This window comes from Rhodococcus sp. 06-1460-1B, assembly GCF_002258475.1.
Taxonomy (GTDB): Bacteria; Actinomycetota; Actinomycetes; order Mycobacteriales; family Mycobacteriaceae; genus Rhodococcoides; species Rhodococcoides fascians.
Map to the genome: position 1 here is coordinate 57672 of NZ_NOYS01000013.1, position 56749 is coordinate 114420.

Sequence of the window (56749 nt, forward strand, 5' to 3'; positions counted from 1 at the left end):
GGCGGTAGCGAGTACTCCTGCTCGGGACGCCCGGTCGATCCGTACCGCAGTTGCATTCGCAACCGACCCTTGGACACCAGGGTGGCCAGATACCGCTGGGCCGTCGCTCGCGAAATGCCGATGGCCGCAGCAACTTCTCCGGCCGACATCGGCTCCGCCGTTCCGCGCACCGCGTCGAGCACCAGGTCTCGGGTGACCGACTGCGAGGCCGGTAACGGAGCCGCGGCGCGCGGGCGGAGGGCGTCGAGCCCACCGTCGATGTCCGCCTGAGTCAGTTCGTCCGAACGATCGAGCGCGCCGCGGTAGCCGAGGTACCCGGTGAGGCGATCGACCAGCGCCGAGCGTGGAAACGGCTTGATCAGATACGTCCACGCGCCCGCGGTCATCGCCGAGCGCACCGTGTGCTGATCCGCAGCAGCGGAGAGCACCACCGCGTCACACGGCAGCTCTCGCACCAGGTCGATACCGGACCCATCCGGCAGATAGACGTCCACCAGTGCCAGGTCGAACGACTGTGTCGTCAGCAGCTCGCGTGCCTGGGCGATACTCGTCGCCACTGCGGCCACTTCGTACTGGTCGAGCGAATTCACCAGTGCCGCATGCAGATCTGCGACCCGGAAGTCGTCGTCGACGACGAGAACTCTCATTGCGTCACCTCTTCGATCACTAGTGCATCGGGAATCGAGGCGATGAACACTGCGCCTCCGCGATCGTTGTCGGCCGTGATCTGCCCGCCGGCATCGGCCAACGTCACTTCGCCGCCTCGGGTTCGCGCGATCTGTCGGCTCAGTGCCAGTCCCACACCTCGGCCACCCGGCGTATCTGCCGTCGACTTGGTCGAGACTCCCTCGACGAACACCTGCTCGGGCGCCAACGCAACGCCGTCACCCGAGTCGACGACGACGATATGCAGGGTCGAATCCTCCTGCACCAGCTCGACTTCCACTTCGGCAGGTCGACGTGCACCGAGCCGTGCTGCGTCGATGGCGTTGCCGATCAGGTTGCCCAGCACGGTGGTGACGTCCACCGGTCCGACCAGTTCTCCACCGACCCAGGTGTTCTCCCCCAACACCAGTCGCACGCCACTCTCGCGCGCGTGTGCCGCCTTGGCCGTGAGGAAGGAACGTAGGTAGGCGTCGGAGACCGCATCGATGCCCTCGACCGCCTCCGATCTCGGTCCGACACCGAGAATCTCGTCGATGTACTCCGACGCCCGATCGGGGTGGCCCTCGTGCAGCAGCCCACTGACCAGATGCATCCGGTTCGCGAACTCGTGTCGCTGGGCGCGCAGCACCGCGGACATCGACTGCACCGCGTCGAGTTGACGCGTCAGCGCCTCCACGTCCGTTCGATCGCGCACGGTGAGTACCGTCCCCAGATCTCGATTGTTACGCAACACCTTTCGCGCAGCCGCGATGACGACGACCTCGTCGACGGCCGCGAGTACCGGCTCGCCCGTCGGCATCTCGATGACCTCGAGCAATCTGGGTGTCAGACCGATGTCCTCCACGCGCATTCCCGGCTTCCCCTCGATCGAGAGCAAGGTGCGCGCCTCGTCGTTGACGACGGTGACGATGCCGTCCGGATCGACGGCCACCACGCCTTCGCCGATGCCGTGCAGCACCGCCTCCTGTTCGCGCACGAGCTCGGCGAGTTCCTCGGGTTCGAGGCCCAGGGTCAGCCGCTTCCACCTGCGCGCCAGCAGGATCGAGCCCAGCACACCCAACAGCAGGACTGCTCCGGTGACCAGTGCGCCGTTGATCAGATCCTTCACCAGCTCGGTTCGCACTGCCGTCGTGGAGATTCCGACGCTCACTTCGCCGATCACGACGTCTGCCGAGCCCGGAGCCAGGATGGGCACTTTGGCACGGACGGAGTCGCCCAGTGTGCCGCGTTGGGATTCGACGACCTCGTTGCCCGCCAACGCCCCGGACGGATCGGTGCTCACCCGTTGCCCCAGGACGGTCGGATCCGGATGTGCCAGGCGCAGTCCCCGGTCGTCGGTGACGACGACGAACAGTGCGTCGGTGCGCTCCCGGGCGCTTTCGCCCGTCCGTTGCAGCGCACCGCCTGCCAGCACTCCGGCCGGCGCAGCATCGGTGCCCGCGGTGTCCGCGGCCGAGAACTGCCCCACGAGCGAACGCACCTCGGGGTCGGAGGCTACGGTCCGCGCGACCGCGAGTGCCCGCTCGCCGTACTCCTCGCTGGCCTGTTCGCCGCTACTGATCGCGAATACTCCGAACGCCACTGCCAGCGCGACCGCAACCAACGCGGCCTGCAGCAGCAGCACTTGAGTCCTCAATCGCACCAGCCAAGGCTAGAGCGAGAGCTGCTCGAGCACAATGCGCAAAAGGCTCTTTACGTTGCTTGCGCGGGTAGTGCGCACAACGGCGAACATGTGATGCCGGTTACGTAACTTCAGTCACAACACGTAGTCCAACCGGACCCACCTCACACATTTCGAGAAGGAGTGCACGATGTTGGTGATACTCGGCTTCCTCATGGTAGCCGCCTTCATGTTCTTGATCTTGACCAAGAGAGCCACGCCCGTCGTCGCACTCACCCTCGTCCCCGTCATCTTCGGTCTGCTGGCCGGCGCGGGACTCGGCATCGGTGACATGATCACCGACGGCATCAAGTCCCTCGCTCCCACCGCGGCCCTGCTGTTCTTCGCCATCATCTTCTTCGGAATCATGATCGACGTCGGACTGTTCGACCCACTGGTGCGCGGCATCCTGCGTGTCGTACGCAACGACCCGATGAAACTCGTTGTCGGAACGGCCATTCTGGCCATGGTCGTCTCGCTCGACGGCGACGGCTCGACCACCTTCATCATCGTCACGTCCGCACTGCTGCCGCTGTACCTCAAACTCGGTGTCAGCCCGGTCATTCTGACTGTCGTCGCCGGACTCGCCAACGGCACGATGAACATCATCCCGTGGGGCGGCCCGACGGTTCGCGCTGCATCCGCTCTGGGAATCTCCCCGTCCGACGTGTTCGTTCCGATGGTTCCGTCGATGATCGTCGGCCTGATCATCGTGCTGCTCTTCGCCGTTCACCTCGGCATCATGGAGCGTCGACGCATCGGCAAGCTGATCTACGAACCCGAGCTGGTTGCATCCGGCGGTGGTGGAAGCATCCGCAAGGGCGGTAAGGGCGGAAACGGATCGGGCGCCGGCGGTTCGGACGGCTCCGGCGAATCGGGTCAGTTCTTCGACGGTCTGGACCCCAATCGCGACACGCTGCGCCCGAAGTTGCTGTGGTTCAACGCTGCTCTGACGGTCGTTCTCCTCGTCATCCTGGTCATGGACATTCTTCCCATCCCGGTGCTGTTCATGATCGCTGCCTCGATCGCGCTGACGGTCAACTTCCCGAAGGTCAAGGAGCAGGGCGACGCGATCGCTCGGCACTCGTCCTCCATCGTCTCCGTCGTCGCCATGGTGCTCGCTGCAGCAATCCTGACGGGCGTCTTCCAGGGCACCGGCATGGTCGAGGCCATGGCCGAGTGGCTGCTCAACGTCATCCCGTCGGGCATGGGCCCGTACCTGGCCGTCATCACCGGCATCCTGAGCATCCCGCTGACGTTCTTCATGACCAACGACGCGTTCTACTTCGGCATCCTGCCGGTGCTCACCGAGACCGCAAGCAAGTACGGCATCGACCCGGTCGAGATGGCCCGCGCCTCCATCACCGGTCAGCCCGTCCACCTGCAGAGCCCGCTGGTTCCGGCCATCCTGCTCCTGGTGACCCTGGCCGGAGTCTCGCTGGCCGATCACCACAAGAAGGTGTTGTGGCGAGCGGTGGTCGTCTCCCTCGCAATGCTGGCGGTCGGCATCGTCCTCGGTCAGATTCCGTTCGGCTGATCCCTCACCCCCACCTTCCTGAAAGAGACACCGTCATGACTGTTGGCGTACTGCACAACAATTCACCCGAGGGCCGCGCAGCACTCGCGGCCGCCGTTCGAGAAGCTCGGATCAGAGAGACCGATCTGGTCGTCCTGCACGCACTGTCGGGATCGGCCGAGCCGTCCGCCGAGGCAGGCGAAACCGCTGCGGTCTCCACCTCAGTAGAGACCGCCTTGGCCGACATCGACAACGCCGAGGCCGTGGCCTGGACCGTGGCGGTGGGTCGCCCCGATCCCGACGCCGTGAACACTCTGCTGACTCTGGTGGAGGAGCAGAAGTCCGAGATCCTCGTCGTCGGCTCCCGGCACCGCTCGGCAGTCGGCAAGTTCCTGATGGGACAGACGATTCAGCGCCTGCTGCTCGAAATTCCGGTTCCGGTTCTACTGGTCAAGTCCGGAGCGTGAATGTTGCCGACAAGGTGACGACCGTAGTGCGGCACAGCCTCCGATGGATCGGCCTCGCGGCCGTATCCGTCGGGGGCTGGGCCCTTTTCGCGAGTCTGGGCCTGACCGCGCCGTCGCTGTTCGCCGCACTCGTCGTCGCCGTGGTGTTCGCATTGACCGGGTTGGGTCCGGCCGCGGTCCCCCGTCCCGCGTCCATGGCAGCGCAGGGCACGCTGGCGGTGACGATCGGACTCATGCTCGACACCGACACCCTCGCTGCGCTGGGAGAGAACTGGCTTCCCGCGGTCACCGTCGGGTTGGCAACCCTGATCGTCAGTGCCGGCTGCGGTGCCCTGCTGGCACTGCACCGCGACGTCGATCCGGTGACCGGAGCACTGTCTCTGATTGCCGGTGGCGCAACAGGTCTGGTGTCGGTCGCCCGCGAGCTCGGCGGTGACGAGCGCATCGTCGCCGTGGTCCAGTACCTTCGCGTGGCGTTGGTGGTCGTCACGATGCCGTTGATCGTCACCTTCGCCTTTCACACCGACACCGGTGGCACGTCCGGTAGCGACGAGGCGTCGACGACACCGTGGTACATCGGCACGGCCTTTCTGATCGGTGCCGTCGTCGTCGGAATCCTGCTCGCGAAAGCGATCCGACTCCCCGCCCCCGCCACGCTCGGACCCTTGATCGTCGCCGGAGCCTGCGAGCTACTCGGCTGGCCCGTCGACATCGCCGTCCCGGAAGTCCTACTGCCGTTGGCGTTCATCGTCATCGGATGGCAGGCGGGACTTGCCTTCACCGTCGCCAGCCTGCGGGCCATCGGTCGCATCTTCCCGTGGGCCGCGCTGCTCGTACTCACGATCGGTCTGATCTGCGCACTCCTGGGCTGGGCGCTGTCCGCCGTCACCGGAGTCAGCATGTTGACCGGTTATCTCGCGACGACGCCCGGCGGACTGGCCGCAGTGCTCGCCGTGTCCGCGACGACGGGATCTGACGTCACGTTCGTCGCCTGCGTTCAGGTGATCCGGCTGGTGTCGATGCTCGTGGCCGCGCCCCTCGCTGCTGCCGCGTACACCAAGATCGCCGAACGCAAGAAGGATCGGTCCATGGCCGGGTGAGCAGATCAGTCTGCAGCCCTGGGTAGTTCGACCCGGAACGTTGCACCCGCGCCGGGAGTACTTCGCGCGTCCACGGTCCCGTTGTGGGCGGCGACCAGGGCTGCGACTATGGACAGGCCGAGCCCACTGCCCCCGCTCTCACGGGTCCGGGACGAGTCGGTGCGATAGAAGCGCTCGAAGACGTGAGCTGCTTCCTCCTCACCCAGCCCAGGGCCGGTGTCTTGCACCTCGAGTACCACCGACTCCTCGGTGGTGCCCACGCACACCGTGATCGACGCGGACTCGGGCGTGTGCCGCACTGCGTTCCCCACGAGGTTGGCCAACACCTGACGCAGCCGGGCATCGTCGCCGGCGACCTCCGGAATACCTGGTCCTGCCGATACCTTCAACGAGATGTCGCGTGCGGGCGAGACGGCCTTCGCATCATGCACGGCATCGGCGGCGATGGTGAGCACGTCTACTCGACGTACCTCTAGGGGACGCTGGGCATCGAGTCGCGCGAGCATGAGCAGATCCTCGACGAGCAGTCCCATGCGCGCCGATTCGCCCTCGATCCGCGTCATCAACAATGCGATGTCGCTCATCGCCCCCTGCCGGTACAGCTCGGCGAATCCCCGGATGGTCGTCAGCGGAGTCCGCAGTTCGTGGCTGGCGTCGGCGACGAACCGGCGCATCCGATCCTCGGACGCCCGCGCCGCTTCTTCCGAGGCGGCGGTCGCCGCGAACGCCCGCTGTATCTGCGAGAGCATTCCGTTCAATGCCGCCGACAGTCGACCGACTTCCGTTCTCTCACTGCGGTGGGGCACCCGCCGGTGCAGATCGCCTGCGGCAATCGCAGCTGCCGTCGTCTCCACCTCACGCAACGGCCGCAAGCTGCGCCGCACCACGAAGTACGCCACCACACCCAACACCACCAATACCGCTGCTCCGATGTACAACTGGAGCACCATCAGTCGGCTGACGGTCTGCTGATTGGGACCCAGCGGAATTCCCACAGTGGTGGATCCGTCACTGTTGGTCACCGTCAACACGCGCCACTGTTTCCCTGGGTCGCTCTCGGAGCCGACCGTCGTCGGGCGATCGGCGGTGACACCGGATAGATCCGGAACACTTTCTGCCACATCGTTGATGGGTCCCCGTACGGTGCCGTCGTTCGCCACGGACCGGACGTAGAAATTCGACGGCGGGCGACCAGGATTGGGCTCGCCGATGGGTGGAAGTGGGCGGGAGTCCGGTTGCGCCCAACCCCGAGATGCCTCGACCAACTGCTGATCGAGGCGACGCATCAACGACGTCTCCAACGAGGACGTCACCGCGACACCCGATGCCAGCAGTCCGAGCCCGACCAACAGCAGCAGGGCAGCAACCAGAGTGAAGCGCAGCGGGATGTCCCCCAGCCGTGAGCGGAGGCCGGTCACCGCGGCTGCCGCATGACGTAGCCGACGCCCCGCAACGTGTGGATCAATCGGGTATCGCCCGTGTCGACCTTACGACGCAGATACGACACGTACGACTCCACCACTCCCACCTCACCGCCGAAGTCGTAGTGCCACACGTGATCCAGAATGCGGGGCTTGCTCAGCACCGTTCCGGCATTGACCATGAAGTACCGCAGCAGCGTGAACTCGGTCGGCGAGAGCGAGACCGGCTCGCCTGCCTTCCACACCTCGTGGGTGTCGTCGTCGAGTTCGATGTCTGCGAACGCAACTCGGGACAATTCGGTCTCCTCGGTCCGACCGGACCGGCGCAGAATCACCCGGAGGCGGGCCACCACTTCTTCGAGGCTGAACGGCTTGGTGACGTAGTCGTCCGCGCCGAGCGTCAGACCGGTCACCTTGTCTTCCACGGAATCTCGCGCCGTCAGGAACAACGCCGGAGCATCCACTCCGTCTGCGCGCAGCCTGCGCAGCAGACCGAAGCCGTCCATGCCCGGCATCATGACGTCGAGGATCAGTGCCTCGGGCCGAAAGGTACGCGACTTGTCCAGGGCCTCGGGGCCGGAGGACGCCGTCGCGACCTCGAATCCCTGGAACTTGAGACTGACCGCCAACAGCTCGACGATGGTCGGTTCGTCGTCGACGATCAGTACTCGCGCTTCGGGTGTCTCGCTCACGGTGTCCATCATCGCGCGGGTTGCTGCTCGTCCGCTGGACTCTCGCTGTGAGGTTGCTGTGAGCCCCGAACGAGAGGGGCCCGAAGAGAGGGCATGATGGAGCGCGATGCACCCTGCGAACACCGATCGCCGCACGAGGCGCAGGCCGACGGTCACTTCCATGCACGTATTCGCAACTCTGCTCATGTTGGGCATCGTGACAGGTCCGTACCTTGCCGAGTGGGTCGCCGCCTCCCCTGCCCTGCGAACCGGAGCCACCGTCTTCACCGGGATCTTCGTACAGGCGACGCCGTTTCTGGTGCTGGGCGTGCTCGTCAGCGGCGGCATCGCCGCGTTCGTCTCCCCGGCCGTGCTTCGACGCGTGGTCCCGAGAAACGAGCCCGCGGCCGTCGGTGTGAGCGGACTCGCCGGGATGGCATTGCCCGGGTGCGAGTGCGGTGCTGTTCCCGTCTCCCGGCGGTTGATGGACCAGGGAATGCCGACGTCGGCGGCTCTGGCATTTCTGCTGTCGGCACCGGCGATCAACCCCGTCGTTCTCGTGTCGACTGCGGTGGCCTTTCCGGGTGAGCCGGCGATGGTTCTCGCCCGGTTCCTCGCCTCGCTCGCCACGGCCGTGGTGATGGGCTGGCTGTGGACGCGGTTCGGCAAGGCCGAGTGGATCACCGCGCGGCTGGCGGATCGGGGTCACGATCACGGAGGCTCGAAGTGGGAGACGTTCCGCGAGTCGGCTCGCGCAGACCTGCTGCAGGCCGGGGCGTTTCTGGTGTTCGGTGCCGCGGCGGCCGCGGCCCTGCACCTGGTGATTCCCGATCGGGTATACGAGCACCTGGCCGGTCAGCTGCTGCTGGCCATCGTGGTGATGGCCGTATTAGCGGTTCTGCTGGCGCTGTGTTCGGAGGCCGACGCGTTCGTCGCGGCCAGTATGTCGATGCTGCCGCTGCTGCCGCGCCTGGTCTTCCTGGTGGTCGGCCCGGCTGTCGATCTGAAGTTGATGGCGATGCAGGCGGGCAGCTTCGGGCGCGGTTTCGTCGTCCGGTTCGCACCACTGACCTTCGTCGTGGCGATCGTGTGCGCCTCGGTCGTCGGCGGATTCCTGATCGGCGCGCGATGAAGCGCGAAGTGCAGAACGTCCTGCTGTTCCTCTTCGGCGGAGCGATCGTGAAGATCTCGCTCGACGGCAGTTTCGTTCGGTACGTCAAACCGTCACTGCATCCGTATCTGCTGATCGCGGGCGTTCTGATCGTCGTCCTCGCGGCAGCCTCGATTGTTGCCGACATCCGGCGCGGTGGGCCGACGGACGGCCACGATCACGACGCGCGCCCGTATTGGCTGCTGCTCGTGCCGATTGCGGTGATCCTCCTCGTCGCCCCGCCCGCGCTCGGTGTCTCGGCGGTCGGCGACCGATCCGTGGACGCCGTCTCGACCCACGAGAAGACACCCTTCCCGCCGTTACCCGACGGGCAGGCACCGGACGTCCCGTTGCTCGACGTCGTGCAGCGGGCCGTCCGAGATTCGGAGGACAGCCTCGACGGCCGGGAGATCAGTGTCACCGGATTCGCCGTGGCGACCGCGAACGGTGGGTCGCCGGGCGTCGACGGCACGACCGACGGTCTCGACCTCGCCCGTGTGCTGATCATCTGCTGCGCGGCCGACGCGCGGTCCATCCGAATTCACCTGGACTCGAATTCGACTGTCCTCGATGATGTTCCGGACGGAACCTGGCTGCAGCTCACCGGCACCGTCGACGCGTCGACCGCGACCGAAGCCACCGCCTTCACCCCCACGATGACGGTCTCGACGGCCCGGCGCATCGACCCGCCGACGAACACGTACGCGTACTGACACCGGAAAATTCGCGTCCCCGCCGAAGAAAAATTGGTACCGTCGTACAGGTCACTTCCGACAATCGGACGAGGCGCGCCGTACCCGAACAGCGACAAGACGGTGCCGAGAGGTGATTTCTCATGGCATGGCTGATTCTCGTCGTTTCCGGCGTTCTCGAAGCGATCTGGGCGACTGCGCTCGGTAAGTCCGAGGGCTTCTCCAAGCTCGGGCCATCGGTCGTTTTCGGTGTCGCAGTGGTGCTCAGCATGATCGGTCTCGCGGTCGCGATGCGGTCGTTGCCCACCGGAACCGCGTATGCGGTGTGGGTGGGCATCGGTGCCACCCTTACCGTCGCGTACGCGATGATCACCGGTGCCGAAGCAGCGTCGTTCCTCAAAGTCGTACTTCTGGTCGGCATCGTCGGCTGCGTTGTGGGACTGAAGGTTCTTCACTGATTTTCCCGGCTACAAGCAGTTACAGTAAAACGATGAACTGGGTGTCAGCGATCACACTGCCCGCACGGGCCGGCTTGGCCATCGCCGAGCAGGCGATCGGCGTCGCAGAGGTCGCATTGGCGACCACCAGGATGGCGTTGGCCACCGGCGCGTCCGGCACGGCCGGAGTGGCGTCGCTCGCCAATCCGCGCGGCGGCACGATGCAGCTGCTCACCCAGCTCGGCCAGCTCACCTCTGACGACCGCGCGTTGGGCAACGCCCTGAAAGAGGGCGGGCCACTCGACCGCCTGCTCGCCCAGGGCGGCGTCGTCGATCGACTCACGTCCGAGGACGGCACGCTCGAGCGCCTGCTGTCTCCGGGTGGGCCGGTCGAACGCATTCTCGCTCCCGGCGGACCCTTGGACCGACTGCTCGCCGAGGACGGACCGCTCGAACGGTTGCTCGCCGAGGGCGGTCTACTGGACAGGATCACCGCCACCAACGGCCCCCTCGAGCGCCTGACGGCGAAGGACGGTCCGCTCGAGGTGCTGACGCGTCAGGACGGTCTGATCGAACGGGCCATCGCGGAGAACGGCATCCTCGAGACGATGTTGGCCGAGGACGGTGCCGTCGAGCGTCTGACGGCCAAGGGCGGGCCGCTGGACCAGTTGGTCAAACTTTCCGAGACGCTGACGTCCGTGGCTCCGAACATCGAGCGTATGAGTATCTCGATCGACATCCTGCAGGATTCCGTGGAGATCCTCTCGGCGGCGGTGCATCCACTCGGCGAGCTGGTCGGCCGGCTGCCGAGCCGCTGGCTCAAGAGCGGTAAGCAGTCGGTGCACGAGCTGCACTGACGGGCCGCAACTTCGGCGCTTCGCCGAGAGTCGTAGGCGACAAATGTTAGCGCTCACACTGCTCACGTGGGGTGCAAAAAGAAAACTTTGACAATGCCGATGTTATCGCTCACACTTTCGTTTTGATGTGATGCGAACCACACGGGACCACCCGACGGCCTCCGCTTCACGGTCTACCTCACAACACAGGGAGAAACGATGAAGTTTCGAAAGCTATCCGTGGCTACGGCCGCGGTGGCCCTCACCCTCACGCTCGGTGCGTGCGGATCGAGTACCAAGACCGCAGACGAGGCTCCGGCCGAGGGCGGCAGCACCGCAGGTGCGTTGATCGGCGTCACCATGCCGACGAAGTCCTCCGCCCGTTGGATCGCCGACGGCGACAACCTGAAGAGCGCGTTGGAGGGCCAGGGATACAAGGTCGACCTGCAGTACGCAGAGAACGACATTCCCACCCAGGTCAACCAGATCGAGAACCAGATCACCCAGGGCGCGAAGCTGCTGATCGTGGCCTCGGTGGACGGCACCGCCATCACCACCCAGCTGCAGGAAGCCAAGGACAACGGCATCGGTGTCATCGCCTACGACCGGCTCATCCGCAACTCCCCGGACGTCGACTACTACGCGACGTTCGACAACTACAAGGTCGGCGTCGACCAGGCCACCTCACTGTTGGTCGGCCTCGGGCTGAAGAACGAGGACGGCACCGACAAGGCCGACGCGCCCGCCGGCCCGCTCAACATCGAGGTTTTCGCCGGTTCGCCCGACGACAACAACGCCACCTTCTTCTTCGACGGTGCCATGGAGACCCTGAAGCCGTACCTGGACAAGGGAACTCTGAAGATCGGTAGTGGCGAGTCCGACTTCGGAACCGCTGCCACCCTGCGCTGGGATCCGGCGACGGCACAGAAGCGCATGGAAGACCTGCTGACCAAGACGTACTCCTCGGGCCAGAAGGTTCAGGGCGTGCTCTCCCCGTACGACGGTCTGTCGATCGGAATTCTGTCCGCGCTCAAGAGCAACGGCTACGGAACCGCCGGTCAGCCCTACCCAGTCGTCACCGGACAGGACGCCGAGGTGCCGTCGGTCAAGTCGATCATCGCCGGTGAGCAGTACTCCACGATCTACAAGGACACGCGCCAGCTCGCCGAGGTCACGATCCAGATGGCTCAGGCAATGCTCAACGGTCAGACTCCCGAGACCAACAACACCACCGATTACGACAACGGCGAGAAGGTCGTTCCGGCGTACCTGCTGCAGCCCGAAATCGTCTACAAGGACAACTACGAGAAGCTGCTCGTCGAGGGTGGCTACTACACCGAGGATCAGTTGAAGTGAGTTCGGCGATGACGAGCCCGATTCTGGAGATGCGCGGCATCACCAAAACATTTCCCGGCGTCAAGGCGCTACAGGATGTCACTCTCTCGGTGAATCGCGGCGAGATCCACGCGATCTGCGGCGAGAACGGAGCAGGCAAGTCGACGCTCATGAAGGTGTTGTCGGGTGTGTACGCGCACGACACATTCGACGGCGACATCGTGTTCGACGGTCGAGAGTGCTCGTTCTCCGACATCCGGAGTAGCGAGGCCGAGGGCATCGTCATCATCCATCAGGAACTCGCACTGAGTCCGCATCTCTCCATTGCCGAGAACATCTTTCTCGGCAACGAGCGGTCCAAGCGCGGGTTCATCGACTGGAACCGAACGAATTCCGAGGCCGCAGCCCTACTGAACCGGGTAGGGCTGCGGGAGAATCCCGTCAACGTCGTGAGCGATCTCGGCGTCGGCAAGCAGCAACTCGTCGAGATCGCCAAGGCACTGTCCAAAGACGTGACGCTGCTGATTCTCGACGAACCCACTGCGGCACTCAACGATTCCGACTCCGCACATCTGCTGGATCTGTTGCGCGGTCTACGGGACGAGGGCATCACGTGCGTGATCATCTCGCACAAGCTCAACGAGATCGCGGCCATTGCCGACCGGACCACGATCATTCGGGACGGCAAGACCATCAAGACGCTGGACATGCGAGACCCGGACGTCACCGAGGATCGCATCATCTCGCTGATGGTCGGCCGCGATCTCGAGCACCGGTTTCCGCCCCACGAATCGACTGTGGGAGAGGAAGTTCTGCGCATCGAGGACTGGACCGTGCACAGTCCGACCCAGCAGGGCCGAACCGTCGTCGACAAGGCGAACCTCACGCTGCGGCGCGGTGAGATCGTCGGCCTCGCCGGATTGATGGGTGCCGGCCGTACCGAGTTGGCCATGAGCGTCTTCGGCCGAAGCTACGGGATCGACATCTCGGGACGGCTCTACAAGTACGGCAAGGAAATTCACGTCAAGTCCGTCAACGATGCCATCCATCACGGCATCGCGTACGCCACCGAGGACCGGAAACGGTACGGGCTGAACCTGATCGACGACATCAAGCGCAACATTTCCACCGCGGCGCTGGACAAGTTGGTGACGGGAGGCTTCGTCGACGCCAACCAGGAATACAAGGTCGCCGAGGGCTTCCGCAAGAGCATGAACATCAAGGCACCGAACGTCTCCGCCGTGGTCGGCAAACTCTCCGGCGGCAATCAGCAGAAAGTCGTGCTGAGCAAATGGATCTTCAGCGATCCCGATGTGCTCATCCTCGACGAACCGACGCGAGGAATCGACGTCGGCGCGAAATTCGAAATCTATTCGATCATCAACCAACTCGCCGACGCCGGAAAGGCAGTGCTGGTGATCTCGTCCGAACTTCCGGAACTTCTCGGTCTGTGCGACCGGATCTACGCGCTGTCCGCCGGCCGGATCACCGGTGAGGTCGACCGCGAGGACGCAACCCAGGAATCTCTCATGCATCTCATGACCCGTGGAACAGGAGTACTTCGATGAACCAGCTGTCGACCGTTCGGGGGCTGCTCACGCGAAACCTCCGACAGAGCGGAATCTTCATCGCGTTCGCGCTGATCATCGTGCTCTTCACCGTGCTGACCGGAGGTCAGCTGTTGGTGCCGCAGAACATCAGCAACATGGTGGTGCAGAACTCGTACATTCTCATTCTGGCCATCGGCATGGTCGTCATCATCATCGCCGGCCATATCGACCTGTCCGTCGGATCGGTGGTGGCGGCCACCGGAGCCATCGCCGGTGTCCTCATGGTCCAACAGAACGTGCCGTGGCCACTGGCGGTGCTGATCACGTTGATCGTCGGCGGCCTGATCGGTGCCTGGCAGGGTTATTGGGTCGCGTACTTCGGCATTCCCGCGTTCATCGTCACCCTCGCCGGAATGCTCGTCTTCCGCGCAGTGACTCTCATCGTCCTCGGCAACCAGGGCATCGGGCCGTTCCCCGGACCGGTACGCACACTGTCCAACGGCTTCCTGCCCGGCTTCATGGGCAATGTGGGTCTCGGGCCATTGGGTGGGGCGGATATCTTCACGTTGCTCGTCGCGATTCTCGCGGTCGCTGGAATCGTGTTCAGCCAGTGGCGTTCTCGAACGGGCCGGCAGAAGTACGGCCAGACCGTGGACGCGATGCCGCTGTTCCTGATCAAGATGGCGTTCGCCGCCGCTCTCGTGCTTGCGATCGCCGTCCAGTTGGCTCGCTTCAAGAACCTGCCGTACGTGCTGATCCTGCTCGCCGTGTTGGTCATGGGTTACTCGACGTTGGCCGGCAAGACCGTATTCGGTCGGCACGTCTACGCCATCGGCGGCAATATTCACGCCGCGTCCCTGTCCGGTATCAAGGTCAAGCCGGTGACGTTCTGGATCTTCGTCAACATGGGTGTCCTCTCGGCTCTGGCCGGAATCATCTTCGCCGGACGCCTCAACCAGGCCGGTCCTACTGCGGGCAACGGCTTCGAGCTCGACGCCATCGCGGCGGCGTTCATCGGTGGCGCAGCCGTACAGGGCGGCGTCGGCCGCATCGTCGGCGCGCTGACCGGTGGACTCATCATCGCCGTGATCAACAGCGGCATGTCGCTGATCGGATCACCCAGCGAGAGAGTGCAATTGGTGAAGGGTCTGGTGCTGCTCGCCGCCGTGGCGTTCGACATCTGGACCAAGCGTCGTGCGGCGAGCGGTAAGGGCGGCAAGGGAGACAAAGCCGCGTCCCCCACCAGTTACCTGGGCGTACCGGTACCCGCTGAGATGTTCTCCCCCGGCGAGCCCGGAAAGCCCGCACCGCCGACCTCTGCATCGATGACGAAAACGACGTGATCCGGGCGGTGACGCGCCGATCCGGTCCGGGCATGCTGAGATGGTGTCCGACCAGCGAAGGAGGATGCGTGCGATGACGCCGACCCGCGGACCGGCCATGACCGACGTCGCTCGGCTCGCGGGTGTGTCCCACCAGACCGTCTCTCGGGTCATCAACGGCCATCCCAACGTCACCGAGGCGACCAGAACAAAGGTCGAGCAGGCGATCGCGGAGCTCGGCTACCGGCCGAACACCGCCGCTCGCGCTCTGGTCACCGGCCGCAGCAGCACGATCGGGATCGTCGGCACCGGCAACGCTCTGTATGGGCCGGTGTCGACGCTCTACAGCGTCGAACAGGCCGCACGACAGGCCGGATACTCCGTCGTCGTCGGCGTCCCCACCTCGTTCGACGAGGTGGCGATCAGCACCTGCGTGCGCAGGTTGCAGAAGCAGGGCGTCGACGGCGTCGTCGTCATCGCGCCGTTGAGCACCGACGGCGGCGACATCGCCGAATTGGCCGCCGAACTGCCACTGGTGGCCGTCGAAGGATCGCCGGAAGGCGATCTGGCGGTCGTCTCGGTCGATCAGGTCGCCGGCGCGCAGTCCGCCACCACACATCTGCTCTCACTCGGTCACCGCGCCGTCTGGCACGTCGCAGGCCCCTCGGGTTGGTACGAGGCGGCCGACCGCGTCATCGGGTGGCGCTCGGCCCACGAGCAGGCCGGTGTCGAACCGCCACTCGTTCTCGCCGGCGATTGGACCGCGAAGTCCGGCTTCGAAGCCGGATGTCGATTGGCCGAGAACCCGGACGTCACAGCGGTGTTCGCCGGAAACGATGCGATGGCCCTCGGTGTGCTGCGCGCCCTCGAAGTGCACGGCCGGAAAGTTCCGACGGACGTCAGTGTGGTCGGTTTCGACGACGTTCCCGACGCGGAGTTCTTCTCCCCTCCCCTGACGACGATCCGTCAGGAGTTCAGCGAGGTCGGCATCCGTAGCGTCGAAATACTCTTGGCCCAAATCGATTCCGGCAACCGCAGTACCCGACGTTCGCGTATCGAGCCGAGCCTGGTGATCCGGTCCAGCACTGCCGAGGCCCGCGACGCTCACATCCGCAGCTGAATCTCCACCAACAACCGCGCGTCCGGATCCGACAGATCCAACTCCAGAATCTGCTCGACGCGTCGGATGCGGTAGCGCACCGTGTTCGGGTGGATGTGCAGCCTCTCCGCTGCGGCACGCACGTCACCGAAGCACGCCAGATACGTCTCGAGACTCTCTCGCATCGCGCCGTCGTGGGTGGCGTCGTACCGATCCAGCGCTGCGATGCGCGGGTCACGCAACTGCTCGTGATTCGAGATGATGTCGACGATCTCACCCAGCAGCACAGACGTTCTCGACTCTGCGAGCGTGGTGACCCGAACGTCGCCGGTGGTCGCGTCCAATACTCGGTCGACCTCGAACCGGGCTGCAGCCACCCCGTCGAGATCGGCGATCGGCGCGGCCACCGCAGCGCGCAAGCACAGTCCGGTTCGAGTCTCGATGCGCGACAAGGCATCTGCGGTCCACACCGGAATCGCCGTCCCCGACGCAGCTCCGGAGAACAGTACGTAGATTCTCTCGCCGATGACGGTCACCAGCGAGTCTCGCCTGAATGCGCTGGCGTGCAACCGGATCGACGGAGCCAGACCGGTGATGTCGAATTCACCACAGGCGGCGAATCCGACGACCGCGGCCGTCCCCGTGGTCGGAATCGACAGCGCCGCGGCCAGCGACGGAATGTCCACGCCGCCACCCCGCGCGCCGAGCAGTCGCTGAATCTGCAGCGCCTCGTTGGTCGGGGCGTTCGCAATGCGGGTGATCAGCCGGGCGGCGACCGCCGACGCTCCGCGCAACACCGCATCGGCGTCCACCGACAGCGGACGCGCGCCTTCCTGAACCCAGATCGTTCCCAGTGTTGTTGCTGCGCCGCTTATTCGACGTATCCCGACGGCAAGGCGTCGACGAATACCGAGTTCGGCATCGGCCGGTACGTCGATGACGTCGTCGGTACGGCGGAGTCGATCGAACACCCCGCGCTCGTGCAGACGGCGAAGGTAGTCGGCCGGTCCTTCTCGCCCCAGGATCGACAGGGTCCGCAACTCGTCGGCCGAGTCGTCCGATGCCGAGTACGCCAATACGTGCGAGCGCTCGTCCTCGATGCTCACCATGCCCTTGGTCAAGGACGCAACCGTCTGCGCCAGCTCGTACAGATCGGTGTCCGCTCCGAACAGCCCGTCGTCCGAGGCCGGTGAGCGTGACTGATCGAGGACCCCGCGCATCGTCGACAGCAGCAGTTCCCAGCGGGTCTGGTGGTGTACCGCGACCAAGGCGATTCCGGTCTCTCGGGCAGCGTGGGCCAACGCGGTCGAGTCGGCCACCTTGGTCAGCACCGCAAGGGGCCTGTCGACCACCGGACGCAACGCCAGATCGTCGAACCAACGCAGCGCATCGGTCTCGGTGACGCCGACCAGCAGGGTCAGATCGGCAGCCGTTCCCGGTGGTCGACGAAGGTCGTCGCCGTCGAGCAGGGCCACGGACTCGACGGTGATCTCGGTTCCCGCCGGAGCGACCACGAGCTCGACCACGGCGCTGTGCAGCGACGTCAGCAGAGAACGCAGCGTCACGGTGTTGGCCATGCGGACAAGTACACCACGAATTCTTTGGCCGATGAGCTGATTGAACGCGCTGTCGATGCGACTTCAATGAGCAGCACACACCCGAGTGCGAGGAGCCACCATGGACGCGGTCACATCAGTTCCCACCCCGGTCAACGAGCCGGTCAACACCTATGCCCCCGGAAGCGCCGAGCGCGCGAGGCTGCGCATCCGCTTGGACGAACTGCGTGCGAACCCCGTCCGCATCCATCAGGTGATCGGCGGTGTCCACCGCGACGCCGCCGGCACCGATACCGATGTGGTCGAACCCCACAAGCACGCGTCGGTCATCGGTAGTTTCGCCGAGGCAACGCACCGGGACGTGCAGGACGCGATCTCGGCGGCGACCGCAGCTGCACCGGCCTGGCGCGATCTTCCGTTCGACGAGCGAGCTGCAGTGTTCCTGCGCGCGGCTGATCTGCTGTCGGGTCCGTGGCGCGAAAGGATCGCTGCCGCAACGATGCTCGGGCAGTCCAAGTCGGCCTACCAGGCCGAGATCGACGCACCGTGCGAGCTGATCGATTTCTGGCGGTTCAATGTCGCGTTCGCACGACAGATCCTCGCCGATCAGCCGGTGTCGGCCCCGGGCGTGTGGAATCGCGTCGAGTACCGCCCGCTCGAGGGTTTCGTCTACGCGATCACACCGTTCAACTTCACCGCCATCGCCGGTAACCTCCCCACAGCGCCTGCACTGATGGGCAACACGGTGCTGTGGAAGCCGTCGCCCACCCAGGCAGTCGCCGCGTACCTGACGCTGCAGTTGCTCGAGGCGGCAGGTCTGCCGCCGGGAGTGATCAACCTCGTCCTCGGCGACGGTCCGATGGTCTCCGAAGTAGCCCTGGCCGATCCACGCCTGGCGGGCATCCACTTCACCGGATCCACTGCGACCTTCCAGACGCTGTGGCGCGAGGTCGGCAACAACATCTCGAACTACCACTCCTACCCGCGGCTCGTCGGCGAGACCGGCGGCAAGGATTTTGTCGTCGCGCACAGCTCGGCCGATCCGGACGTGTTGACCACGGCCATGATTCGCGGTGCCTTCGACTTCCAGGGGCAGAAGTGCTCGGCCGCTTCGCGGGCATTCGTGCCGAAGTCGCTGTGGGCTCGTATGGGTGAGACGTTCATCGAGCAGGTGTCGGCCCTGAAGTACGGCGACGTCACCGACCTGTCGAACTACGGCGGTGCCGTCATCGACCGAAAGGCGTTCGACCGCAACGCAGCAGCGCTCGACCGCGCGAAATCCGTGACCGGCCTGACCATCGCCGCCGGTGGAACGTGCGACGACACGGAAGGGTACTTCGTTTCTCCCACGGTCCTTCTCGGCGACGATCCCACCGACGAAGCCTTCACCACCGAGTACTTCGGCCCCATTCTGGCCGTGCACGTCTACGACGACAACCGGCCCGACGCCTATGCCGACGTACTGCGCACCGTCGACACCGGATCGAAGTACGCACTGACCGGTGCCGTCATCGCCACCGATCGCACGGCCGTCGAGCAGGCCCATTCGGCACTGCGATTCGCCGCCGGAAACTTCTACGTCAACGACAAGCCCACCGGCGCGGTCGTCGGTCAGCAACCGTTCGGCGGAGCGCGTGCGTCGGGTACCAACGACAAGGCCGGCTCACCGCAGAACCTGTTGCGCTGGGCATCGGCACGCACGGTCAAGGAAACGTTCGTCCCGCCGACCGCACACGGCTACCCCCATCAGGAAGGCGAGGGCACACGATGACCACAGTGCTGAGCAACCCACTGCGGCCGGCTCTGCTGGCGGCCGCACGCTCACCGAAATTGCAGGCCACCGTGACGCGGCTGCGTGCCACCCGATCGCTCGTCGACCGCTTCGTCGCCGGTGAATCGGAGCCCGCCGTGGTCACCGCCGTCGATGCCCTGCTGGCGTCGGGACGATTCGTCTCGGTGGACTATCTGGGCGAGGACACCACCGACCGCGCGCAGGCGACAGCCACCGTTCAGTCGTACCTGTCACTGATACAACGCTTTTCGACGCGTAGTACCGCCGAGACCGCGCTCGAGGTATCGCTCAAACTCTCGGCCCTCGGTCAGGGAATCGACCGGACGCTGGCGCTCGAGAACGCGCGCGAAATCTGTACCGCGGCAACAGCGGCGGGAGTGTGGGTGACCGTCGACGCCGAGGACCACACCACCACCGACTCGACCCTGTCCATCGTGCGCGAACTGCGGCAGGACTTTCCCGATCTCGGCACGGTGCTGCAGGCGTACCTGAAACGAACCGAGGCCGACTGCCGAGAACTGTCCGGACCGAGATCTCGCATCCGACTGTGCAAGGGCGCGTACAACGAGCCCGCGTCGGTGGCGTTCCAGAGTGCACGGGACGTTTCGGACTCCTACCTACGGTGCCTGGAAGTGCTGATGAACGGCAGCGGCTACCCCATGGTCGCCTCCCACGATCCCGAGATGATCGAGGCGGCGGAGCGGCTCGCCGCGAACGCCGGACGGTCCGCAGCCGACTTCGAGTTCCAGATGCTGTTCGGAATCCGCGACCAGGAACAACGACGACTGGTCGACGCCGGCCAGCACGTGCGTGTCTACGTGCCCTACGGAGAGCAGTGGTACGGCTACTTCATGCGCAGACTCGCAGAGCGGCCGGCCAACCTCATGTTCTTCGCGCGGTCGCTGCTCTCTCGCAACTGACTTCACTCGGATCGGCGAACGTGTGTTCGAAAGTGTGTCGGTGGGTCGCGGTAGATTCTGTTCATGCTTTCGGGGGACGGCGGATCAGGGGTGGACGGCATCGAGACGGTGCCGCCTGCCCCTGACGTGTCCGACCCTGTCTTGGCGGGGTTGGTCGACGCGGTGGAGTCGGCGGTCGCCGAGTTGGCGGGGCAGGCGTCGGTGGCGTGGTCGAACGCCGTCCGGCGTGCGGTGATCCAACGCATGGACACTGTGTCGCGGTCTGTGACGGCGTACTCGCACACCTGGCTCAACGAACTGATCGCACAACACGGCCTCGACGTCTATCCGGGTTCGGTGCCGTGCTCGGCGGCATGGATGCTGCGAATCACCCCACGCGCGGCCGGGGCGCGAGTACGTCTGGCCGCGGAGTTGGGTGACCGCACCGCATTGTCCGGCGAAGTGCTGCCTCCCTTGTTGCCGCACACCGCTGCAGCGGTGCGGGCGGGATTGCTCGATGCCCAGCACGTGCAGATGATCCGCGAATTCTTCCGGCATCTGCCGTCGAGTGTGGATCCGCAGACCCGCGATCGCGCCGAACAGCAGTTGGTGGGTCTCGCCTCGACGAGGCGGCCCGACGACTTCGCGCCACTGGTGGCGCACCTGGACTCGATCCTCGACCCCGACGGCGACTTCGACGAGAACGAAGACGAAGACGAAGACGAAGACAAGAACGCGAAGCCGAGGCCACGGAAACGGGATGCGTTCTTCTACCTCGGTGAGCAGGGATCCGACGGGATGTCCGAGGGGACGTTCTGCGTCGACTCCGAGCTACGGGCCTACCTCGAGGCCTTGTTCTCGAAAGCTGCTAAGCCGGGGGTGAACAATCCTGCCGACCCGACATCGATCGTCCACGAGGATGAGACCACCGGCGACGAGAACGGCGGCGGGGACGGTGGCGGGGACGGCGGCGGGGACGGCGGCGGGAGTGGCAGTGCAGCTACACCAAAGCCCGGGCCGATGCCCGACGAGGCAGGATCCAGCGATGCTCGATCGGGTGACGAGTACCTGTGGGATGGGGCGGTCGGCAACGGTGCCAACTTCTACGGTGACGACGACCGCAGTGGAGAAAACCGCAGTGGCGACGACCGCGGTGAGGGTGAGTGCGCCGACAGCAGCGACTGTGGTTGCGGCACAACGCCACACAGCACACCCAAGGACACCAACGACACCAACGACACCAATGACACCAACGACGGTGCCGGCTCCGACAGCGCTGCTGAACCCGGCGGCCACGCCGACGCCGACGCCTCGGACACCGCTGCTCGTGATGCTGCCGCCGCGCGGGATCGACGCACCCAGAACGAACGCCGTCATGATGCCCTGAAGATGGCGCTCCGGCACACCCTCGCCTCCGGCACGCTCGGCACCCATCGCGGGCTGCCCGTCACCGCCATCGTCACCATGAGTTTGAACGATCTCGAATCAGGCTGCGGCTACGCCATGACCGCCACCGGATCCCGCGTCTCGATCCGCGACGCCATCCGCATGGCTTCGCACGCCCACCACTACCTCACCATCTTCGACGACAACGGCAGAGCCCTCTACCTCGGCCGATCCAAACGCATCGCCTCCGCCGACCAACGCATCGTCCTCATCGCCCGCGACCGCGGCTGCAGCTTCCCCTCCTGCACCCGACCTGCAACCTGGTGCCAGTCCCACCACCTCGACGACTGGGTCGAGGGCGGACCCACCGACATCGACTCCCTTACCTTCGCCTGCGACATGCACCACGCACTCGTCGGCACCGGCCCCGGAAAGTGGGCAACCACCAAAACCACAGCAGGACATCGCTATCCGGGCCGAACCCTGTGGCATCCACCAACAGGGATGGACCCCACACGCCGTGGGCTGATCAACCACGCACACCACCCCGAAGAAGTCCTCTACCCACCCGACCACCACAACGACACGGGCGACACCGGCGACGAGGAACCACGACAACCCGCCTGACGACCCACACAAGCGTCAGGGCACAGCTCTGTCTGTTGTCAGTACATCGCGACCGCCCGCACCGGCGTGCGCGAAAAATAGGAGGGCTCCCGAGTCGGTACCTGCGTACGGTGGGTCGATGATGGTTCTCGCCAGCAGGACTGCGGAGTTGTCGCCGCCGGTCTTCTTCGTCTGGAAGGCACTGATGCGCCCAGACTTGCATCCGAAGAATCAAGGGTTCGCCTGGCCGGTGATGTTCGAGGGTGCCGCTCTGCCGCGCATCGTCGAGAGTAGTGAGTTCGACCGCGTGGTGTGGAGCTCGCCGTGGCCGAGTCTTCCCGACGTGCTGGTGCAGTTCGATCTGACCGCAGCAACCCGACTGCGCTGGACGCTGTTGGCCCACGCACCCGCCCCCAACCCGCAGACGGTTGAATGGCTTCGCGACCAGGTAAGCCATCTGGTCAACATCGACCTACGCAATGCGACTGGATACTGAACTCTCAGTTGTTGCCGCCGTTCACCCCATACGGATAGCGCTTCCCGACTGCGAACCACAGGATGGGACCGACGATGGGCAGGATCACTGCCACCACTACCCACGCCAGCTTGATGAGCCAGCCGGTGCCTGTGTCAAGGACGATCGACACGAGAGCCATGCCGAAGAGAGCCAATGCAATCGCGCCGCCGGCAGAAGTCATGCCTGCAAAGCTAGCTCCCTCTGCGGCAACCTGCGGTCACCTCTGCTGTTCGCCCGACATCGAATCGTCGAGCATTGCTGCGATATCAAGCTCCACGGGCCATCGCAGCATTGGATCGTCGTGTTGAAGTACTTGGACCCCACGCGCGATGACCAGAATCCGACCTATGTCGTCGATCGCGACGCTCGGGCTGGTCGCGATCACGGGAACGCTTGTCAGTGGCGTCAAGGTCGCCGCGTCATAGATGGTGAACAACCAGAACTGTTCGCCTCGTTCGTAGGTGACCGGGCCAGAGAGCGGCCACCACCCCGCTGATGAAGTGCCGTCGGGTGCATGCCCGATCGTCCAGGCAAAGCGACCGAGCTGACCACCGTGAAACTGGCTGCGCCCCAGCTTTTCACCGTCGTCGCGAATGGTGAGGTCCGGTTCGACGAATGCAACGTCGACTCCTCGGACCAGACGAAGTGGATCGCCAGCGAGATATGGATTTCCGTGGCCGCGAGGTAGCTGCGGAATGACGGGTCCGATGGTCGAATGCCCCGTCCCTGACACCCGAACCAGGCGCACCACTGATTCCGCGGGAGGCTGAACGCAGACGACCCAACCATCACGTTCCACAGCTATGGAATTGACGTGGCCCGCGACAGCCGCGACGGCCGCCGAATCCGAACCCGGTGTGTACAGGCGCCACATTGCCGCTCCGGCACAGACGAGCAACAGCCCCCCGTTGACGGATCCGATGAGCGCGGGCAAGGTATCGACCCGAACTGCTTCCTGACCGAGGCGAATCCAGAACATTCCGTCCATTCCGCCGACCCAGCACCCTGCTTCGGTGGCCCAGACGGAGCGCGAACCACCGATCCTGGCCGGTAGAACATGTTCGGCAGCAATACCTTCCGAATCGATGCTGACTACCAGCGGTAATTCCGCGTCGAGAACCCAGGTGACGCCGCCGGCAGCGGCCACGTCTCCCGGCACGATGCTCGGGCGGGTCGGTAGAGGCGGAACGTCGTCGAGATCGAGATCGATCATGACGCTGTTCTCCTGGTCGACGGGGCCACCGTCCTCGCGCATCGACACGTGGCCGAAGATTCGACGGACTTCCTCCATGTCGCGAGTGGCACGATGACCAGGGCATATGACCCAACCCTCGCCGGGAATCAACTGGTAGCGCTCCGACACCAATTGAGCTCGGGTCACTCGACCGCGAAACCACCCCTCGGTGTCGTAGCCGAAGACGCCGTAGAAGCGGCCGGTCAACTCGACTTGCCCAGTCCTGGGGGTGAATCCGCGCCATGACGCAGTCCAACCGTCGCCGCGAAGCAGTCCGGTCCATTCCCAGCGACGAGGGGACTTTTGCCCCGTGTATTGCCAGATCGGCTCCTGCCCCGACGGTTCGAGGCTCGCCGATACCCTGACGACCTGCGGCTCGTTCTCGGGTAGCTCTACGAAACGCAATGGGCCTGTCAACACCGAACCCACACGGGGCGGGTCGATCTCACCGTCACCGATCACCGACGCCGAGATGTGCACGACAAGCGTGCGATGGTCGCTCATGCGCCTTTCAACGAGGTCATGAGAGTTGAGGCTACTCGTGAGCGCGTCCAGCGACTCTCCGACCACGGTCCACCGGCTCTCCAGGATGTAACGAATGTTGCAATTCGAGGACTGCAGGAGCATCGAGCTGTCCGTTTGTCGCTCCGGCAGCCCAATCCCAGTCCGGAGTGGACCAAACGTAATGCGACACTCCCCACTTCGGTGTCCATCCCTCGCCACTGCGAGGGCGACGTCCCAACAGTGTTCTCCGATTGCTCGTATCGAAGCCCCCGTCGCCGGCCTCTGCGAAATGCACGTACTCGGGAGTGAAATCGAGCGGTGCGCGCACGATCAATGGCGTCGGCGCCACGTTCTCTCTGAACCACTGCGCGTGTGTGTGCCGCAGCGCTCTCGACTCGTCCTCTAGTATCTGCTGATACTCCTCGCCCGTGTGCGCCGGCCCGTCCCAGACGAACATCGTGTCGTCGATCGGTTCGCCGACAGCGAGTTCGACGAACTGCGAACCGATTCCTGCCCCGTCGATGCGGTCGCCCAGGATGAACCCGGTTTCGACGTCGACCCAGATGCGAAGCGGATACGGTTTCCCATCGGGAGGAGCCAATTGCACTGTCCAACAATCGCGTCCGGCGAACTCGACCGTCTCCACCGTGCCGATCGGTTGCGCGAATTCGTTTCCGGTCCACTCGGCGGTACTGCGTTGCTGCAACAAGAATTGGCTAGGCCCCAGATACATCACCCTGCCAAGCGGTCCGACGCGTGGTCGGTCGGCCGGGCCTGTGAAGTCCCAGGCCCGCGCGCCGTCGCTGATGAAGATGGGATTGCCGTCGAGACGTTCGACGCGCGTCTTGCGCCCGGATCGCCATACCCGACAGCCATCTTCGGGTGCGATCAGCACGGGTGGCGTGCCACTGTAGGCGAATCCGTGCCGGAAGGACTCGGGACTTCCTGCTTCGTGGATCTCCTCGATAGTGCCCCGCATCGGTATGGTCGATTCAGTGGTCATGGCCGTAAGAACTTCGATCCAGGCGGTCATGGTCGCAGCCTAACGCCGAGCAAGATCGATAGGCTGGCTATTCGAGGCAAAGGGAGTGGAAACAATGGACGGCAGCAATCCCACCGTTCCGCTGACGTTCGATTTGGTATGGATTGCTGCAATTGTTCTGTGGTTGATGCTCGTTGCTGTCGCCTGGGTGTCGATAGTTCGCAGTACTCAGTCGCGTGAGGGCGCGAAACTCTGGTGGTGCCTATTGGTGCTTGTCATGCCGATCTCCGGTGCGCTGATCTGGTTTTGGGCCCGAACACGTCTGGAGAACTCGTGAAAGTGCGAAGCAGTATCGCCACCACTTTCGTCATGGCCGCGGTGGTCATTCTGCTGGGGCTGGCAGCGCGGTTCGTGTTCGGAATGGACTCGGCGAGGGCATTCAATCTCGTGTTCGCCGTAGCGGTGGGAGTCGCGGCGTCGACGGCCTTGCTTCTGATGATCGGAGAACGATCTCGGCACGGAGCCGTGTTGGCCGGCTCCGCAGCGTTCGGGGCGGTCATCGCTGTAGTCGTCTGGGCTCTGAGCGGTTGAGTTCGTAGCGGGCCAGCCACAGTCCCGGCAACACCTCTTGATTCTGGCTGTGCACGAAGCCGAGTGACTCGTACAGGCGACGGGCCGGGGCATTGTCTCGCCCGGTAGCCACCAGCACACGTTCTCCGGCAATGCAATTCAGTGCCGCGGTAACCAAACCGCGACCGATGCCCTGCCGATGTGCGTGTGGAGCCACCACCAGACGGTCGATCTCCGAACCGGACCACGCTGCGGCACCAAGGATCTGGCTGAGATCAAGCGCGACGAGCCAGTGGACCTGTGCTGCACACAGATCATCCACCGACTCGTGCAGTAGTGGGATGCGATCGTCGCCGATGAGCTCGGCCTCGACCGCGTACGCACTCCTCTGTACCGCGAGGATTTTCTCGGCCGACAACCGATCCGTCGACGGATCGACCTGCGCTATCTCAATACCGGCCACCAGCGGGCTCGGGCAACGTGTCGAGTGCGGCGAGGTGCTCGGAGCTCAACGTGAGCGAGGCGGCACCGGCGTTCTCGTCGAGACGCGAAGTGCGGCGAGTGCCGGGAATCGGCACCACGTGCTCTCCCTGCGCCAGCACCCATGCCAGGGCCACCTGCGCAGGCGTCGCACCGAGCTCGTCGGCGATGGCCGCGATGGCGTCGACGATGACGAGGTTCGCATCGAGGTTGTCCTGACTGAAGCGTGGCAGCCGAGCTCGGAAATCATCTGCAGCGGGCGTTGTTCCGCGAAAGTTGCCGGTCAGGAAGCCGCGGCCCAGCGGCGAGAACGGCACGAAGGCTGCACCGTTGTCCTTCGTCCATGTCAACGAGGTTGCAAGGTGGTCGCGTGTCCACAACGACAACTCCGACTGCACAGCGGATATCGGATGCACCCGCTGAGCCCGATCGAGCTGCTCGACGGTGAACTCCGAAACACCGAGTGCGCGAACCTTTCCGGCCTGCACGGCCTCGGCCATCGCGCCGATGCTGTCCTCGACGTCGACCTCGGGATCGGGACGGTGCAGGTAATACAGATCGATGTGGTCGACGCCCAACCGTCGGAGCGAATCGTCGATGGCAGACCGCAGATGCTCGGGCTTGCCGTTGGGGCCGGAAATGACCGGCTCGCCGGCGTCGCCGATGTGGGAGGTCAATCCGCCCTTGGTCGCGAGCACCACCTCGTCGCGTCGACTGCCGATGGCTGCGCCGACGACTTCCTCGTTGGTGAACGGTCCGTACACATCGGCGGTGTCGATGAAGTTCACACCCAGGTCCAGGGCGTGCCCGATGACGCGATCGGGGGACTCCGTTTGGTCGTCTGCCTTGTATGCCCAGGTCATTCCCATGCAGCCCAAGCCGATGGCACCCACCTCGGGGCCGTCGTTCCAGAGTGTGCGGGCGGGAGTGGAGCCTGCGGAACGACCAAGGGGTGGCCAGGATACTGTGCGTTCGCTCATGTACTCGACCATAGAGAAGTAAAAGCGTTGTCGCTTGGACTCACCGGGCGACTAGCATCGCCGCATGGCACTCCCGCACTCGAAGGTGTATTTCGGCGACAGACTGGTCGATGCGAAGGACGCGACACTCGGGGTCGCGACCTCGGCAGTCCTCTACGGCCTGAGTGTCTACACCGTGTTTCCGGTGCAGGTGAACGGAGATCGGCGCACCGCTTTCCGGTTGCTCGATCACTACCAGCGACTCGTCGAGTCCTGCAAGATCATCGGCATCGACACCTTCGCGACGCAGTGGAGTTTCGAGCGGTTCGTGCAGGTGACGCAGCAGGTCGTCGCGGCCAACGCCCCGACCGACGAGGTGTACGTGCGGGCAACCGTCCACGTCGACGAGTCCATTCCCGGAACACGGGTCCGTGGCCTGCACACGACAGTGTCGATCTTCCTCTACGACGCCAATCCCATTGTGCCGCAAAACGGTATGCGATTGAAGACCAGTGTGTGGCGTCGCATCCCCGACTATGCGATTCCGTCGCGCGCGAAGGTCAACGGGGCATACGTCAATTCCGTTCTGGCGAAACAGGATGCCATCGACAGTGGGTTCGATGATTGCATCTTCCTCGACATCAACGGACACGTCTGCGAGCTCAGTGCCGCCAACATCTTCCTCGTGCGAAACGGAGTGCTCGTCACGCCTGACGTCACCAGCGACATTCTCGATGGCATCAACCGTCGAACCATCCTGACCCTTGCGCGTGAAGAAGGAATGACGGTTCAGGAACGCACCGTCGACCTCACCGAGCTGTACATCGCCGACGAGGTCTTCGTGTGTGGCACGTCGGCCGGGGTTGCCCCGGTATACGAAATCGACGGCCGCGCAATAGGAACCAAGGAAATCGGACCGACGACGCTCACTCTGCGGAAGCGTCACCAGGCTGCACTCACGAGCGACGAAGTGCACGGCTGGGTGACGACCCTCTAGCTACGCCGGGCAGGTCGATGCCAGTCCGGCGATCAGTGCTTCGGATGCGGGTTGTAGCAGCGGATCGGTGCCCGGGGTCGGCGCGGCTGTGGTCCAGGCCAGTGACACCTGACGGCTGCCGTCGGGACTCGAGAACTGGAACGTGCGATATCCGAAGCCGTTGCCGCGCTGGCCGAACACCAGCTCACCGGACTCTGGATCGCAGGCGTCGATTCCCAGCAGCAATCCGAGGCCGTAGCCGGAGGGGCTGACCACCTGCATGTCGTCGACCATGTTGCGAGGTAGCAGTGTGCCGTCGAACAAAGCACGAAAGAACGTGTTCATGTCCTCTACCGTGGAGACCACTGCAGCAGCGGAAGACCAGATACTCGCGTCGTATTCGGTGACGTCGGTGTAGATCCCGTTCTCCAGCACGTAGCCGTGCAGTGCATCGTCGGCGATATCAGCGTCGGTGGGGTAAGTGGTGTCAGTCATCTGCAGAGGTTCGAAGATCCTGTCCTGCAGCGACTGTCCGACGGGCTTCCCATCGAGATCGGCCACGATCCGCCCGAGTAGAACGTAGTTGGTGTTCGAGTAGCTGAACTCCTGGCCCGGTTCACTTCTCCACGGCATGGCCGATGCCTTCGAGATCAGCTCATCGTCGGAGACGGAATCATCGGCGCGAGAAGCGATCTGCTGCGCCGTATCGAGTCCGGTGAGGTAGTCGGGTATTCCGCTCGTGTGGTCGAGCAGTTGTCGGACGGTGACGGACTTGGACAGCAGGCCCGGAAGGAGTTCGTCGACCCGCTGATCGAGCTGCAGCTTTCCCTCGTCGACGAGCTGCAGCACCACCGCCGCGACCATCGACTTGGTGACGCTTGCAATGCGCACCGGATCATCGGCACCGGCCGGCTCGGTGCCATCACGCTCGACGAGTCCTGCCGCTCCCGACCAGGAATCCTCGCCGTCGCGCACCTGCGCGACGGCGGCGACGGACCCGGCCGCTACCAGCGCGTCCAGAGCCGCCTGGACGTCGTCGGTCCTGATGCTCCCACTCGACGTCGTCGTAGAGGTCGCCTGCACGGCTGAGGGCTCGTCGGACGACGTGCATCCACTGACCAGCAGGGCCGTCGAGACGGTGAGGGCGGCGAGGACTCGTAGCTTGCTCATGGATTCGACACTAACGTCCCGAAACGGACAATTTCAGTGTCAAATGTCAGTGATCCGCGATGCCCGTCACTTCGCGCTCGAATTCAACAGAACCTCGGCCGCAGTTTTTGCTGCAGAGGCGGATTCGGCCAGTTCGGTGATGGCGGCGGTGGTTTGAGCACCCTCGGCGAGCAGTGCGATCTGCAGACCGACGGTCGGCTCGCATCCGTCTTCGACGGCCAAGGCGGTGACGTACTCGATGAAACGTTTCTTGTGCTGATGCGCGGCGTCGGCGACCTCGGGCATGGTTGCGCCCAGTTCGCCGAAGGAGTTGATGAACGCGCACCCGCGAAAGTCGTCCTCGCGGAACCATCGATCCAGGAAGTCGAAGATGGACAACAACTTTCCGCGCGGTGTGTCGTGTCGATCCGCCTCGGCGTGGATCCCGTCGTTCCACTGGGCAGTGCGGCCACGGAGGACCTCGGCCACGATGGCCGTCTTGGACGGAAACAGTGTGTACATGCGTTTGAGAGAGATTCCCGCTGCGGTGCGCAGCTCATCCATGCCGACGGCCTGGATGCCGCGCGCATAGAACAGTTCGTCCGCGGCGTTCACCACCTGTGCCCGTCCGATTTCCGTACTGGTCATCGCTTACCCCTTGCCGAGAGAACCAACGTTCTCTACAGTAGTCCACACACGGAGAGAACGACCGTTCTCCCGTTCGATGCTCAGGACGCAGGAAGGCAGGATCATGGCGTACATCAACGTCGGAACCGAGAACTCCACCCCCGTCGAGGTCTACTACGAGGATCACGGCTCAGGCCAGCCGGTCGTGCTCATCCACGGCTACCCGCTCGACGGCAACTCCTGGGAGCGCCAGTCGCGTGCGCTGCTCGATGCCGGCTACCGCGTCATCACCTACGACCGCCGTGGATTCGGGCAGTCGAGCAAGCCCACCGTCGGCTACGACTACGACACCTTCGCTGCAGACCTGGACAAGGTGCTGACCGAGCTCGACCTGAACGACGTCATCCTCGTCGGATTCTCCATGGGCACAGGAGAACTGGCTCGGTATGCCGCGACGTACGGCACCGACCGCGTCGCCAAGTTCGCGTTTCTCGCCTCGCTCGAGCCGTTCCTGCTGCAGACCGACGACAACCCCACCGGCGTTCCGCAGTCGGTGTTCGACGGCATCGAGACCGCAGCGCGTGAGGATCGTTTCACCTGGTTCGAGAACTTCTACAAGGACTTCTACAACCTCGACGAGAACCTCGGCAGCCGCATCAGCGAGGCCACCGTCCGCGCCAGCTGGAACACCGCCACCACCAGCGCGCCCGTCGCGGCCTATGCCGTCGTGCCCACCTGGCTCGAGGACTTCCGCGGAGACGTCGCAAAGGTCCGCGCATCGGGCAAGCCGACGCTGATCCTGCACGGCACGGCCGACAACATCCTGCCGATCGACTCCACCGGCCGCCCGTTCCACGAGGCGTTCCCGGAGGCAACGTACGTCGAGGTCGACGGCGCACCCCACGGGCTGCTGTGGACACACTTCCAGGAAGTGAACGACGCGCTTCTCGCATTCGTGAAGTAGCACCGACGTCGTACAAGACGCAACAGAAAGGGACGGCACCGCGGCCGTCCCTTTCGCGTCGGATCAGACTGCGACCACTCCGTCGTGATCGCTGTAGACGATCTCGCCGGGGGTGAAGGTGACGCCGCCGAAGGTCACCGGCACGTTCTTCTCGCCCGATCCCGTCTGCGTGCTCTTGCGTGGGTTCGTCCCCAGTGCCTTGACGCCGATGTCAAGGGTGCGCAGAATCGCCGAGTCCCGCACAGCGCCGTTGACGATGACGCCTGCCCAGCCGTTGTCGACACCCCGCCCGGCGATGATGTCGCCGACGAGCGCGGTGTGGATGCTGGCGTCGCCGTCGACCACGAGAACGCCGCCGTTGCCGGGCTCGCTCAACGTCTGCTTGACCAGCAAGTTGTCCTGGAAGCAGCGGATGGTGGTGATGGGTCCGGCGAACTCGGTGTGCTTGCCGAACTGGATGAACTGGGTGTCGCAGCTGCGGATGTCGGGACCGATCTCGTCGGCCAGATCAGCGGTTGCTTTGAATTCCACAGGTGAAGTCATGCGCAGAAGACTAACGTCCGATCGTCAGCCGCGGCCGTGACGTCGCTCGTAGTCGTCTCGGGTGCGGTCGACGCGGCTCTGCGCCTTGGCGTTGATCAACTGGGGATCGAGGCCGTGAATCAGCAACCGGTGCCGCCGATAGACGTTCATCAGCGCTATCGCGAAGTACACCAGCGGAATGAACAGCAACGCCATCATCGCCAGCGACATCCACAGCGGGCCGGGAATCAGCAGGAACAGCAGCAGCAACGGGATGACGGGAACCGTGAATCGAGCCAGGTAGCGCACCTGGGCCCCGTTGCCGACGAGGTCGTTTCGGACCCAATCCTGCATCGACGGGGGCAGGACCCGACCGAACGAGTACCCCAAAAATTGCGCAGGACTGGGCTTCGTACGTTCGGTCGTCATCGCGCCATGTTAGTCCTACATCAGTTGGTACAAGTCACCGTTGACTGCGGATAATCTCATATGTGACGATAGCGTCAGTTCGGACCGGGTGGTGTCGACGACAAGGACGTAGATCGTGATCGACCGCAGAACCTTGCTCGGCGCGCTCGGTGCAGCCACGCTCTCGGGCGTCGCCCTGTCCGCAGCGACCGCGTCGGCGTCATCGACGCCTGCCGCCGGGGGAGTAGTGGACGTGCACTCGCACATGGTCCCCGACTTCTATCTGCGCGAAGCGCTCGCGTCCGGCATCGTCTTTCCCGACGGCATGCCGAAGTGGCCGTCCTGGTCGGTGACCGAGCATCTGCAGATGATGGACCGGTGTGGGATCGACAGGGCGATCCTGTCCGTGTCGAGCCCTGGGGTGCACTTCGGCAACGACGGCCAGGCTTCCGATCTGGCCCGACGGGTCAATGACTTCGGAGTCGGAGTTGTCCAGGGTCAGCCACGCCTCGGATTCTTTGCGTCGCTGCCCCTTCCGAACGTCGTCGACTCGACGGTCGAGGCCATTCGGGCTCTCGATCAGCTCGGTGCCGACGGGGTCACCGTGATGTCGAACGCCGGCGGCATGTATCTCGGCAACGCCATGCTTACGCCGTTGCTCGCGGCGCTCGATGCGCGTTCGGCGGTGGTCTTCGTGCATCCCACCTCACCGCCGAATGCAGCTGCGGTAGAGCTCGGTAGGCCCGCTCCGATGGTCGAATTCCTTTTCGACACAGCACGAACCGTCGTCGACTTGATTCTGCTGGGCGTGGTCGATCGGTTCCCTCACATCCGCTGGGTGTTGACTCACGGCGGTGGAGTACTGCCGCTGTTGGCGGATCGGGTCGACTTCTTCCGGACGCAGGTCGGTCGCGGTACCCCGTCGACGCCGAATGTATTGCAGCGCATGTGGTTCGACCTCGCCGGTACGCCGGTTCCGAGGCAGTTGCCGGCATTGCTGTCGGCGGTCGGGCCCGATCGTCTGGTCTACGGCAGCGACTTCTGCTTCACCCCGATCGGCGCGGTGCAGGAGCAGCTGCGCTCGCTCGACGCGGGAGCCGCGGACGGTGGACTGGAGAACTGGCGCGCCGTCACATCCGACAATGCCCGCAGTCTCCTCGGTGTCTGATCCATACGAGAGTTCGATGAAAAGACAAGCAATGCAACCTATCTCTGACCAGTGGGACTGGCAGATGAATGCCGCCTGCCGCTCGATGCCGGTCTCGATGTTCTACCCGCCCCTGGGGCTGCGGGGATACTCGCTGAGAAATCTCGAACGGCAGGCGAAGCTCGTGTGCGACCGATGCCCCGTCGTCACGCGGTGCCTGCAGCATGCGTTGGACACCGACGAACGGCACGGTGTGTGGGGCGGATCGACCGCACACGAGCGGTCCGCGATGGCCCGCGTCAACCCTGACGAGCAGCGTTCGCCCGGACATCTACGCCCCGGGTCGGAATCCGCACCCCCTGCAGGAGGCGCGGATTCCGAAAAGGGGTGCGGATCGAGACGAGTCAGCCCTGACGAGCGGCGTTCGCGACGATGACGTCACGGAGATACTGCGCCAAACCGTCGGCGATATCGTTGTAGTGCTTGGCAAATCGCTCGTCGGCGATGTACATCTCCGCCAGGTTCACCTGCATCTCGTAACCGCAGTCGTAGTACCGCTCGATCGACGCGCGATGACGTTCGGCCAGTTCCCCGGCTTCGTCGGAATCCGGCGACACACCCCGCTGCATCGCGGCAGCGAGATCGGCTTCGAGGAGGTCCGTCTCTTCCTTGACGGCCTTCCAATCGTCCTTGGTGAACGACGCCGTCCGCTGCTGCGACTGCTTCCACTCGTCGGTCTCGCCCCAGCGCTGCTCGGCCTCCTCGGCGTATTCCTCGCCGGTCCAGTTGTCGCCGAAGATCTCTCGCTGCTCCTCGGGAGTCAATTGCATACCCATCTTTTTCGCCTCCATCATCTTGTCCACGGCCGCAGCCATTGCGTGCAAGTGATCGATCCGCTCGCCGAGCAGCTCGCGCTGCCGACGTAGATGCGCCATCGCGTCGACGGCCGGGTCGTCGAGCAACGCTGCAATGACGTCGAGTGGGAACCCGAGCTCGCGGTAGGTCAGTACCTGATGCAGCCGTTCGACATCGGCCGACGAGTACGTCCGATAGCCCTTGGGTGTTCTGCCCGACGGCACCACCAACGCGATCTCGTCGTAGTGATGCAGCGTTCTGACGCTGACACCCACCAACTTCGAGACCGCGCCGACCTGCATGCCGACCTGGACGTCAACCGAACTGTTCGCGGACGAATCACTCACGAAGGACACTGTGCTGCCTCCCGTGGCGTGAGGGTCAAGACGAAAAACGATTCGTTATGGACCTCTAGAGAATCACACGTTCGCAACCCGAGGTCGGCACACCGGCCAGGCGTTGTGCCAACCAATCGTAGGCACCGGGACGGCCGTTGGTCTGTGCCAGTGAATGGTCGCCGGGCACCTCTTCCAGATGTACCGACGCTCCTGCTGCACACCACTGATCCTGCACGGCCTCGGCACCTTCCTTGGGGATGAGGAAGTCCTGCAGGCCCTGGTAGATGTACACCGGCGCGTCCGGCTTCGTCTGGCCCATGCGGTTTTCCTCGACGACGGCCGTGGTGATCGGATGCGCGAAGACGTCCGGGACGTTGGAGAGATTTCGCTGGTCCAACAGCAGTAGTCCGCTGTAGGACAACACATCCACGCATTGATCCTTCTGTGCCAGCGCCAGTCGCTTGCCGTTGTCGTTGGCGAGCTGCCGCATCTCCGGGTACTCCCGGGACAGTCCGATCGTCGCCGCAGTGAACAAGCCCGATCCGATCTGCCCGTTGAGCGACGTCTGCAGAATCTTGTAATCGGTCGGCGGACCGCCGAACGCGACTCCGGCGATGTTCAGCTCGGGTGCGTACTCGGGTGCCAACTGCGCCGCCCAGCCCGAGGCGATCGCACCGCCGGAATATCCGGTGATGCCGATGGGTGCATCCGCGCTCACGCCTGCAGTCCGGGAGGCGCGCAGACCGTCGAGCACGGTGTGCCCCGACACGAGACCGGCCGAATACGCCTGACGCGGCCCCTGATAATCCGTCATCACTACGGTGTAACCGCGGCCGAGCAGGATCCGGACCTGATCGATCTCTTTGTTGTTGCCCCGCGGGAGGGTGTACGACGGCGCGCACGTGTTGCCGAGTGAATCCGTCGCCTCGTTGTATGCGATGACAGGGCGATCTCCACCACCGGTCCACGGCGCAGTGGGAGTCAGCACCGTCGTTGCCGCTGCGATGGGACGATTCTTCGAATCGGTGGAGCGGAAGAGCAGTTGGACGGACGAGGCCTCGGGCGTCACCGCGACATCGCGTCGAGCGAGGACAGTGCCGGGCACGAGATTCTCGTATCCCGCCGGCGGATCGAACCACGGATCGCCGAGTGACGTGGGGAGATACGCAGCCGGATCGCTCGGTGGAGCAATGAAATCTTGGACCGGATCTGCCTGCGCAGACCCCGCGAATGCCACCATCAGTGCTGCTGCTCCGGCCAGAACTAGTGCCTTGCGCATGTATTCCCCACCCTGTTGCTTCCGAACGCCCCGACGTCGGAGTAGACCACCACCCATCGTGCCACAGGGCCAGGGAACATCGGCCCTGTGAACTGAGCCGAAGACCAGGTAGGTTGTCTGTTACTCCGAACACTACTCATCAGTAGGGATGCAAAAATGCCTGCTCCGTCCACTGCGACCTTTTCCCGGCTCGCTGATCTCATCGCCATTCCCGACGCGGACTCGCGTCCCACCAAGACGATCACCGAGGTGTTCACCGGTAAGGAGCTGGCGACCATTCCGGTCGGCACGGCTGCAGATGCCCTGGCTGCGATCGCGCGCGTCCGTACCGCTCAGGCGGCCTGGGCCAAGCGCCCGGTCTCCGAGCGCGCAGAGATCTTCCACCGCTACCGCGACCTGGTGCTCGCGCACCGCGACGAGCTCATGGACATGGCGCAGGCCGAGACGGGCAAGTCCCGCGCCGCCGCCCTCGAGGAAGTCCTCGACATCTCGATGACCTCGCGGCACTACGCACGCACGGCCGCCAAACTGCTGGCCCCGAAGAAGGTCACCGGCATGCTTCCCGTGCTGACCAAGACTCGCGTTCGGTACCAGCCCAAGGGCGTCGTCGGAATCATCTCGCCGTGGAACTACCCGATGACTCTCGCGGTGTCCGACGCCATACCGGCGCTGCTGGCCGGCAACGGCGTCGTGCTCAAGCCCGACAGCCAGACGCCGTACTGCGCATTGGCCTGCGTCGAGCTGCTCTACAAGGCCGGTCTGCCCCGCGACCTGTTCGCCGTGGTCCCCGGCCCCGGCTCGGTGGTGGGCACCGCGATCGTCGAGAACACCGAATACGTCATGTTCACCGGCTCCACGGCCACCGGTCAGCTCCTGGCCGAGCAGGCGGGGCGTCGACTCATCGGTTTCTCCGCCGAGCTCGGCGGCAAGAACGCCATGATCGTCGCCAAGGGCGCCAACCTGCGGGAAGTATCCGACGCGGCAGTGCGCGCCTGCTTCTCCAACTCCGGTCAGCTCTGCATCTCCATCGAGCGCATCTACGTCGAGAAGTCGATCGCCGCCGAGTTCACCGAGAAGTTCGGCCAGCGGGTACGCAACATGACCGTGGGTGCCGATTACGAGTTCGGCATCGAAATGGGCAGCCTCATCTCCGAGGACCAGATCAAGACGGTCTCGGCGCACGTCGACGACGCCAAGGTCAAGGGCGCGACCGTCGTCGCGGGCGGCAAGCCGCGTCCCGACATCGGCCCGCTGTTCTACGAGCCGACGTTGCTGACGAACGTCACCGAGGACATGGAGTGCGCGGCGACCGAGACCTTCGGGCCGCTGGTGTCGATCTACCCCGTCGCCGACGTCGACGAGGCCATTGCGAAGGCCAACGACACCGACTACGGACTGAACGCGAGTGTCTGGGCCAAGACGAAGGCTCAGGGCGAGGCCATTGCGGCACGTCTGCACGCGGGCACGGTCAACGTGGACGAGGGCTACGCGCCGACGTGGGGCACCACCGGTGCGCCGATGGGCGGAATGGGCGTCTCCGGCATGGGCCGTAGGCACGGAAACGAGGGACTGCTCAAGTACACCGAGCCGCAGACCATCGCGACGACCCGCCTGCTCAATCTCGGTGGACCGCGCGGACTTCCGCCGAAGCTGTGGGCAAAGATCATGCCTCCCTTCGTCAAAGCGCTGAAGTACATACCCGGCCGGTAGTAGTCGGTAGACGGACGAGAAAAGGCCCCGCACTCCCTTTCGGGTGTGCGGGGCCTTTCGCTGTTCTGTGGCAGATCAGTTGACGCTGTGGCCGTTCAGTCCGGCGTTGGCGTAGTGATTGTGGCTGTCGGGAATGTGGTTGTCTCCCAACACCCGAGCCACCTGCTGCTCACTGAGTCCGAGTCGACGAAGTCGCTCGCACACTGCATCGAAGTCGAGCATCTTGGCGTCGAGTTCCTGCTGCAGCTCGATCACCTCGGCGCGAATGGCCTCGGCCTCGTCGAGTGCGGTCAACGTGTCCTCGGGCTGGGGCAGCAGCAGCGTGAGCAGTCGATCACGGGCATCGGTGCTCAGTCCATCGAAGGGACGCTGACCCGGCTGAGCCTCGTGGCGACCTTCGTTGCGACGCTCGAAGCGACGCTCGTTGCCGTACTGCGCTCCGACGTAATCCTGAGTCGCCCCGAAGGACGGGATCTCGGCGAGCTGTTCCCCACGCTCGGGCTGTGCCTGAGCATCAGCGTCTAGATCGTTCTGGTCCAGATCGGTCTTGTCCAGATCGGTAACGGGTCCCTGCGCCGGTGCCGACGCGATGTCGATCGTCTTGCGCAGCGGGCGATTCGGGATGAAGACCACTGCGATGAGCGTGACGATCGCAACGAAGCCGGCGATCATGAAGATGCGTCCGGTCGCGTCGCCGTATGCGGTGCGGATGACGCTGACGATCGGAGCAGGCAGTGCAGTGAGGTCGAGCGATCCGCCGCCTCCGGCCGATCCGTCCACACCGAGCTGCGCCAAACCGGCTGCCGACTTCTCGGCGACCCGGGTTGCCAGCAGCGAACCGAGAACCGAGACGCCGATCGCTCCGCCGAAGGTACGGAAGAAGGCAACCGTCGACGATGCTGCACCGACGTTCTGCACACTGACCGTGTTCTGCACTGCGAGAACGAGATTCTGCATCAGCATGCCGGTACCGAGACCGACGATGGTGATGAAGATGCCGACCGTCACCAGGCTGGTGGCGTGGTCGATGGTGCCCAGCAGCAGGAATCCGATGACCAGCAGGACGGAGCCGGTAACTATGAACGGCTTCCACTGACCGAACTTGGTGATCAGCTGACCGGAGCCCACGGAGGCGACAAGCATGCCGAATACCAGTGGGATGGACAGCAATCCAGCTTCGGTGGGGGTGTAGCCGCGAGCAGTCTGGAAGTACTGGCCGAGGAACGTGGTGGCTCCGAAGAGGCCGACGCCGACGGCGATGGACGCGATGATGGCCAGGCCGGTGGTGCGCTCGGTGACGATCTTGAGCGGGATGATCGGCGACTTGTGCCGAGCCTCGACGATGATCGTCAGGACGAGCAGCGCAACTCCGCCGCCCACGAGGTACGCGGTCTCACGAGAGATCCAGGCGTAGTAGTCGGCCTTGCCTGCGAACGAAACCCACACGAGGAGAACGGACACGCCTGCGGTCAGCAGAAGTGCGCCGAGCCAGTCGATGGAGACGTTGTCCTTGCGGACGGTCTTGATGTGCAGCGTCTTCTGCAGCAGGCCGAGGGCGATGACAGCCAACGGGACGCAGACGAAGAAGCACCAGCGCCACCCGAGCGGGCTGTCGACGATGACGCCGCCGAGGATGGGGCCACCGGACATCGATACGGCCATGACGGCACCGGTGTAACCGGAGTAGCGGCCACGATCACGCGGGGAGACGATGGTTCCGATGATGGCGATGACGAGCGCCGTCAGGCCACCCATGCCGATGCCCTGCACCACACGTGCGGCGAGCAGCACCGGAACGTTGTGCGCGAAGCCGGCGATGAGCGAGCCCGCGACGAAGATCAGAATCGAACTCTGGACCAGGACCTTCTTGTTGAACAGGTCGGCGAGCTTGCCCCAGATGGGCGTCGACGCGGCGTTGGCCAGCAGTGCCGTGGTGATGACCCAGGCGTACGCGGTCTGCGAACCCTTCAGGTCACCGATGATGGTCGGCAGAGCGGTCGAGACGATGGTGGTGCTCAGCAGCGCGGTGAACAGCGCGGCCAGCAGACCGGTGAGGGCTTCGAGGATCTGGCGATGCGTCATCGCATCGGGATCGGCGACTGCCTGATTCGGCGGATTCTCCGCGGATGTGGTGGTCATGTCTTATCTCGCAATCAATTCAATGCGGGCCACGTCCTGGTGCTGGGCGTGGGCGTCTTCGGTGAACGTGTCGTTGAGCTTGCGGATGGAATCGAGAGCATCCAGTGCTTCGGTTTCACTCCACTCGCTCAACATCTCTGCCAGGCGACGAGCTCGCCTGTCCCAAATCTGTTTCAGTCGAGCCTGGCCGTCGTCCGACACGCAGACCCGGGACGCTCTTCTGTCGTCCGGATCGGGATGCCGATCGATGTAGCCGAGTTCGACGAGGTCCGCGATCTGCCGGCTGAGGGCGGACTGGCTGACGCAGAGCCTGCTGGCGAGGTCGGTCTGTCTGCATTCACCCTCTGTCGCGAGGATGGCCAGAACTCCGGTCAGCGCCTGCGGCAACGGTGAATCCTCGACTCCGGTGGTCACGGCCCGCTTCAGCGTGCGCCCGAAGAGGAAAACCTCTTCGACGAGCGATTCCGCTGTCGTGGATTGAACTGCCATGAGTACTCCAACGCTGAGTTCGATTTACTTGCTGTCTGCAACCATATATATACATACATGCGCTAAGCAAACAATATTCCTGTCTGGTGGATCACAGCGTGGTAGCGAGGTGATGGCCAGATCCTTCGGGCCGGTGACGCTAGTGCGGATAGAAGAAGGATCGCCGCACGGACAGGCCGACCGTCTCGCCCACCTCGAGCCGCGGCCCGCGCGTCGAGCAGCGGAAGTCGACGTCGTCGCAGTGCACCAGGACGTCGCTCGCATCGCGGCCGAACAATGACGACGTGACGGTGCCACTGACCTCACCAGTGTCGTCCGCAGATCCGGGCACGATGTCGATGTCGGTCGGCAGGATTGCGAGCGTCCCGGGTCCGGAGCCCTCCGCCTCGAGTGTGAGGGAGCCCGAAGTGAAGGTGCCGTCTGCGACAACGCCGTCGACGAGGGTGGCGTCGGACAGGAAACGCGCGACGAACGCCGATGTCGGAGCACGCACCACGTCCTCGGGTGAGCCGATCTGCTCGATGCCTCGAAGATCCTCGGCATTGCGGGTCATCAGCCGCCTTCGCTCGCTTGTCGTACCCCTCGCCTACTCTCTCGACCACACACATCCGGGGGGACATCATGAGCAACCGCAGATCGCGTAGCAGAAAGACCAGTCGCGAGGCCCACGGTCAGGTTCAGCGTGAAAGGGAACCTCTATTTTGGCCGAGCGCGCTTCTTCACTTCTCCGATTGGCTGATCGAGATTGCCTGGGTCGCAGATCAGTTGACGGCTTTTGCGACAGCAATGACAGTCGATTGGTCGGTCCGCGAGCGGAACGTGAGCGTGTACGGCGCAGATTTTCCGATCGACATGTTCTGTCTCGACGATCACGAGTACTTGGACCTCGATGACTATGAGCGGTCGCCATGGGAGCGCGTCGAGATTCGTCGCGCCATCGATCTGTTCGGCACGTTCGTCGTCGCCGAACGGTTGTCGCCATCTCAGAACGAAGAGATCTCGAGAGAGATCGGGTTCCCGTCTGCATTCGCGTCGGTGCCCAGTTCTCCGATATCGCCGGGGCGCTCCAGCCCGCTGAGTACACCGATAATGGTCTCACTCCTGCAACGGTTGGCATCGTGGGCTGCGACCGAGCGCCGCGCGCCATCGGCCCGAATCGACTACTGGGACGACTCGGCCGAGATCGTTTCCGCGCTCGGGATTCCGGGTTTCGACGGTATCCCTGAACAACCTGACTTCATGGCAATGGTGAACTATCGATCGGTGTTGGATACCGCCCGTAGGGCCGGTGTTCTCGAGCAAGCTGGCCAGACTTACACCCGCGGACCCGAAGCCGGAGCTTGGGTGGTGTCTCCAAGTGCGGACCGAACTCGCGCCGCCGTGGTCGAGGCGTACGCATCCTGCTTGACGCCTGTGTACGACTCCGGCGATGATTCCGTGCAGTCCGAGCTCGTGGCAGGCTCGACGTTGGCGACCACCGTGCTCGTGCGCAGCCTCGTCGGTGATCCGGTAGGGGAATCCGACGGTGTCGTCCTGGGAACGATGTCCGACAGCAAGGTGATTCAGACCGTCGCGACACTCCGGTTCATGTCGATGTTCGACCTCGGATTGCTCGTCAAGGTGAACGACAAGTTCTGCGTACCTGACCTTCTGGCGCCCCTGCTGCTCGAGGCGCTCGATCGAGATCGTCTGCGGCGCGTAGGGCGCGCAGCATGACCTGACGAGCGGCCGGTAGCACCTTCTGGTTCACGAGCCGAGTGCATGTACGGCAAAAGTGCGTCCCCAATCCGGTACGGCCCCGTCGCGACCCAAAGTCGACGGCACAGCGCCGATCAGAGTGAGGAAGTCGAAGGTCGGTCGAGCGAGGTACTGGGCGTAGCGTCTTTCGCTTTCGGGGATTCGCCACCCGATGGTCTCGAGGCTTCGTAGGATCAGCGAATTGCGTTCGGTCGCAAAGCAACCCCCTGCAACCGAAACCAGCAGCAGCAGGCCTGCATCCTTCTCGTACTGCTCGCGGCCGAACGGCATCCGAGCCGCGGCGTGCGACCACAATCGGAGCGGGTCGGTGGCCAGGGTGTTGCCCAACCGGGTGCGAAGTAGCCGTCCCTTCAGCACGCGAACCAGCCCGAGTTGCGTCACTGCAGCCCGAAGCCAGTGCACCTGCTGATGGTCCACCTCGCGGTTGGAGCTTCCGAACCATTCGGCACCCCACTCGAGCTCTGCACGCATCGCAGCAACGTCTTTGGGTGGGAGATAGCCCGCAGCAGTCAGCGTGATTCCGTCTGCGCCCACCCGCGCCAGCATCCATGTCAGCTTTTCCATTGCCGATGCCGCCGCTACGGGGGCCAGCTGTGCCACATCGAAATCGACGCGTGCGAGGACATCGGGCAGATCGGGGTGATACTCGAGGGGCCCGCGTTCGAGAAGCGAGCCGAGTTTGGGTAGCCGCTCCCGCACGCGGCCGGCCAACTCCGTCACCGCGCGCCGCAACGCGATTCTGTTGTTCGCGTCGGCCACCGCGAAGCGCTCTTCCAAGCTGCCCGCCCACTGCTTCATATGGTTGTGATCAGGATGATCGGTATCAGCCAGAACCTTCAGCAGTTCGTCGTAGCCCGACGTGCCACCGCAGTCCTCAGGTGGGCAGGCGCGGTCGCCGTCGAGGCAGGCTGCAGTACCGGCAACGGTCGATATTTCTTCGACGACCAGGTCGTGTGTCCATCCGTCACCGAAGTCGTACTCGTACCCGAGACGATCCCCGACGGCACCGAGGACTTCGTCCACTCGAACGCCGTCCTCGAGCGTCCCGGCACCGTCGTCCCACTCTTCGAGCGCGGACTTCATCTCGTAGCGTCGACTGGTTCGATAGGGATCGTCGCCGACGAAGAACATGTGCAGGTGTCGGTCTTCCCAGCCCATGACATCTTGGATGACGTCGTGTAGCTCGGGCTGTGTGGCGTCGGAATTGATGGTGAACCGCCGCCACACCGCTGGTTCGATGTCGGCCAGAGTCACCTTGATCGTCAGCATCGAAACATCGTCCCCCATGTGCGAGATGCCTGTCGAGAACGTCCCCGCGGGGACGCTTTCGGCGCGATACAGTCCGACGATGGACGTTGTGCGCGCGATGCCCCTGCTCACGGTCACCGATCTCGATGCTGCTCTGGACGCGTATGTCCAGGTCACCGGCATGGAGGTGGTGATGAACCACGGTTGGATCGCCACACTTGCGTCACCGGGGGACAGCACCGCGCAACTGAGTCTGATCACCGTCGACCCCACCGGCCCGGTGAATCCGTCGGCGTCTCTCGAAGTGGACGACGTCGACGCGGCCTACCGCGCCGCGGTGGATGCGAATCTCGAAATCGCGTACGAGATCACCAACGAGGAGTGGGGCGTGCGCCGATTCTTCTTCCGAGACGCAGGCGGCAACGTGGTGAACGTACTCGCGCACATGTGAGATCAGCTGGGCTGCAGCAGGTTTCCTCGCCACACGCCTCGGAGGGTTCGAGCAGCGACAGTGATCCAGGCCGTCACGAGTACGACGTACAGCAGTACGGCAAGGGCACGGGCCGCGCCGAAATCGAGGGCATTGCCCAGTGCGGTCGCTCCGGTGACGCAGGTGCCGATGGGGAAAGTGAACGACCACCACGTCAGTGAGAAGCTCATCTTCCTCCGCGCCGCATGGACGGTCAGCGCAGTGGCCAGTGCGAACATCAGCGCGCCGAATCCGCCCATGATCAGTCCGTAGCCGATCCCGACGACGTGCAGCCCGACGGCGATCGACGACTGCGCACCGGTGAACACCGTCGCTGCATCGTTGCCCAGCAGATTGGCCGCCGTGACCGACTGGCCGACAAACCCGAGCGTGATCCAGACCGTCGGAGCCGCGTCGACGGACGGCAGACCGCCGTGCAGCAGGCGTCCGTAGATCAGAGTCAACGTGAGCATTCCGACGATCAGCGACAGCCCGAACATCGCGTAGCACGCGCACAGCAGCGCCAACCGCCACTGGCCGTCGGGCAGGTGAGGGAGCAGCAACGCGCCGGTCGACGCGGACACCATCGGCGGGACGACGGGCATCAGCCACGCGGGCAGTGCCGTGACCTGCTCCCGGTGAGCGGATGTGATCATTCGGAAGGGGACGGCGACGCTGGTGAGCAGGCCGGTGACCGTGCCGGCGACCCACAGGACTGCGAACAGTGCGGTCGCCGCCGTGGGACCGATGAGGTCTCCGCCGAGCAGGCCGGCCCCGGCACCGACGGTGAGCAAGGCCATGGGCGGTGCGCCGTAGAACTGCATCATCACCGGGTGCTGCGCGTAGTCGACTGCGCGTGCGCGGTAACCGGTCCAGTGCCGCACGAAGGCTGCGCCGATCACTACGAGTGCTGCGGCAGCGAGTACCCATACGACGACGGCGAAGACGTGCAACGCAGGAAGGTCGACGGGCAGTGTGGCGGCCGCGGTGGCGACGATGCCGGTTCCCATGACGGCGGCGAACCAGTTGGGGGTGATGTGCTCGACGGTCCGCCTGCGCGACAGCCGGGGTGCATACGAGACGGACTCGAGGACGGTCATGACCTCACTGTGCGCGACGCGGCCCACGTCCGGTAGACAGCAATTCGCTAGCCAGCCATAACCGAAGCTTATGGCTGGATGGACGTCGCGACCGTCAGAAGTTCTGCGGCCGGGCCGCTGGGCTCACGGCCCGATCGCCAGATGGCGCGCAAGTCTCTGTGCAGGGACAGATCGGGGAGCGGCACTCCGATCAGACTGCCCGCCGCCAGCTCCGTCGCGACGGCCAGTGAACTGAGGACGGCACCGCCGATCCCAGCCGCCACAGCGGACTTGATGGCCGTCGTCGACGACACTTCCAGCAGAGGAGTTGTCGGCGGGCCGAGACCGGCTGCAGCAACGGCACTCTCGTACACGGACCTGGTTCCCGACCCGGCCTCGCGGGTGACCAACGCCGTCTCGACCACCTCCTCGGTCGACGGTGCAGAGTGCGCCCACGGATGCCCGGGTGCCACGACGAGAACCAGTTCGTCGGTTGCGACGGTGCGGTACGTGAGTTCGGCCTGGACACTGGGGTTTTCGATGAACCCCAGGTCTGCGTCTCCGGCGAGCACCGTCGCGGCGACCACCGCCGAATTGCCCGAGCTCAGCGTGGGCACGATCTGGGGCAGTTTTGTATGCAGCGTGACGAGCCATCGCGGTAGAAGGTACTCGGCGACAGTCTGACTGGCCGCGATCTGCAGGTGGCCGATGCGCTCGGCGTGCAGCGTGGCGATCGCCGTCGCCAAGTCCTCGGCCGACCGGACGACCGGCGCTGCCCAACTCGCGACGAGCTCGCCGAACTCGGTCAGCACCGTTCCGCGTGCGCCCCGCTTCAACAACGGCGCTCCGACGCGGCGCTCCAGCGCGCGAATGCGAGAACTTGCCGCGGGCTGCGACATGCCGTGGGCGTGTCCGGCACGGCCGATGCTGCCGAGCTCTGCCACCGACAGCAACAGATCGATGCTGGTGAGATCGGCAACGTGAGGGGGAAGCGGCACAGGTCGAGCCTACGGCGACGGGAGTCAGTAGTCGCTGAACAGGTCCAGCTCGGCGTCGGGCTCGGGTAGGTCCTCTGGGTCTCCGGGGTCGTCTGGATCCTCGGGATCGCTACGTTCGTGCAGCACCGAACCCACCAGGGCGGTGACGTCGATGGCCGCGGGATCGGGAATGGGGTGACCCTCGACGAAGGCGAGTCGCTCTGCAGACAAATACGCCAGCCGCACCGCCTGCACCACCAGGACGCGTCGCAGACCCTCGGACACCTCGCCGCGCTCGCGAGTGACCGCAGCCAATCGGGAGATGGTCTCCGCGCGTCGCGCGATCCGAATGTCGGGGTGCCCGCGCTCTATTCGGGTCTGCTCGGAGATCAGCGACCGCCGCAGTGACGCAGGCAGAGTGATGGGCTCGGAGACCGGCGGGATCTTCTCGTTCAGAATTGCCTTGTGACGCGACCTGTCGATGGCCTCGAGGTACGCCGTGTACTCGTGGGCGTTCAAATCGCGTTCGGCTGCGCGGAATTGTTCTCCGCCGTCGGACTTCTTGAGGTCCTCGTACTGCCAGAGCGGCCAGATCTCGATCTCCGCGACCTCGAACACGTCCAGCACTCGCATCGCGACGGCGTCGGTCCGCTGATTGGTCAGATGCCGCTGCACCCGAACGCTGAGCTTCTCCTTGGTCTGCCCCACGTAGATCGGCTCGCCGTCGTAGTCGTAGAACGCATACACGCCCCACTTGGCCGCCGACCAGACGCGCCCTCGATCGTCCTTCTCGCTCAGCACTTCTCGCAGTGCAGCTCGAAATGACTGCACGTCGTCCGCAGGCAGACTGCTCTTGCGCGGCGCGACCGCCGACGCCCGCAGCGAGGACTTACCGTGACTGGACATGCGCAGCAGTCGCATTCGGCGCGATGGAACCGAGTGTCCCGTTCACCAGGGGCATCAGGTAGTGCTCCGCCAGCCACGCGACCACCGGAACGCACACCGCATCACCGAAACCGAAGAGCGCCTGGTTGTTCCGCAGACCGCCGAGTGTGTAGTCGCCGGCTCCCATCAAGCGGGCGTACTCGAGAGGCGTCATCCAGCGCACCTGCAACCGGCCGTGGCCGATTTTGACCACCGCCTGCTTCGACGACCCACCGCGCGCAGTGCGCAGGCAGCCGGAGATGTCGTCGGGGCGGGCCTCCCACACAGCGACGCCATTGCGCGTACGACGGTAGGCGGTGCGGTAACTGACCTTGCGTGCCTTCTTCAGAATCTCGATGCGCTGCAACTGAATCGGAGACAACGAGCGTACGAACGCCTCGGTGCGGTCTGCATCCCACCAGCGCTCGTCGCGGTAATCCATCCGCTCGACCAGATCGCCGAGACCACTGGTCAACGGGATCGGCGGGCTGGGCAGCGGAGCCCGATGCGTCGACAGCGTCGAATCGCCGTAGACCGCCTGCAACCAATCCGGACGCAGTTCGCTGTTGGGATCGCGGGCATCCTCCGGCGGATGTTGTGCACCGATCAGGAACAAACGAGGACGGGACTGCGGGACGAACCGTCGAGCATCGATGGTGAGGACGTCCACCGAATAACCGAGTTCGTTGAGCTCACGAACCGCAGCCGCCAGATCGTCGCCCCCATGACTGGTGGCCAGACCGACGACGTTCTCCAACGCGACCACCTCGGGACGGCCGTCACCCATTTCGTCCAGCACCCGAGTGAAGTGCCGAAATGTCGAGGAGTTCTTACCGGCGAGACCGGCCCGGCCCCCGGCCAACGACAGATCCGTGCACGGAAACGACGCCCAAGCCAACGACAGACCGTCCGGCAGATCGCCGCCGCGCGTGCCGGCGACATCCCCGAGCTGGAAATGGGCCGCGTCGTCACCGAAGTGTTGGCGATACATGTGGTGCTTGTCGCGCTCGATGTCGTTGGCCCAGCACACCTCGAAACCGGCCTGCTCCAAGCCCATTCGCACCAAACCGATACCGGCGAAGAACTCGGCGACGGTGGGAATCCGATCGCGCGCGGACACCGAGGAACCACCCGGCACCACAGTCAACTTCGGCATGCACTCAGGCTAGTACAGAGCCCCGACAGGCTTCGTCTTCTGGTCGTTCCGCAGGCCGCCGACACAGACCTATCGACCCGTGCTTGCTTCAGGAATCACCACGTCCCGGAACGTGTCGTTCCATTTATGAAGAACTCCGTCCAGTAGCCCGTAGCTTTCGGGTTACGAGCTCGCTGTTGACCGCCGCCACCATCGGTTGGCAGTTCCACTTGCTCACGCCGGTGCTTTCGCACGCGGTTTGTGTGTTCGAGTTCACGAGCTCAGACCGAGCTACCTTGAACCAGGCCTTGCCGCAGCCGACACATCCTTGGGCAGCGTCCGCCGTGCCGCCGCCTACGAAAGCCATTGCACCAGCGATACAGGCCGCCGAGACCGTCGTCATGATCTTTCTTTTCCCGCGTCCTCCGTGTGTTGTTTGCTACCAACAGCTTTCAAGACCCTGGAGGAGATTGTCTGTCCGCCAACCGGACGATCTGGCGTCGCAACTCCGAGTGTGCCGGAAGTTGACGGGTGACAGGCCGACGGCACTGGTGGGCACCGACTGCATCCGACGCATCGACCGTTGTCGTCTCGCGGCGCGCCTGAGCCCGGTCTGAATGGACTGGTACTTCGGGTCAGCGCCTGCGTGGATGTCGCAAACGCCGGTTGTGAGCAGAACGCCTGTGATCGGTCTACCAGTTGAACTAGCATCGAGGAATGTCTCCCAATCTTCCTCACGGACAATCGATCTTGGTACGGACCGATTTCACCGACGATGCGGCGTGGCGAACTTTGATGCAGGATGCGCAGGCTGTTCGTGCCCAGCCAGGGGGGTTCGATGCGCAGGCGGTACTGACTACAGTGGATGACCGCGAGTTCGACGGTTGGACCGGCGATATGGTGCTCGAACTCGACGTCGACAGCGGGTACCTGTTCGTTGCCGACGCGCGGACCTTCACGGATCCGGAACGGCCCATTCTCGTGCTGAACACCGACCCGGCGGAAGGCGACGAGTTCGAGAAATCGAACAGCTTCCGGGTAGCTCCCGAACACCTTGCCCCGGTCGAGAACAACCTGTCGATCGCGAATCTGGATTTTGCCGACTTCGCCGACCACACCGATGCGGACGGAGTGTTCCGCGAGCCCTCGGCGCAACCGGACGAACGAACGCTGACGATCAAGGAACTTCTGTCCGCCGCGCCGGCTTCTCAACTGCCGGAACCGATTCTGACATCGTTCATCAACGATCTCGAGGGAGCACGCGGGCAGGAGACAACCACTGCGACCTATGTAGTCGATTTGCGGACTTCCGCCGACTATCTCGAAGCGAACCGAGAGGGCTACAGCCTGTCGAACGTCGTAGGCTTCGAGGAGACCATAGCTCGCACCCGCCAGGGCGGCTCCGCGCTGCTGTTCAGCTTCCCTGTCCGTGGCGGCTACTGGTCGGCCTGGATCGACCCGGACTCCCTTGTTCCGTTTGCATTGCTAGGGGTCAGCAGACGGGCAACCGATCAGTAGCCTGTCTGGACAGGTCATGAGACGCTGAACATGCCACCTGCGTCGATCCAAACTTGTTATGCACCGGGACCGTCCGTGTTCCGGAACTACTGCTTTTGTCAGGCCGTGGTTGCCAACGCCGCCGCCAGTCCGAACGCCACCGTCAGCAGACAGACATGAGCGGCAGCTCGTCCCACCGAGTAGTCCGCCGTGGAGCGGTGAGCAGTGGCGGTCGGCAACCACGTGCGGCGGATCCGAGATGCCACGGCCACCAGGATCACGGTCATCACGACTTTGGCGAGAACGATTCGGCCGTAACCGGTCTCGATCGCAGCCGCCGGGCTCTCCAACTTCAGTACCGCGTCGAATACGCCCGTCAGGGTCACCCCGACGACGCACCACAGCGCGATCCGGGAGTAGGCCGGTAAAAGCGTCGCCCAGGCTGTCTTGGTCCGCAGACTCAGCGCCATCGCGCCGAGCACACCGAGCCACACCGAGGCGCACACCACATGCACGGCAACGGCAATGGAACCGAATGCGAATTGCGACATGTGTCCGGTGATCGGTCGCGCGACCAGGGCCAGCGCCGCCAGTGTGACCACGGGAACCGGGGACCAGGATGCGTCTCGTCGATATCCGAGTACGCCCATGGCGCACAGAACGAGCGCGAGGAGCACCGTCGTCGCGCCGAGTCGACCGACGGAGATCGACGCGACGAAGGCCGCAAATGCACTCGGCGACAGCGCCGTCACTGCTCGGCCCTCGGCCTCGGCTGCGGCCGCTGCCAACAGGACGAACTCGGCCACCGCCCACAGACCCGACAGGAACCCGATCGACCGCCACATCACCAGCGAGTCGAGGGCGGGCCGTCGAGATGCGGAATTACCGTCCAGGACAGCGAGAATTCCGAACCCCAGCACCACCGAACCCGACGCGACAGCGATGACGCGGAGCCACGACGACCCGCTGGGAAAGGTGGGATACGCCAGCGCGAACGCTGCCGCGACCCCCACCACCGCCGAGGCTGCGGCGGCGAGCACGAGCCGAACGCTCCTCTCGCTCACCGCAGCCACGTCGGATCTACTTCTCGCTCTTCGGCTTACGCTGGCCTTCTGGCTTACGCTGGTCTTTCGGCTTACGCAGTGCGAATGCCAACGCTCCGCCGAATGCGAGGACCGCAACCACGACCAGCACGATAGGACCGTAACCGCCGAGGAACCCGTCCTCGGACTCTTCCGAGGTGCCCGACGCATCGGCCGGTGCCCCGGGTGTTCCGGACCCTTCCTGCGTCAGCGTGAACGTAGCCGTGCCGCTCACCGGATGACCGTCGGCCGAGGTGATGCGGTACGCGAGGGTGTACTCGCCGGCAGGGCCCAGATCACCGACGTCGACGACCACGCTCTGGCCCTCGATGCGAGCATCGCCCTTCGACCAGATGTTGCCGTCGGGGCCGACGACGTTGAGCGTGGCGAACTGCGACTGCGGCACCTCGTTGAAAGTCACCGATGCCGTCGCCGGAGATGCGTCGAGCGAGGAGCCGTCGGCCGGGCTGTACCCGGTGACCTGCGAATGAGCCGAGGCCATCGGAGCCGCGATCAGCAGTGCCAGCAAGGCCACCGCCGATACGACCACGGCTTTGGCGGACACGGTCAGCGCCCTCACGAGCGTCGGCTCCGTACGGTTGCACCGATTCCGAGGCCGGCGCCGACGGCACCGAGAACGAGCCCGGCACCGGCAATCCACCGGGCGGTGGTGTCCGAGGAGGACGTGGACGTCTGCTCGGCTGCGTCCGTCGTCTCGGCGTGGGCTCCGCCGTGCGCGTCACCGCTCGATGCTGCGAGGGTCAGTGTGGGAGCGGGCAACTCGGGCTCGCTGCCGTCCTCGGCCATCGGCTCGTTCCACTGCACGACCTCACCGTCGGTGTAGGTCTGGGTGGCCGGGAACGACACGGTTTCCTGCTCGGGCAGCGGCCCCGCGGAGAGCAAGAACTGCTGGAACTGGCCCGGACCGACCTCGGCACCGGGATTCGCCGTCCACGTCACCGACACGGCGAGATCGGCGGAGTCCTTCTCGACGGTGGACGTCCATCCCGGAATGGGCTGGGTGCGAGCGGAATTGAGGCCGGGCAAGGTGACCTTGACCGAGTTGGTCGATGCGGTGTCGGACTCGGTGGGGACGCGGAACGTCAGGACCGAGTAGCCGCCCTGCGCGGCGTCGGGCGCGGAGACGACCACATGGGCGGAGGCGGCGCCTGCGCCGATCAGCAGTGCGCCGACGGTGGCACCGGATACGAACAAGGCACGCGGAATGGAACTCTTCATGAGTGTTGGGTCATTTCTGTACGGAGGTGAAAGGGGAGTCGGATCAGAGTTACGAGCTGAGCGACATCGGAGGCCCACGACGAGAAATGGCCCAGTCCAGGGCAATACCGTGCACCGACGGCATCGCGACGGAGAACCGGACGCGACCGACAGCAGAACCGTCGGGCAGGGGAGTGAGGAGCGCGAGAACGGCACGAACGATCGATGTGATCGGGCCGTAGAGACGTTCGGCTGCGGCGATCAACAGCGCGGCGACCAGCGACGCGGCCGCGTGAAAGCCGATCATCGCGGCGCTGGGCAGCAGCGAATGGCTGTGTGACGAGCCCGACATGCCGGCCATGTCGCTCAGGCTCAGTGCGGTATGAGCGAGGAGTTGGCCACCCATCAGGGCGGGCAACAGAACAGTCGAGCGACGCGGAACGGCAGTCATGGCACCGACGCCGAGGCTGACCACGATCAGCAGAGCCAGGCCCGATCCGCTGAGATAGCCGCCGCCCGCCATTCCGTGCGCAGCAACCGCCAGCGCGGCGGTGACCGTACCGACAGCTCCGCCGCGAAGCGGTGCAGCAGAGCCGTCGGTCATCGGATGGTCGGTGAGATCAGCGCACGCCGAGGCGAGCGAGCACGTCCGCTTCGATGCCGTCGAGCTCAGCGGAAATGGCGGCGTGGGCAGTCTTGCGGCGTGCCGGCGGCATCTGCTCGGCGGCGCGGACAGCGGTGGTCAGATCGTCGAGACGCTCGCTGATCGCGGCACCGAAACTCTTGGTCTCCGGATCCGAATGACGCGATCCGATGGTGCTCAGCGACTTCTCGGCACCGGCGATCCGGGCACTGAGCTTGCCGCCGTGGCCCGAGTACTCGCTCAGCTGATCGGGTGCGACACCCAGCTGCTGCGCCTTACGGTTGTCGAGCTGCCCGCGAACGACGGTGGCAGCGCGGTAGGCAATCGGAGCCAGCACCGGCAACAGAAGCCGAGCAATACCGAGATACTTACGAATCTGAGCCACGTTCAGCGTGCCGGCCGCAGCCGCCTTCTGCTGCGCCCGCAACGCCGAGACCTGGGCCTTCTCGACGTTCTTCTGCGACTTCGCCTCCACCGCGCTGAGCTTGCGCTGCGCCTTGGCGATCGACTTCAGCTGCTTGCGCTCGTTCTTCGCGCCGAGCTTCGCCTCGAGAGTGGCCTTGTGCTTGAGGGCCTTCGCCTCCGCCTTGCGAGTGGCACGACCTTTGCGCTTACGGAACAGACCCATCGACAAGGCTCCTGACATGTGCTGCTAGGCGGTAACGGTGCGTTCCACACAGCCTAATGGGTCATTCCGCAGGCTCCACTCCCGCCTAATGGGTCGGTCCCCAGGCTCCACTCCCGCCTGATAGGCAGCTGTTCTTCTTCGGCTGTCGGAGGGCTCACCTAATGTCTAGCGGTGTGAACGGTCAACGAGATGCGGCAGCGTCGCACGCACCTGTGCTGCTCGACGCCGGATCGTTGACGCGATGTCGGCACCGGCTCTATCTCGACACCGCCTACGGGGCGCTCCTGCGCGGCGAACCCGAGAATCCCGGGGTGCGGCAACGCCGAGAGGCGGCCCAGGCGCATCGCGAGAACATTCGCGCGCAGCTGGCAGCGGCCGACCCCATGCTGTGGACCGAGATCGACGAGCCCACGGCCCGTGCCGCGGCCGATGCGACCGTCGCGGCCTGCCGCGCAGGCGTCGAACGTATCTGGAATGCAGTTCTGCCACTCGAACGCGATACCGGCCGCCGCGGACGGAGCGAGCTTCTCGTGCGTGACGCGTCGGGCGGCTACATTCCGGTGATCGTCGTCAATCACAAGGTGACCGACCCCGGGCGCGGCGCGCGCACCACCCCGCTCACGCATTGGGCTCCCGCCGTCGACGAGACCCGCAAGGTGCGCAGCCAGTTGCGCGATCAGCTCCGCCTCGCGCACCTGTACCGCATGCTCGCCCACGAGGGCTTGGCCACGGCCACCCCGGTCGGGGGCGCAGTGGGTTACCGCGGAGAGTGCGTGTTGGTACACGACCTGACTGCCGCGCTCGACGAGTACGACATTCGCTTCGCGGACCGGCTTGCTGTCGCGAGCGGTGACGCGGTGACCGTTCCCTCGCAGATCAGCGAATGTCGTTCGTGTGCTTGGTGGTTCGACTGCAAGCCACAGTTGGTGGCGGCCCGCGACGTCTCTCTCGTCGCATCGGGATCCCGAGCGGACGTGCTGCGCAGCGCTGGAGTGCGGACGATCGACGAGCTGGCGCAATGGACCGGTCCGGCTCCGGAGGAGTGGCCCTTCGGCAACTTCGACGACGCGGTGTCCGCGGCGCTGGCTTGGCGTGCCGACGTGCCGCTGCTGCGTCGATCGGAGACCGTGACGGTCCACCGCGCCGACGTGGAGGTGGACGTGGACATGGAGAGCTATCAGGAGCACGGCGCGTACCTGTGGGGCACGCTCCTCACCGAGGCAGGTGGACCGCCGCCGGAGTATCGCGGCTTCGTCACGTGGGATCCGCTGCCCACCGTCGACGAGGGACGCTCGTTCGCGGTGTTCTGGAACTGGTTGATGGACACGCGAGCCGATGCCGCGGCTCGCGGCAAAACCTTTGCAGCGTATTGCTATTCGAGACAAGCCGAGGACAAATGGTTACTCGACTCGGCCCGACGCTTCGCCGACGTCCCCGGAGTGCCCACCGAGGCGCAGATACGCGAATTCATCGACAGCGAGCAGTGGGTGGACATCTATCAGGCCGTCAGTGACCAGTTCATCTGCCCGAACGGCAAGGGGCTGAAGAAGATTGCCCCGGTGGCCGGATTCTCCTGGCGCGACGAGGAAGCCGGCGGCGAGGCGTCGATGGGCTGGTACCGCGAGGCTGTCGGATACGACGCCGATCCCGATCACACCCAGCGAGAACGGCTACTCGTCTACAACGAGGACGATGTGCTCGCCACCAAAGTGTTGCGCGAGTGGATGTCCGACCGCGCCGAGCACGAGATCCCGACCGTGGCGGACCTGCGCGCTCGCGTGTGACCCCGCGCCCGAGAAGTCGGGGCCACACGCGAAAGGACTTCTAGCGCGGTGCCATCCGGATCGCGCCGTCCATGCGGATCGTTTCGCCGTTGAGGTAGTCGTGCTCGGCGATCATCTGCACCAGCTGGGCGTACTCGCTGGGCTGCGCAAGACGCGACGGGAAGGGCACGGACGCCTCGAGGCCCTGACGGTATTCCTCGGTGACACCGGCGAGCATCGGGGTGTCGACGATGCCGGGGGCGATGGTGTTCACGCGAATGCCGACCTGGGCCAGGTCGCGGGCCGCGGTGATGGTCATCGCGTGCACGCCGCCCTTGGAGGCGGTGTAGGCGATCTGGCCGATCTGACCCTCGAATGCGGCGACCGACGCGGTGTTGATGACGACGCCGCGCTGGCCTGCGTCGTCGACGGTGGACTGCGACTGAATGCGGTTGGCGGCCAGCCGCATCACGTTGAACGTGCCGAGCAGGTTGATGGTGATGACCGTCCGGAACAGCTCGAGATCGTGCGGTCCCTTCTTGGACAGGATGCGACCCGCCCAGCCCACGCCTGCACAGTTGACGACGATGCGCAGTGGCACACCGGACTCGACGATGGTGTCCAGTGCGGCCTCGACCTCGGCCTCACTGGTGACGTCGGCGGGAATGAGGGTCACGCCGTCCGGGACACTGTCTCCGGCGCGCTCGATGGACTGCGGCAGATCGAGACCGAACACCGTGACGCCCGCGCCTGCCAGACGTGCTGCGGTTGCTGCTCCGAGGCCCGACGCGCCACCGGTGACGAGTGCTGCTGTTCCTGAAATCTCCACGTCGTACGATCCCCTTCGTTAGCGGTGTCGGGTCGCGGCACAGGCAGCGACCACGCTGTGTTCTGCACCATAACCGGCGGGGGACCTCACCCCACTCCCAGGCACCCCGCTCTCCCGCACCCGACTCTCCCGCACCGAGGGGTCGGTCGGCCTACCGCCCTTCGAATGACGGTGATACTCCCTAAAAATTCGTGAGTCCATGCTCGTTGTCACTTCTGCGCTCGTCGTCACTTCTGCGGCGAAATGTACGAAGCCCGGTCAGGATTGCGGCCGCAGCAAGCAAACAAGTAGCCACCCAGGACCAGATCGAAAACTCACCGTCCTGAGTGCGACTCACGGAAACAACGGCCCACAGCAGCGTCAGTGCCGACCAGAAGAAGACCCACCTTGTTCCGATCGGAAAATTCATCGCCAACTCCTTGCATCCCGACGGGAGCCCGTGCCCCGTTGACACTGAATCGTGGTCGTTCCATCACATGCAGCCAACGTTATCGCCTCTGGTCGGCTACGACGGGCCGGCCTCGACGAAACCGCATCCGGCCAGGAGTAGTAGGACGGCGGCCGATGAGGGTCGGCGCCGGCCCCACACCAGGCAGGACGGAACCTCACTCCGGCGCCCGCCGATCAAGGCAGAATGCGGCCGGAGTCGTCGTACTCGACTCGCTGAGCGCCGTCACCGAGGTCGTCGAGCAGGATCGTCGCCGCGGCCGGTCTGCCCGGAGGCAGCAAGCGAACCGTCACCGATCCCGTCACGGCACCGTCCAGACTGCTCGACGCCCCCGCCGCGATGTCGTTGCGGACCTTCTCGCTCAGTGCCGTGGGGCTTCGGTCGTCGAGCATCGTGACTTCGACGCCACGGGCGCGAGCCGAGCGTGCCGCTCTGGCCAACTCGGGCAGTACGAGCCCGCGGGCCCGCAGGGTGTCGCGGAGCTCGGCTTCGAGGAGTCGGCACGCCAGGACTTCCTCGTCGGTGAGGTCGGGACCGTCCGCGATGCGCTGCAGCAATGGGCGGGCGAGCGTATCGAGGCTGGCCAGGCGTGCGTCGCGTTCTTCGAGTACCGCCGCGGCGGCGGCCTGGGCGGCGATGCGGATGGTGGATTGTTCACGGAGCTCGAAGATCGCTGCACCGAGGGGTCGGATGGTGAAGGCGAAGAACGTCGCCATCAACAACGGAGCAATATTGATGGCGCTGAACGACAATCCGAACAGTGCGCCTTGACCCGTCCAGGCTGCCCAACCGACGACGACGGACATGGTGAGCGCGAGTCCGAACCACGCGGCCGGCGTGCGGCCACGGACACACATGAACGTGTAGATCACGACGGACATACCCAGAGGCCAGGACTGCAGACTGCCGGTCAGCGGCACCGGCACCACGGCGAAGACGAACGACGCGGCCACCGGCCCGGACACCGTGAGCAACGCCGTGGACCGTGGGCTCAGTGGATCCCCCGGCGCTCTGAGCAGCAGGATGACCGCGGCCGAGAAC

At 64.7% G+C, this 56749-nt stretch carries 58 protein-coding genes and 1 riboswitch (3 of these 59 cut by a window edge); of the genes, 27 read left to right on the forward strand and 31 right to left on the reverse strand.

Annotated elements, in window-relative coordinates:
- Positions 1-8, forward strand: partial view of an MFS transporter gene (locus CH268_RS04690; protein WP_094662654.1) — the end only. 1375 nt of this gene lie to the left of the window's left edge; the window shows 8 of its 1383 coding nt (coding positions 1376-1383); the start codon falls outside the window, past its left edge; the stop codon is at positions 6-8.
- Here CH268_RS04690 and CH268_RS04695 read toward each other — a convergent pair.
- A protein-coding gene (locus CH268_RS04695) for a response regulator (protein WP_094662656.1) crosses the window boundary here: on the reverse strand, positions 1-647 show its 5' portion. It extends 10 nt beyond the left edge of the window; the window shows 647 of its 657 coding nt (coding positions 1-647); its start codon is at positions 645-647; the stop codon falls past the left edge of the window. The genes CH268_RS04690 and CH268_RS04695 overlap by 18 nt on opposite strands.
- Complete coding sequence (locus tag CH268_RS04700) at positions 644-2308, reverse strand: sensor histidine kinase (RefSeq protein ID WP_094662658.1); 1665 nt, start codon at positions 2306-2308, stop codon at positions 644-646. Before CH268_RS04700 ends, CH268_RS04695 begins: the two co-directional genes overlap by 4 nt.
- Before the next feature lie 169 nt (positions 2309-2477).
- Here CH268_RS04700 and CH268_RS04705 point away from each other — a divergent pair, with 169 nt between their 5' ends.
- From CH268_RS04705 to CH268_RS04715, 3 genes are read left to right on the forward strand one after another with little or no spacing between them, the layout of a single operon-like run.
- Positions 2478-3863, forward strand: a complete 1386-nt coding sequence (locus CH268_RS04705; protein ID WP_094644414.1) for a CitMHS family transporter — start codon at positions 2478-2480, stop codon at positions 3861-3863.
- A 35-nt stretch (positions 3864-3898) separates the two neighbouring features.
- Positions 3899-4309 carry a universal stress protein gene (locus tag CH268_RS04710; protein ID WP_027495792.1) on the forward strand — a complete coding sequence of 137 codons (411 nt, stop codon included), beginning with the start codon at positions 3899-3901 and terminating at the stop codon, positions 4307-4309.
- On the forward strand, positions 4306-5409 hold the full coding sequence (locus CH268_RS04715) for an AbrB family transcriptional regulator (RefSeq protein WP_027495791.1): 1104 nt from the start codon (positions 4306-4308) through the stop codon (positions 5407-5409). The genes CH268_RS04710 and CH268_RS04715 overlap by 4 nt, the downstream gene beginning before the upstream one ends.
- 5 nt (positions 5410-5414) lie before the next feature.
- Here CH268_RS04715 and CH268_RS04720 read toward each other — a convergent pair whose 3' ends face one another.
- Together CH268_RS04720 and CH268_RS04725 are read right to left on the reverse strand one after the other, a co-directional pair.
- Positions 5415-6827 carry a sensor histidine kinase gene (locus CH268_RS04720; protein ID WP_255182294.1) on the reverse strand — a complete coding sequence of 471 codons (1413 nt, stop codon included), beginning with the start codon at positions 6825-6827 and terminating at the stop codon, positions 5415-5417.
- Positions 6824-7531, reverse strand: coding sequence for a response regulator transcription factor (locus CH268_RS04725; RefSeq protein WP_094662725.1), 708 nt, complete (start codon positions 7529-7531; stop codon positions 6824-6826). The genes CH268_RS04720 and CH268_RS04725 overlap by 4 nt, the downstream gene beginning before the upstream one ends.
- A gap of 97 nt (positions 7532-7628) precedes the next feature.
- Here CH268_RS04725 and CH268_RS04730 point away from each other — a divergent pair, with 97 nt between their 5' ends.
- The 8 genes from CH268_RS04730 to CH268_RS04765 all read left to right on the forward strand — a co-directional run bounded on the left by CH268_RS04730 (position 7629) and on the right by CH268_RS04765 (position 15943).
- Complete coding sequence (locus CH268_RS04730) at positions 7629-8633, forward strand: permease (RefSeq protein WP_094662660.1); 1005 nt, start codon at positions 7629-7631, stop codon at positions 8631-8633.
- Complete coding sequence (locus CH268_RS04735; protein ID WP_094662662.1) at positions 8630-9364, forward strand: TIGR03943 family putative permease subunit; 735 nt, start codon at positions 8630-8632, stop codon at positions 9362-9364. The genes CH268_RS04730 and CH268_RS04735 overlap by 4 nt, the downstream gene beginning before the upstream one ends.
- 45 nt (positions 9365-9409) lie before the next feature.
- Positions 9410-9473, forward strand: a riboswitch (guanidine-III (ykkC-III) riboswitch).
- Between the two features lie 13 nt (positions 9474-9486).
- Entirely contained in the window at positions 9487-9801 is a 315-nt protein-coding gene (locus tag CH268_RS04740) for a DMT family transporter (protein WP_027495786.1), read from the forward strand.
- 32 nt (positions 9802-9833) lie between these two features.
- Positions 9834-10637: a hypothetical protein gene (locus tag CH268_RS04745; RefSeq protein ID WP_027495785.1), complete on the forward strand. Its 804-nt coding sequence runs from the start codon at positions 9834-9836 to the stop codon at positions 10635-10637.
- A gap of 198 nt (positions 10638-10835) precedes the next feature.
- Entirely contained in the window at positions 10836-11972 is a 1137-nt protein-coding gene (gene chvE / locus CH268_RS04750) for a multiple monosaccharide ABC transporter substrate-binding protein (RefSeq protein ID WP_032374214.1), read from the forward strand.
- An 8-nt stretch (positions 11973-11980) separates the two neighbouring features.
- Positions 11981-13519: a multiple monosaccharide ABC transporter ATP-binding protein gene (gene mmsA / locus CH268_RS04755; protein ID WP_032367932.1), complete on the forward strand. Its 1539-nt coding sequence runs from the start codon at positions 11981-11983 to the stop codon at positions 13517-13519.
- The gene (gene mmsB / locus CH268_RS04760) at positions 13516-14844 is read left to right on the forward strand and encodes a multiple monosaccharide ABC transporter permease (protein ID WP_027495782.1); all 1329 of its coding nucleotides are present in this window, start codon (positions 13516-13518) and stop codon (positions 14842-14844) included. Before mmsA ends, mmsB begins: the two co-directional genes overlap by 4 nt.
- Before the next feature lie 73 nt (positions 14845-14917).
- The gene (locus CH268_RS04765) at positions 14918-15943 is read left to right on the forward strand and encodes a LacI family DNA-binding transcriptional regulator (protein ID WP_032391210.1); all 1026 of its coding nucleotides are present in this window, start codon (positions 14918-14920) and stop codon (positions 15941-15943) included.
- Here the strand turns inward: CH268_RS04765 and CH268_RS04770 are convergent.
- A complete protein-coding gene (locus tag CH268_RS04770) occupies positions 15928-17499 on the reverse strand; it encodes a PucR family transcriptional regulator (protein ID WP_094662664.1) in 1572 nt (523 codons plus the stop codon). The genes CH268_RS04765 and CH268_RS04770 overlap by 16 nt on opposite strands.
- Positions 17500-17599: 100 nt before the next feature.
- On the opposite strand from CH268_RS04770, the gene pruA reads away from it, so the two are divergent.
- The 4 genes from pruA to CH268_RS04790 all read left to right on the forward strand — a co-directional run bounded on the left by pruA (position 17600) and on the right by CH268_RS04790 (position 22657).
- The gene (pruA, locus tag CH268_RS04775) at positions 17600-19249 is read left to right on the forward strand and encodes an L-glutamate gamma-semialdehyde dehydrogenase (protein WP_032371593.1); all 1650 of its coding nucleotides are present in this window, start codon (positions 17600-17602) and stop codon (positions 19247-19249) included.
- Positions 19246-20190 carry a proline dehydrogenase family protein gene (locus CH268_RS04780; RefSeq protein ID WP_032367516.1) on the forward strand — a complete coding sequence of 315 codons (945 nt, stop codon included), beginning with the start codon at positions 19246-19248 and terminating at the stop codon, positions 20188-20190. Before pruA ends, CH268_RS04780 begins: the two co-directional genes overlap by 4 nt.
- 63 nt (positions 20191-20253) lie before the next feature.
- Positions 20254-22182 carry an HNH endonuclease signature motif containing protein gene (locus CH268_RS04785; RefSeq protein WP_094662666.1) on the forward strand — a complete coding sequence of 643 codons (1929 nt, stop codon included), beginning with the start codon at positions 20254-20256 and terminating at the stop codon, positions 22180-22182.
- 118 nt (positions 22183-22300) lie between these two features.
- A complete protein-coding gene (locus tag CH268_RS04790; RefSeq protein ID WP_141215082.1) occupies positions 22301-22657 on the forward strand; it encodes a hypothetical protein in 357 nt (118 codons plus the stop codon).
- 4 nt (positions 22658-22661) lie between these two features.
- Here the strand turns inward: CH268_RS04790 and CH268_RS04795 are convergent, their stop codons facing one another.
- From CH268_RS04795 to CH268_RS04805, 3 genes are read right to left on the reverse strand one after another with little or no spacing between them, the layout of a single operon-like run.
- Complete coding sequence (locus CH268_RS04795) at positions 22662-22859, reverse strand: PLDc N-terminal domain-containing protein (RefSeq protein ID WP_094662670.1); 198 nt, start codon at positions 22857-22859, stop codon at positions 22662-22664.
- Between the two features lie 36 nt (positions 22860-22895).
- Entirely contained in the window at positions 22896-24416 is a 1521-nt protein-coding gene (locus CH268_RS04800; RefSeq protein ID WP_094662672.1) for a hypothetical protein, read from the reverse strand.
- 31 nt (positions 24417-24447) lie between these two features.
- The gene (locus tag CH268_RS04805) at positions 24448-25449 is read right to left on the reverse strand and encodes a hypothetical protein (protein ID WP_094662675.1); all 1002 of its coding nucleotides are present in this window, start codon (positions 25447-25449) and stop codon (positions 24448-24450) included.
- Between the two features lie 64 nt (positions 25450-25513).
- Here CH268_RS04805 and CH268_RS04810 point away from each other — a divergent pair, with 64 nt between their 5' ends.
- Positions 25514-25735, forward strand: coding sequence for a PLDc N-terminal domain-containing protein (locus tag CH268_RS04810; protein ID WP_094662677.1), 222 nt, complete (start codon positions 25514-25516; stop codon positions 25733-25735).
- Complete coding sequence (locus CH268_RS04815) at positions 25732-25989, forward strand: hypothetical protein (RefSeq protein WP_141215083.1); 258 nt, start codon at positions 25732-25734, stop codon at positions 25987-25989. The genes CH268_RS04810 and CH268_RS04815 overlap by 4 nt, the downstream gene beginning before the upstream one ends.
- Here CH268_RS04815 and CH268_RS04820 read toward each other — a convergent pair.
- A complete protein-coding gene (locus tag CH268_RS04820) occupies positions 25955-26431 on the reverse strand; it encodes a GNAT family N-acetyltransferase (RefSeq protein WP_176457842.1) in 477 nt (158 codons plus the stop codon). The two genes, CH268_RS04815 and CH268_RS04820, sit on opposite strands and share 35 nt — an antisense overlap.
- Positions 26418-27428 (reverse strand): aldo/keto reductase, encoded by a 1011-nt coding sequence (locus CH268_RS04825; RefSeq protein ID WP_094662727.1) that lies wholly within the window; start codon positions 27426-27428, stop codon positions 26418-26420. The genes CH268_RS04820 and CH268_RS04825 overlap by 14 nt, the downstream gene beginning before the upstream one ends.
- 64 nt (positions 27429-27492) lie before the next feature.
- Here CH268_RS04825 and CH268_RS04830 point away from each other — a divergent pair, with 64 nt between their 5' ends.
- Positions 27493-28404 carry an aminotransferase class IV gene (locus tag CH268_RS04830; protein WP_176457843.1) on the forward strand — a complete coding sequence of 304 codons (912 nt, stop codon included), beginning with the start codon at positions 27493-27495 and terminating at the stop codon, positions 28402-28404.
- Here CH268_RS04830 and CH268_RS04835 read toward each other — a convergent pair whose 3' ends face one another.
- Positions 28405-29553 carry a serine hydrolase domain-containing protein gene (locus CH268_RS04835; protein WP_094662683.1) on the reverse strand — a complete coding sequence of 383 codons (1149 nt, stop codon included), beginning with the start codon at positions 29551-29553 and terminating at the stop codon, positions 28405-28407.
- Between the two features lie 66 nt (positions 29554-29619).
- Positions 29620-30180, reverse strand: a complete 561-nt coding sequence (locus CH268_RS04840) for a TetR/AcrR family transcriptional regulator (RefSeq protein WP_094662685.1) — start codon at positions 30178-30180, stop codon at positions 29620-29622.
- 103 nt (positions 30181-30283) lie between these two features.
- On the opposite strand from CH268_RS04840, the gene CH268_RS04845 reads away from it, so the two are divergent.
- Positions 30284-31123, forward strand: a complete 840-nt coding sequence (locus CH268_RS04845) for an alpha/beta fold hydrolase (RefSeq protein ID WP_094662687.1) — start codon at positions 30284-30286, stop codon at positions 31121-31123.
- 63 nt (positions 31124-31186) lie between these two features.
- On the opposite strand, the gene rraA is transcribed toward CH268_RS04845, so the two are convergent.
- Positions 31187-31666, reverse strand: a complete 480-nt coding sequence (gene rraA, locus CH268_RS04850) for a ribonuclease E activity regulator RraA (RefSeq protein WP_027494882.1) — start codon at positions 31664-31666, stop codon at positions 31187-31189.
- A 24-nt stretch (positions 31667-31690) separates the two neighbouring features.
- Positions 31691-32074 (reverse strand): DUF5313 family protein, encoded by a 384-nt coding sequence (locus tag CH268_RS04855; protein WP_032366711.1) that lies wholly within the window; start codon positions 32072-32074, stop codon positions 31691-31693.
- A gap of 115 nt (positions 32075-32189) precedes the next feature.
- Here CH268_RS04855 and CH268_RS04860 point away from each other — a divergent pair, with 115 nt between their 5' ends.
- A complete protein-coding gene (locus CH268_RS04860) occupies positions 32190-33221 on the forward strand; it encodes an amidohydrolase family protein (RefSeq protein WP_255182296.1) in 1032 nt (343 codons plus the stop codon).
- A gap of 31 nt (positions 33222-33252) precedes the next feature.
- Positions 33253-33636 carry a WhiB family transcriptional regulator gene (locus CH268_RS04865; RefSeq protein ID WP_255182297.1) on the forward strand — a complete coding sequence of 128 codons (384 nt, stop codon included), beginning with the start codon at positions 33253-33255 and terminating at the stop codon, positions 33634-33636.
- Here the strand turns inward: CH268_RS04865 and CH268_RS04870 are convergent.
- Together CH268_RS04870 and CH268_RS04875 are read right to left on the reverse strand one after the other, a co-directional pair.
- Positions 33605-34357: a MerR family transcriptional regulator gene (locus CH268_RS04870; protein ID WP_094662735.1), complete on the reverse strand. Its 753-nt coding sequence runs from the start codon at positions 34355-34357 to the stop codon at positions 33605-33607. The genes CH268_RS04865 and CH268_RS04870 overlap by 32 nt on opposite strands.
- 109 nt (positions 34358-34466) lie before the next feature.
- Complete coding sequence (locus CH268_RS04875; protein WP_094662689.1) at positions 34467-35672, reverse strand: lipase family protein; 1206 nt, start codon at positions 35670-35672, stop codon at positions 34467-34469.
- A 156-nt stretch (positions 35673-35828) separates the two neighbouring features.
- Here CH268_RS04875 and CH268_RS04880 point away from each other — a divergent pair, with 156 nt between their 5' ends.
- Positions 35829-37382: a succinic semialdehyde dehydrogenase gene (locus CH268_RS04880; RefSeq protein WP_094662691.1), complete on the forward strand. Its 1554-nt coding sequence runs from the start codon at positions 35829-35831 to the stop codon at positions 37380-37382.
- Between the two features lie 75 nt (positions 37383-37457).
- Here the strand turns inward: CH268_RS04880 and CH268_RS04885 are convergent, their stop codons facing one another.
- From CH268_RS04885 to CH268_RS04895, 3 genes are all read right to left on the reverse strand, one after another.
- Complete coding sequence (locus CH268_RS04885; RefSeq protein WP_094662693.1) at positions 37458-39521, reverse strand: MDR family MFS transporter; 2064 nt, start codon at positions 39519-39521, stop codon at positions 37458-37460.
- A 3-nt stretch (positions 39522-39524) separates the two neighbouring features.
- Entirely contained in the window at positions 39525-40010 is a 486-nt protein-coding gene (locus tag CH268_RS04890; protein ID WP_032385330.1) for a MarR family winged helix-turn-helix transcriptional regulator, read from the reverse strand.
- A 139-nt stretch (positions 40011-40149) separates the two neighbouring features.
- Entirely contained in the window at positions 40150-40563 is a 414-nt protein-coding gene (locus CH268_RS04895) for a hypothetical protein (RefSeq protein WP_094662695.1), read from the reverse strand.
- Positions 40564-40796: 233 nt separating this feature from the next.
- On the opposite strand from CH268_RS04895, the gene CH268_RS04900 reads away from it, so the two are divergent.
- Positions 40797-41726: a hypothetical protein gene (locus CH268_RS04900; protein WP_094662697.1), complete on the forward strand. Its 930-nt coding sequence runs from the start codon at positions 40797-40799 to the stop codon at positions 41724-41726.
- 30 nt (positions 41727-41756) lie between these two features.
- Here the strand turns inward: CH268_RS04900 and CH268_RS04905 are convergent, their stop codons facing one another.
- The gene (locus tag CH268_RS04905; protein ID WP_176457844.1) at positions 41757-43154 is read right to left on the reverse strand and encodes a plasmid pRiA4b ORF-3 family protein; all 1398 of its coding nucleotides are present in this window, start codon (positions 43152-43154) and stop codon (positions 41757-41759) included.
- Between CH268_RS04905 and CH268_RS04910 the strand changes: the two genes are divergently transcribed.
- On the forward strand, positions 43117-43467 hold the full coding sequence (locus tag CH268_RS04910) for a VOC family protein (RefSeq protein ID WP_032401148.1): 351 nt from the start codon (positions 43117-43119) through the stop codon (positions 43465-43467). The genes CH268_RS04905 and CH268_RS04910 overlap by 38 nt on opposite strands.
- 2 nt (positions 43468-43469) lie before the next feature.
- On the opposite strand, the gene CH268_RS04915 is transcribed toward CH268_RS04910, so the two are convergent.
- From CH268_RS04915 to CH268_RS04930, 4 genes are all read right to left on the reverse strand, one after another.
- Positions 43470-44585, reverse strand: a complete 1116-nt coding sequence (locus tag CH268_RS04915) for a TDT family transporter (RefSeq protein ID WP_052061669.1) — start codon at positions 44583-44585, stop codon at positions 43470-43472.
- A 68-nt stretch (positions 44586-44653) separates the two neighbouring features.
- Positions 44654-45562: a LysR family transcriptional regulator gene (locus CH268_RS04920; protein ID WP_032401096.1), complete on the reverse strand. Its 909-nt coding sequence runs from the start codon at positions 45560-45562 to the stop codon at positions 44654-44656.
- Between the two features lie 24 nt (positions 45563-45586).
- Positions 45587-46462 carry a GIY-YIG nuclease family protein gene (locus tag CH268_RS04925; protein ID WP_217900895.1) on the reverse strand — a complete coding sequence of 292 codons (876 nt, stop codon included), beginning with the start codon at positions 46460-46462 and terminating at the stop codon, positions 45587-45589.
- Positions 46431-47621, reverse strand: a complete 1191-nt coding sequence (locus tag CH268_RS04930; protein WP_027494869.1) for a DNA cytosine methyltransferase — start codon at positions 47619-47621, stop codon at positions 46431-46433. The genes CH268_RS04925 and CH268_RS04930 overlap by 32 nt, the downstream gene beginning before the upstream one ends.
- 696 nt (positions 47622-48317) lie before the next feature.
- Between CH268_RS04930 and CH268_RS04935 the strand changes: the two genes are divergently transcribed.
- On the forward strand, positions 48318-49118 hold the full coding sequence (locus CH268_RS04935; protein WP_094662701.1) for a DUF6924 domain-containing protein: 801 nt from the start codon (positions 48318-48320) through the stop codon (positions 49116-49118).
- A gap of 98 nt (positions 49119-49216) precedes the next feature.
- Here the strand turns inward: CH268_RS04935 and CH268_RS04940 are convergent, their stop codons facing one another.
- Genes CH268_RS04940 through CH268_RS04960 form a run of 5 tightly spaced genes read right to left on the reverse strand, consistent with a single transcriptional unit; the run spans position 49217 to position 52668 of the window.
- Entirely contained in the window at positions 49217-50161 is a 945-nt protein-coding gene (locus CH268_RS04940; protein WP_141215084.1) for a copper resistance D family protein, read from the reverse strand.
- A 16-nt stretch (positions 50162-50177) separates the two neighbouring features.
- On the reverse strand, positions 50178-50759 hold the full coding sequence (locus tag CH268_RS04945; RefSeq protein ID WP_441346961.1) for a copper resistance CopC family protein: 582 nt from the start codon (positions 50757-50759) through the stop codon (positions 50178-50180).
- On the reverse strand, positions 50756-51418 hold the full coding sequence (locus CH268_RS04950; RefSeq protein ID WP_048319117.1) for a YcnI family copper-binding membrane protein: 663 nt from the start codon (positions 51416-51418) through the stop codon (positions 50756-50758). The genes CH268_RS04945 and CH268_RS04950 overlap by 4 nt, the downstream gene beginning before the upstream one ends.
- A 49-nt stretch (positions 51419-51467) precedes the next feature.
- Entirely contained in the window at positions 51468-52001 is a 534-nt protein-coding gene (locus CH268_RS04955; protein ID WP_032385333.1) for a hypothetical protein, read from the reverse strand.
- Between the two features lie 16 nt (positions 52002-52017).
- Positions 52018-52668 carry a DUF6474 family protein gene (locus CH268_RS04960; RefSeq protein ID WP_027494864.1) on the reverse strand — a complete coding sequence of 217 codons (651 nt, stop codon included), beginning with the start codon at positions 52666-52668 and terminating at the stop codon, positions 52018-52020.
- 161 nt (positions 52669-52829) lie between these two features.
- Between CH268_RS04960 and CH268_RS04965 the strand changes: the two genes are divergently transcribed.
- Positions 52830-54452 carry a TM0106 family RecB-like putative nuclease gene (locus tag CH268_RS04965; protein WP_094662705.1) on the forward strand — a complete coding sequence of 541 codons (1623 nt, stop codon included), beginning with the start codon at positions 52830-52832 and terminating at the stop codon, positions 54450-54452.
- 40 nt (positions 54453-54492) lie between these two features.
- Here CH268_RS04965 and CH268_RS04970 read toward each other — a convergent pair whose 3' ends face one another.
- Positions 54493-55260: an SDR family NAD(P)-dependent oxidoreductase gene (locus CH268_RS04970; protein ID WP_027494862.1), complete on the reverse strand. Its 768-nt coding sequence runs from the start codon at positions 55258-55260 to the stop codon at positions 54493-54495.
- Between the two features lie 624 nt (positions 55261-55884).
- On the reverse strand, positions 55885-56749 hold the 3' portion of the coding sequence (locus CH268_RS04975; RefSeq protein WP_045841519.1) for a hypothetical protein. 152 nt of this gene lie beyond the right edge of the window; the window shows 865 of its 1017 coding nt (coding positions 153-1017); the start codon falls outside the window, past its right edge; its stop codon occupies positions 55885-55887.

Coding starts and splice junctions, on each gene's coding strand:
- CH268_RS04810 (WP_094662677.1), top strand. CDS start 25,514: ATGGACGGCAGCAATCCCACCGTTCCGCTGACGTTCGATTTGGTATGG.
- CH268_RS04805 (WP_094662675.1), bottom strand. CDS start 25,449: ATGACCGCCTGGATCGAAGTTCTTACGGCCATGACCACTGAATCGACC.
- CH268_RS04785 (WP_094662666.1), top strand. CDS start 20,254: ATGCTTTCGGGGGACGGCGGATCAGGGGTGGACGGCATCGAGACGGTG.
- CH268_RS04800 (WP_094662672.1), bottom strand. CDS start 24,416: ATGAGCGACCATCGCACGCTTGTCGTGCACATCTCGGCGTCGGTGATC.
- CH268_RS04865 (WP_255182297.1), top strand. CDS start 33,253: ATGCAACCTATCTCTGACCAGTGGGACTGGCAGATGAATGCCGCCTGC.
- CH268_RS04910 (WP_032401148.1), top strand. CDS start 43,117: ATGGACGTTGTGCGCGCGATGCCCCTGCTCACGGTCACCGATCTCGAT.
- CH268_RS04830 (WP_176457843.1), top strand. CDS start 27,493: ATGGCACTCCCGCACTCGAAGGTGTATTTCGGCGACAGACTGGTCGAT.
- CH268_RS04745 (WP_027495785.1), top strand. CDS start 9,834: ATGAACTGGGTGTCAGCGATCACACTGCCCGCACGGGCCGGCTTGGCC.
- CH268_RS04890 (WP_032385330.1), bottom strand. CDS start 40,010: ATGGCAGTTCAATCCACGACAGCGGAATCGCTCGTCGAAGAGGTTTTC.
- CH268_RS04955 (WP_032385333.1), bottom strand. CDS start 52,001: ATGACCGACGGCTCTGCTGCACCGCTTCGCGGCGGAGCTGTCGGTACG.
- mmsA (WP_032367932.1), top strand. CDS start 11,981: ATGACGAGCCCGATTCTGGAGATGCGCGGCATCACCAAAACATTTCCC.
- CH268_RS04855 (WP_032366711.1), bottom strand. CDS start 32,074: ATGACGACCGAACGTACGAAGCCCAGTCCTGCGCAATTTTTGGGGTAC.
- CH268_RS04895 (WP_094662695.1), bottom strand. CDS start 40,563: ATGACCCGCAATGCCGAGGATCTTCGAGGCATCGAGCAGATCGGCTCA.
- CH268_RS04770 (WP_094662664.1), bottom strand. CDS start 17,499: ATGGCCAACACCGTGACGCTGCGTTCTCTGCTGACGTCGCTGCACAGC.
- mmsB (WP_027495782.1), top strand. CDS start 13,516: ATGAACCAGCTGTCGACCGTTCGGGGGCTGCTCACGCGAAACCTCCGA.
- CH268_RS04935 (WP_094662701.1), top strand. CDS start 48,318: ATGTCTCCCAATCTTCCTCACGGACAATCGATCTTGGTACGGACCGAT.
- CH268_RS04875 (WP_094662689.1), bottom strand. CDS start 35,672: ATGCGCAAGGCACTAGTTCTGGCCGGAGCAGCAGCACTGATGGTGGCA.
- CH268_RS04835 (WP_094662683.1), bottom strand. CDS start 29,553: ATGAGCAAGCTACGAGTCCTCGCCGCCCTCACCGTCTCGACGGCCCTG.
- CH268_RS04765 (WP_032391210.1), top strand. CDS start 14,918: ATGACGCCGACCCGCGGACCGGCCATGACCGACGTCGCTCGGCTCGCG.
- rraA (WP_027494882.1), bottom strand. CDS start 31,666: ATGACTTCACCTGTGGAATTCAAAGCAACCGCTGATCTGGCCGACGAG.
- chvE (WP_032374214.1), top strand. CDS start 10,836: ATGAAGTTTCGAAAGCTATCCGTGGCTACGGCCGCGGTGGCCCTCACC.
- CH268_RS04925 (WP_217900895.1), bottom strand. CDS start 46,462: ATGCGACTGCTGCGCATGTCCAGTCACGGTAAGTCCTCGCTGCGGGCG.
- CH268_RS04795 (WP_094662670.1), bottom strand. CDS start 22,859: ATGACTTCTGCCGGCGGCGCGATTGCATTGGCTCTCTTCGGCATGGCT.
- CH268_RS04710 (WP_027495792.1), top strand. CDS start 3,899: ATGACTGTTGGCGTACTGCACAACAATTCACCCGAGGGCCGCGCAGCA.
- CH268_RS04900 (WP_094662697.1), top strand. CDS start 40,797: ATGACAGTCGATTGGTCGGTCCGCGAGCGGAACGTGAGCGTGTACGGC.
- CH268_RS04885 (WP_094662693.1), bottom strand. CDS start 39,521: ATGACCACCACATCCGCGGAGAATCCGCCGAATCAGGCAGTCGCCGAT.
- CH268_RS04790 (WP_141215082.1), top strand. CDS start 22,301: ATGATGGTTCTCGCCAGCAGGACTGCGGAGTTGTCGCCGCCGGTCTTC.
- pruA (WP_032371593.1), top strand. CDS start 17,600: ATGGACGCGGTCACATCAGTTCCCACCCCGGTCAACGAGCCGGTCAAC.
- CH268_RS04735 (WP_094662662.1), top strand. CDS start 8,630: ATGAAGCGCGAAGTGCAGAACGTCCTGCTGTTCCTCTTCGGCGGAGCG.
- CH268_RS04965 (WP_094662705.1), top strand. CDS start 52,830: ATGTCTAGCGGTGTGAACGGTCAACGAGATGCGGCAGCGTCGCACGCA.
- CH268_RS04840 (WP_094662685.1), bottom strand. CDS start 30,180: ATGACCAGTACGGAAATCGGACGGGCACAGGTGGTGAACGCCGCGGAC.
- CH268_RS04825 (WP_094662727.1), bottom strand. CDS start 27,428: ATGAGCGAACGCACAGTATCCTGGCCACCCCTTGGTCGTTCCGCAGGC.
- CH268_RS04915 (WP_052061669.1), bottom strand. CDS start 44,585: ATGACCGTCCTCGAGTCCGTCTCGTATGCACCCCGGCTGTCGCGCAGG.
- CH268_RS04950 (WP_048319117.1), bottom strand. CDS start 51,418: ATGAAGAGTTCCATTCCGCGTGCCTTGTTCGTATCCGGTGCCACCGTC.
- CH268_RS04845 (WP_094662687.1), top strand. CDS start 30,284: ATGGCGTACATCAACGTCGGAACCGAGAACTCCACCCCCGTCGAGGTC.
- CH268_RS04725 (WP_094662725.1), bottom strand. CDS start 7,531: ATGGACACCGTGAGCGAGACACCCGAAGCGCGAGTACTGATCGTCGAC.
- CH268_RS04705 (WP_094644414.1), top strand. CDS start 2,478: ATGTTGGTGATACTCGGCTTCCTCATGGTAGCCGCCTTCATGTTCTTG.
- CH268_RS04780 (WP_032367516.1), top strand. CDS start 19,246: ATGACCACAGTGCTGAGCAACCCACTGCGGCCGGCTCTGCTGGCGGCC.
- CH268_RS04730 (WP_094662660.1), top strand. CDS start 7,629: ATGCACCCTGCGAACACCGATCGCCGCACGAGGCGCAGGCCGACGGTC.
- CH268_RS04740 (WP_027495786.1), top strand. CDS start 9,487: ATGGCATGGCTGATTCTCGTCGTTTCCGGCGTTCTCGAAGCGATCTGG.
- CH268_RS04960 (WP_027494864.1), bottom strand. CDS start 52,668: ATGGGTCTGTTCCGTAAGCGCAAAGGTCGTGCCACTCGCAAGGCGGAG.
- CH268_RS04880 (WP_094662691.1), top strand. CDS start 35,829: ATGCCTGCTCCGTCCACTGCGACCTTTTCCCGGCTCGCTGATCTCATC.
- CH268_RS04870 (WP_094662735.1), bottom strand. CDS start 34,357: ATGCAGGTCGGCGCGGTCTCGAAGTTGGTGGGTGTCAGCGTCAGAACG.
- CH268_RS04930 (WP_027494869.1), bottom strand. CDS start 47,621: ATGCCGAAGTTGACTGTGGTGCCGGGTGGTTCCTCGGTGTCCGCGCGC.